The sequence below is a fragment of the Hoeflea sp. CAU 1731 genome, assembly GCF_039888615.1.
Classification (GTDB): domain Bacteria; phylum Pseudomonadota; class Alphaproteobacteria; order Rhizobiales; family Rhizobiaceae; genus Flavimaribacter.
This window is the reverse complement of record NZ_JBDQQS010000011.1, coordinates 1-56,337: the sequence shown is the minus strand read 5'-3', so window position 1 is coordinate 56,337 and position 56,337 is coordinate 1. Positions and strand designations below refer to the sequence as shown.

Here is a 56,337-nt window from a genome sequence, read left to right as displayed (position 1 = left end):
CACTGGCGGCCAACTTGGCGGTCGCCATGGCGCCTCGACACTAATACTGGAACGGGAGTGAGTGGGATGACGGCCGAAGCAAGTACGGCGGACGAAATAGCCACGTTCTTTGACGGCGCAGAGCGCGGCGTTCTGATGCTCAAGCGCTGCCTCGACACGGGAAAGGCGTTTCACTATCCGCGTGAGCGCAGCCCTTTCACCGGCGGGGCGACCGAATGGTTCGAGGCGTCCGGCAAGGGAACCATCTATTCCTGCTCCCTGTCCCACCGCGCCGATCCGCCCTACTGCCTCGCCTATGTTAAGCTGGACGAGGGACCGATCATGATGTCGAACATCGTCGCCGACGACCTGACGACCGTCGCAATCGGCCAGCGCGTTCAGGTGACGTTTCAGGCGGGACCAGACGGGCGTCAAACGCCATTCTTTGCGCCAGACTGATTGAACTTCGGTCTGGTCGACCAAAATCAGGCCAGGCGGATCGCCTGTCCTGACGCCGCCTGGCGCAACGCTCCCTCCCACATGGCGATCTTGCCGCGGATAATCGTTCCGATTGGCCATCCGGTGACCCGTTTGCCGTGATAGGGCGTCCATCCCGCCCGCGACGCCTGTTCCTCGTCACGGATCACATGGCTGCGTTTCATGTCGACAATCGTGAGATCGGCGTCATAACCGGCTGCGATCCTTCCTTTCCGGGTCAGTCCGAAAATGCGTTGAGGCCCGTGACTGGTCAGATCGACGAACTGTTCAAGCGTCAGACGGCCCGCATTGACGTGATCGAGCATGATTGGAACAAGCGTCTGCACGCCTGTCATCCCGGACGGCGAAGCCGGATAAGGCTGCGCCTTTTCGTCTCGGCTGTGTGGCGCATGATCGGATCCCAGGACATCAATCACCGATCGACGCAAACCGCCCCAGATCGCATCGCGATGTTCCGGGGAACGGATCGGCGGGTTCATTTGGATGAAGGAGCCAAGTGTTTTGTAATCATCTGAAGTCAGGGTCAGGTGATGGGGCGTCGCCTCGCAGGTGGCGATGTCCTTGTGGTCTTGCAGAAACGCAATCTCTTTGGCCGTGGAGATATGCAGGATATGAATGCGGGCTCCCGCCTCGCGCGCCAGTTTCACCAGGCGTTGGGTGGAGCGAAGCGCCGCCTCCTCGTCTCGCCAATCCGGGTGTGACGCAGGGTCGCCCCGCCGCCGCAGGTCGAGGCGCTTTTTCAGACGGGGCTCGTCTTCCGAATGAACCGCCACACGGCGCCGCGTCTGTTTCAGAATCGCAAGAACGCTCTCGTCGTCGTAGACCAGCAGGTCTCCTGTCGAAGAGCCCATGAACAGCTTGATCCCGGCTGCGCCCGGGATACGCTCCAGGGCGGATATGGACGACACGTTCTCACGCGTGCCGCCCACCCAGAACGCAAAATCGCAATGCATGCGACCCGTAGCCCTTCCGATTTTATCAGCGATCGTTTCAGCACTGGTCGTCGCCGGACGCGTGTTGGGCATCTCGAAAACGCTCGTGACGCCGCCCATGACGGCGGCGAGGGATCCGCTTTGCAGATCTTCCTTGTGCTCCAACCCGGGTTCGCGAAAGTGGACCTGACTGTCGATCACGCCCGGCAGAATGTGCAGACCGGCGCAGTCGACAACCTCCGCCGCCGACGCCGCGGCGAGATCGCCGATTTCAGCGATACGGCCGCCGATCACTCCGATATCCCGCCGTCCTGCGCCCTGATGGTTGACGACAACGCCGTCTTTGAGAACCAGATCGAACGGCGTAGTCATTCTTCAACCGCCGGATGCGTTTGCGAGCGTTTCCGACAGTCGATCGTCGGCGGGCACACAGACCGACGTGAGGCCAAGTTCGCCAAGCCTGCGCAAGATGGAACCGGAGGCGTAGTCGGGGCAAAGAAGCTGACTGGCCTTGGTTCCGACTCCCGGCGCCCGGGTAAACAGCCAAATCTTGTCGCGACGGCTTTGAATGACGCCGTCATAACCCTGCGGGATGTCGAATGTTTCCTCGTCGATCTGGCAAACCGTTACAAGCGGCTTGCCGGTTTCGATCCGGTGAAAGAAACCCGCCATTATGCCAAGCGCCTCGTCTGCGCCGAGACCGACATGGGTTTCGACGCCCGCCTCGCGCAGTTTGCTGAAACCCCCTCCGTTCACTCTCGGATCCGGATCCTGTATGGACGCATAAACGCGACTGACGCCTGCCTCGATAATGGCGTCCGCGCAAGGCGGGGTCTTGCCCCAGTGGCAGCAGGGCTCAAGGGTGACATAGAGCGTCGCCCCGCGCGCCAGTTCGGCGGCGTCGTCGAGAGCGATGCGCTCGGCATGGGGCCGTCCGCCGAACCGGGTTTGGCCACGGCCGACGATCATTCCGTCCCGAACGATAAGGCAACCGACCGCAGGATTGGGCCAGACCCAGCCCTGCATGGCGCGCGCAAGCTCGATCGCCTGTCTCATCCAGCCGGCGTGTTCATCGGCCTGATCACGATCCAGAATATGTTTGCGAGCGGGCGTTTTCGTGGCCCTGTGAAGCCTCTCTTGCCGGTCGGCATGCAGGGTTCGGTCGAATTGCATGGCTCCACCCTGATCCAGCCTATAATTGCGTTGGATTTGGCGCATCGCCATAGACCTGCTTTGGATCGAATGTTTTTTCAGACTCCGTAAATGTCAGCTCGATCGGCAAACTGCCGGATTGCTTGGAAACGGCGCGATAGAAGCAGGAGCGATATCTTACATGGCAACTCGCGCCGCCGGCGACCTCGACACGAAGCCAAAGGGCGTCCTGGTCGTCATCGACGCGGATTTCCACGACTTTCTGGATCAGGCCGCTTGTGCCGCCCTTATGCCAGAGACACTTGCGGCTGCGGCTCCAGTAGTGGGCTTCCCCGGTCCTTATCGTCGCCAGCAGCGCTTCCTCGTTCATGACCCCCATCATGAGGACCTCGCCGGATTGCGCGTCGGTCGTCACGACCGGCGCCAGGCCGTCCGCTCCGAACCTGGGCGCAAGCACATACCCTTCCTCCACCTGCTCTACCGAAACACGCGCTGCAAACGGTTTTGGATCAGCAGTCATCCGAAAGCCTCTTTCGGACCGTCGATGGACGCCAGGAATTCGCGGCGAAGCTCTGCATTTGACTGAAACGCGCCGATAAATCGCCGGGTCATCATGCTGACGCCAGGCTTTCGGATACCGCGCGTCGTCATGCACATATGCGCCGCCTCGATGACGACCGCGACGCCGCGCGGCTCCAGTACGTCCTGGATCGTCTCGGCGATCTGCGAGGTCAGGGTTTCCTGAATTTGCAGGCGCTTTGCAAAAACCTCGGCCACCCGCGCAAGCTTGCTGATGCCGACGACACGCCTGTCCGGAAGGTAGGCGATGTGCGCCTTGCCGATAATCGGCACGATATGGTGTTCGCAATGCGATTCCAGCCGCATGTTTCGCAGCACGATCATGTCGTCATAATCGTTCGTCTCCTCAAAGGTGCGGGCCAGATATTCGGCCGGATCCGTCCTGTATCCCTCGAAAAACTCTTCATAGGCGCGCACCATCCGGGACGGCGTGTCCACCAGGCCTTCCCGGTCGGGATCGTCTCCCGTCCATTCGATCAAAAGGCGCACAGCCGCCTCGACATCCGCGCGGGTCGGACGCCGACGCGGCTTTTTTGGTTCCTGCGCCACTGCTGCGGCGCTCATAGCCAAAGACATAGATTCAGACTCCACAGTGTTGACTTGCCTTTCGCTATGCAATGTTATAACATTTCGTGCAAGTCACGTTGTTTTGTCGCTACTCGAAAATGACTTCCGTGAATACGATTCTGGATCGAAAACTCGTCTTTCACAGCCTCGGAGCCGTGAGTGAAGGATTGCGCATGGCGGAGGCCGCATGCCAGCAGCGCGGACTGCAATTCACCGAGATACGCCGATTCGTGCTGGAATGCCTTTGGCAATCGGGCCAACCGATCCGGGCTTATGAATTGCTTCGCATGCTTGGACAGAAATTCGGCCGGCCTCTGTCACCGCCGACAGTTTACCGGGCACTGGAGTTTCTCCAGGAGCAGGGTTTCGTCACCAGGATCGAGACGAAAAACGCTTTCGAGCCATGCGCCTTTCCCGACCGTGACCATGCTTGCGTATTCTTCATTTGCGATCAATGCGGCAATTCGTTCGAGGTACAGAACGCGAAAGCCGAAGCGCTCTTTGAAGAAGACGCAGGCAATCTGGGGTTCCAGATCGACAAGCGCGTTATCGAATTGCACGGCGCCTGCGCAAGCTGTCTTTCATCGGAAGCCACAAGCAACTGAGCCTTCATTTATAACAAAAGAACAGGAAATCCCCCGTGGATACGTCTGCCCTCGCCCATCCCATTCCCGTTACGCTGCTCACCGGCTTTCTCGGCAGTGGAAAGACAACCGTGCTCAATCATTTGTTGCGTCATCCGGATCTCGACCGGACAGCCGTCATCATCAATGAATTCGGTGAAATCGGCCTCGATCACGAACTGGTCGAAACAAGCACGGAAAACATGGTGCTTCTTCAGTCGGGGTGTCTTTGCTGCACCATTCGCGGAGACCTCGTTCATACGCTGCACGATCTTTTCGAGAAGCGCGAAGGCGGCCAGATCGCCGCGTTCGACCGCGTCATCATCGAAACAACCGGCTTGGCGGACCCAGCCCCCATTCTTCATACACTGATGACTGACGGATTGCTTTCGCATGAGTTCGAGCTTGACGGCGTCATCGCAACGGTGGATGCGACGATCGGATCCGCCACGCTGGATTCGCAAGTCGAGGCGGTCAAGCAAGCCGCAGTCGCCGATCGCATTTTGTTGACGAAGACAGATCTTGTCGATCCGCCGGCGCTACACGCGATCGAAAGTCGTTTGCGGGCGCTGAACCCGGCCGCGCCCATCATCCGCGCCTACAACGGAGCAGTCGATCCGTCGCATTTGCTGGACGCGGGTTTATACAATCCGGCCACCAGGAGCGTTGACGTTCAGAACTGGTTGAAGGCGGAAGCCTATGCCGAGCCCGGTCATCATCAAGACCATGATCATGATGATCATCACGGCCACGCCTGCAATCATGACGGCCACGCCCATAACGAGCATCATCATCACCATCATCATGACGTGAACCGCCACGATAATCGGATCTCGGCGGTCGCCTGCACCATAGATGATCCGATTCCGTCTCAAGTCTTTGACCGATGGCTCGAGACGCTGATGGCGATGCGCGGACCCGATATCCTGCGCATGAAAGGCATCGTCCATGTGGAGGGAACGACTGCGCCTTTCGTTCTCCACGGCGTGCAGCATGTCTTCCACCCGCCCGTGTCACTGAACGACTGGCCGGGCGATGATCGCCGATCCAAAATCGTCATCATCGGGCGAGACCTCGGCGACGATTTCATAAAACAAAGCTTTGATTACCTTGGCGCGGCGTCTCCCGACCGTCAGGATCACAAACATCACCATCATGACGAGGCGATACGCGAAGATGAAGGAGCGGATGCTTGAACCGAGCCGCCTCCAGCACGCATCACCGCGCCCTCAAGCACGATGAAATATTGCGTGCGAACGTCATCATAGTTGGCGCCGGACCTGCGGGGATCGGAATGGCGCGCGTCCTGCGCGACCTGGCGATCCCCGAGGTACGTCTTCTTGAACGCGAACGCGTGGCAGCGTCGTTCCGTCGCTGGCCGGAGGATATGCGTTTCATCTCTCCGTCCTTTACAGGCAACGCCTTCGGCCTGACGGACCTGAACGCGATCAGCTACGACAGTTCGCCCGCCTTCGCCTTGAAACGAGAACAACCAAGCGGCCTCGAATACGCCGATTATCTTGATCAGGCTGTCGAAATCTTCGGGCTGAACGTGACCACGAGCATCGACGTCCTCGAGATTGAATCCGACGGCGATGAAATTCTGCTCTACACAAATGAAGGGCTGGTCCGCGCGCGGTTCGTCATCTGGGCGGCCGGCCAGTTCCAATACCCGAGCGATGGCGACATTCCAGGCGCCGAACACGGCCAGCATTCGAGCCGCGTCAGGCGCTGGGCGGATCATGCAGGTGAAGACGCGATCGTCATCGGCGGCTATGAAAGCGGAATAGACGCTGCGGTTGGACTTGCAGCGGCCGGCAAACGCGTCACCGTGCTCAATCGCTCGCCGGCGTGGGAACGTAACGACGCCGATCCGAGCCTGGCGTTGTTGCCCTATACGGGCGAGCCTGCCGGCGATCGAGGCGCGCATGTGGGAAATCATCGCCCGAAACGAGAATTTCACGAAGGAAATCTGGAGCCGTGAAGAGGCCAGGTCATTCTTCCTTGAGAAGGGTGAGACCTACAAGGCCGAACTGATCGACGCCATCCCGGAAGGCGAGGACGTCAAAATCTACCGACAGGGAGAGTGGCTCGACCTTTGTCGCGGGCCGCATATGACGTCGACCGGCAAGATCGGCTCGGCCTTCAAGTTGACCAAGGTCGCCGGCGCCTACTGGCGGGGCGACGCCAGCAAGCCGATGCTGACGCGCATCTACGGCGTCGCATTCGCCACCCAGCGCGATCTGGACGTCCATCTGAAGATGCTCGAAGAGGCCGAGAAACGCGATCATCGCCGACTCGGCCGCGAGATGGACCTTTTCCATTTCCAGGAAGAGGCGCCGGGCTCGGTGTTCTGGCACCCGAAGGGCTGGAGGCTGTTCCAGACGCTGATCGGCTATATGCGGAAACGGCAGGCGGCCGCCGGGTATGTCGAGGTCAACACGCCGGACATCATGGACAGGCATCTGTGGGAGACGTCCGGCCACTGGCAGAACTACCATAATCATATGTTTACCACGAAGACGGAAGATGACCGGGATTTTGCACTCAAGCCGATGAACTGTCCGGGTCACATGCTGATCTACAAACAAGGCCTCAAGAGTTATCGCGACATGCCGCTCAAGATCGCCGAGTTCGGAAAGGTTCACCGTTACGAGCCTTCCGGCGCGCTGCACGGTCTTCTGCGCGTGCGCTCATTCACCCAGGACGACGCGCATATCTTCTGCACGGAAGATCAACTGACCGCGGAATGCATCAAGGTCAACGACCTTATCCTGTCGATCTACGAGGATTTCGGCTTCAGCGATATCCGCATAAAGCTGTCGACCCGACCCGAACACCGCATCGGCTCGAATGAATCATGGGATCGTTCCGAGCATTCGCTGCGTCGGGCGCTCGACACGCTTGGCAGACCCTATACGATCAACGAGGGCGAAGGCGCGTTTTACGGGCCCAAACTCGAATATGTCCTGCGAGACGCCATCGGTCGCGATTGGCAGTGCGGCACGCTGCAGGTTGACTTCAATCTGCCGGAACGCTTTGGCGCGTTCTACATCAACGCCGATGGGGAGAAGGTCGCTCCGGTCATGCTCCATCGCGCCATGTTCGGTTCTCTCGAGCGCTTCACCGGCATTCTTGTCGAGCATTACGCCGGCCACTTCCCGCTCTGGCTGGCGCCGGTCCAGGCGGTCATAGCGACGATCACGTCGGAGGCCGACGATTACGCCAGGGAAGTTGCAGCGCAACTGCGCGCCCGTGGCCTTCGCGTGGAACTCGACCTCCGCAATGAAAAAATCCCCTACAAGGTCCGCGAACACAGCCTGGCCAAGGTTCCTCTTCTCATTGCTCTGGGAAAACGCGAAATCAGCGAGCAAACCGTATCGCTCCGACGCCTTGGCTCGCAGGGCACGCGGACTATGCCTCTTGCCGAAATGCTGGAAAGTCTTACGATAGAGGCTCGACCGCCGCATCCGGACGGTCCGGATGCTTCGAAATTCGATCAATCAGAGTTTGATATCGCCATATGACGTCTAGTCGAGAAATTGGCCCTGCCGCGCCGCGCCGCTCGAAAGCGCGCCTCGCAACGCTGTGCAGGCCAATAGCCGTTGTCGCCGCCCTTGCCCCGTTGCTGACAGGATGCTTTTCATCGTCGCCTGTCGACGCGCTGACCTCCGTGAGCAAACTTGGCGCGGCCAGTCTTTCGCTTCCAAAAGGTGGGCGCGAGAAAGAATGCCTGGTCCGGGCGATGTATTTCGAGTCCAATCGGTCGAGTGAAGAGGGGCTTCTGGCCGTCGGCACTGTGGTCATGAACCGCGTCGCGTCACCGAAATTTCCGGACACGATCTGCAAGGTCGTTGGGCAACCCAACCAGTTCGCCAATGGCGTCATGACCAGGCAGATGACGTCCAGCGCGCTTCCAAAAATTGAAGACACAGCCGGAGCGGTCCTGAGAGGCAAACGCCACAGAGCAGTGGGTTCGGCCATGTTCTTCCACGCCGAAGGCTACACATTCCCCTATAAGAACATGCACTATGTCACCGTCGCTGGCGGCAATGCATTCTACAAAAAACTGTAAGGCTCTCCTTCAAGTCTGTTCCTTTTTCATCAGACTGGTTCTGGCCGATAGTCTGTTTGCGCGGCTGCTCGCGTGGGTGGGCAATATTATTCCCTTCGTAATCGCCATGCTCATCCTTGAGATTTTTGCAGGCAATATCACGGTCATCTTGGAGCATGTTTCTGTTTTTGCAGTGATCCTGCTCGCCATCTTCCTGTTTTTCGCCGCAATGTTCTTCGTTGGCGAGATCCTCTCGAAACTCGCCGGCTTCGCCAATCCCGAGCATGCGCTTTTGACGATGACCACAGCCGCGCGCAACGCGCCGCTGATGCTTGGCGTCACCGCCATTGCAATGCCTGATCAGCCGCTGATCTACGCCGCCATCGTCATCGGCATGCTTGTCGAGTTCCCGCATCTGACCGGGCTGCGACAAATTCTGCTGCGCGGCCGCGACGCCGATCCGACATCGTCCGCCAAGCGGACGCCAATCTCTTGGAAGTTTCCGTCAAGTTCCTCCGCAAGGCAACGACAAGGCTTTATTCGGTAGGGGTGAACGCCGTGCTGCAGGACAATCCAAGGTCTTTCTGAAGCTCTGCGAAGCGGTGCTCGAAGTCCTGCGCAAGTTCTTCCACCGTAATTTCGGCGAACTGGTCCAGCAGGCGATTTTCGGCCTCGCGAAGCGTCGCCTGCAGACGCGCGTCCACAGCCTTTTCGACCAGGCATTCCACCGGCTCCGCTTCCGGCCCGATATTGAACAGCGGCGGGTTTCCGACGGCCTCATACACGTCGCGAAGCGTGATGTCGGAAAGAGGCCGCACGAGCTGCCATCCACCGCCATGGCCCTTTTCCGAAATCACGATCCCTCTTTCCCGTAAACCCGCCATCATCCGGCGCACCACGACCGGATTCGTTGAGATCAACTTTGCAATCTGCTCCGAAGTGACGCGATCCAGATGCCGGTCCATGTGGATCAGTACGTGCAACATCCGGGACATGCGGAGGTCACGGGGCATGGCTGGCGTCCTTTGCTTGAACGCCTTTCCTAGCAGTCGTCTCGCAACAATGAAAGTTTCCTGTTCCGCGTGAACAGAAGCACAATGCGGCCTGTGGATTGATTGAAGCCACAGGGGCAGTTTTTCGACGCGAATATTATTTTTCTTGAAATCATCTGGATCATCGCTACGTACATTCTAACAATCTTGTTAATGTTAGAATGATGAGATGAAACCGATGCCGATAGAAAGAAAACAGTTGGAAGACGCAGCAGCCATCTTCAAGGCGCTGGCGGATCCCGCAAGGCTCCAGACTCTCATCACTCTGGCGAAGCATGAACGCAATGTCGGCGAGTTGGCCGACATGTCCGGCGACAAGATTGGCGCCGTCTCTGCAAGGCTCAAGGTTTTGCTGCAGGCGCGTCTGGTCACGCGCCGGCGAGAAGGTAAGGCGATTTTCTATTCACTCGCCGACGCGCACGTCGTGAACCTTGTAGAAAACGCCGTCGCACACGCCTGTGAGACGCACTGAAGAAAGGAGTACTGAAATGTCTAACTGTTCCCTGCCCCATCATGAAAACCACACCCACCAGCACGGCCCCGATTGTGGCCACACGGCGATCCGCCATGGCGATCATGTTGATTATCTGCATGACGGACACCTGCACCATCCGCACGGCGACCATGTAGACGAGCATGTCATTGAAGTCAGCGAGAAGAACCCTGACCGCTGCACGCCCGACCACCGCTGCTCGGGACATGAACCGGGCCACGTCCACGGACCTGGCTGCGGTCACGAAGCGGTTCCGCATGGCGATCATGTCGACTATCTGGTCGACGGCCATCTGCACCATCCGCATGGCGATCACCACGATAACCACGGTCCTGTCGAGGTCGTTCGAAATTAAGGTCTCTCGGTGAAAGGCGGACGTTGGTTCGCGGATCTGACGCTCTTTAACAAGGCGCCGCTCCACGGCCAACGCCGCCTCCCGTTTCTCTGCTCCATTACCCGCGCGCAGCGCCAGCTACAAAACCTCTCGGGAAATCAGGCTCCCCACCCTGCATGAGGCTTGACTGTAATGTTGTAACGCTCCATTACGGAATGGCATTTTACGGCTGGAGCCAAATACAGTGATGAATGCGGCGAGAGGATGCCTGACATGATTTCGGGGACGCGGCTGTGAGCCCCGAGATTATCCTTGTCGTCATGACCGTCGTAATTGTGGCGGTCGCTCTTGCAGCAAGCGCGTCGGTGTTCCTCGGACACAGATTTGATGTCGAAGGCAAATTGGCGGTGCTTGGCGAAGCGGTGGCAGCAGGCGTTTTCCTCGGCGCCGGTCTCATACACATGCTGGGCGATGCGGCCGGCGACTTCGACGCGGCGGGGGTCGACTATCCATGGCCGTTCATGTTGTGCGGCGCCGTCGTTCTCCTGCTGCTTCTGCTGGAGCATATTGGCGAAGCCGCCGAGAGCCAAAGCGACAGCTACGCCATACTCGCGCTTCTTGCGACCGTCATGCTCTCGATCCATTCCTTCCTTGCGGGAGCAGCGCTGGGAACCAGCAGCGCGGGCGCTGCGGCAATCGTCATATTTCTTGCCATCATAGCGCATAAATGGGCTGCCTCTTTTTCCCTCGCCGTGACGCTTGCGCGCAGTCCGCTGTCGCGCGCGGTCAGATTCATCGCATTCCTCGTCTTCGTTTTCTTCCTCCCGCTGGGCGTCGCCAGCGGCGCTATCGCAGCGCATTGGGACGGCGCGCATCCGCTCGTCGCGCCGACCCTGAAGGCGCTTGCGGCCGGAACGTTCCTCTATCTCGGAACTCTGCATGGTCTGGCCAACGGCACGCTCGTCGCCCGCTGCTGCAACCTTCGTGAATTCTCTGCTGCAGTTTTCGGCTTTGCGCTCATGGCGATCGTTGCGATCTGGACTTGAACTGGCGCAATCGTGAACGCAGGGACCATATGATGACGAAATTCCCGCTATGGCGACTGAGTGCAAGCGAACTGGCGGAGCGTATCGCCCGGCGCGAAATCACGGCCGATACGGCGATCACCGCTACGGTGGATCACATGCGCGCGGTAAACGGTCATCTCAACGCAGTGGTCGACGATCTGGGCGATGAAGCCATTGTCCAGGCGCGCAATCTCGACGCCATCATGGGTAAATCGGGACCAGTGGGCCCACTGCACGGCGTGCCGATCACGATCAAGGAAAATGTCGACCAGAAAGGCAGGGCGACGCCGAACGGCGTGAAGGCCTTCGCCGATGTCATTGCCCCGGATGACGCGCCGATCGTCAGAAACCTGACCCAAGACGGCGCAATCGTGATCGGCCGCACAAACACCCCGGAGTTCTCCTTTCGCGCCACCACCACCAACGAGTTGCACGGGCGCACATTCAATCCGTGGAATGACTGGGCCTCGCCTGGGGGATCCTCGGGTGGCGCCTCCTCCGCGGTTATGAGCGGCATGGGCGCCATCGCCCATGGAAACGACATCGGCGGCTCGCTGCGCTTTCCATCCGCCGCCACGGGCGCGGTAACCGTAAAACCGGGACTTGGCCGTACGCCGGCCTGGAATCCGTCCCAGAAAGCCGAACGCGGCATACTTGCGCAACTAATGTCGGTTCAGGGTGTGATCTGCCGCGAGGCGCGCGACGTGCGTCTCGCCATGCGATCCGCCATCCGGTACGATCCACACGATCCGTGGCAGGCGCCCGCGCCTTTCGACGGACCGGCTCTCGAAAGGCCGATAAAGATCGCCTTCACGAAAAACACCTACCAGTTCGAAATGCATGCAGCGATAGTCGAGGCGCTGGACCATGCCCGCGATTGCCTGGTGGATTCCGGCTACGACGTCGTCGAAGTAGACACCCCCGATATCAGCGTCATCGGCGAGACAGGCTACCGCGCATTGATGACTGAAGTACGTCTTTTGATGATGGATGACATCCGCAAATTCGGCAGCGCCGAGATCAACCGGATGTTTGATGAATACTTCGAACTCTTCCCGCCTTTCGAGTATGACGAACTGCTGCGCCAGATGGCGAGACGCTCCAGTTTCATACGTGAGTGGAACCTTTTTCTTGAACAGTACCCGATTGTTTTAACGCCGTTTCTTCCTCGACCAACCTATGCATGGAATCGCGATGCAGAAGGCAAGGACGGCGTTATGGAGGTCCTTGGCTGCGGCATCTGGTCGTTCGCTATAAACTATCTGGGGTTGCCGTCGGGGATCGTTTCATCCGGCATGCATGACGGCATGCCCGTCGCCGTGCAAATCGTCGGCCGTCGCTTCCGCGAAGATCTGATCCTGAACGCGCTCGAAGCGATAGAGGCGCGCGTTGGCGTCATGGCGAAAAAGCTGTTCGAGCGGGCACAGCAGTGAGTCTCAGTCTGATTTCAGATGTTGCTCACACACTGTTGCGGCGGTAGTCGACATGGCGAAAGCAAACGACGCAGAACGCCTGAAAACGATGTTTCTGGAGGACGTCGTTTCTTTCCGGCTTCTGCATTGCATGAAGCAAGCTTGAATCTCTTGCTCATCCCTTAGATGACGATCCGATCGCATCTTGAATGTGCTTGCGGATCCAATGCTGAAACAGGACATTGGGACAAAGGCCATATCGGGCAGATGTTTCGCCGCCTTGCCTCCGACGGCGTCATTGAAAGCTCGCTTGAAACACGGTCGCAGTCAGCGAAATGTCAGCGTCCAGCGATGGATGCAACTCGAATGCTTTCGGCTCGCGAGAAAAATTCCAGAGGCGAAACAGGCGCCGGTGATCACGTCGTTCGTCGGCGACGGACAATTCACTGCGAGTTATGTGAAAGGGCGTCTTCCACGCGCCGTGGCGGCGAAGACCTGGATCGAGGATGGCGACGACTGATGTCAGGGGATCGGATCGACGCCGATGACTATCGGGTGGAGCACGATCAGGATCGCATAGATCGCAACGCCTAACGTCACGCGCAGAACCGTCTGGGGCGAGCGCCTGAATAGCGCCTCACCCGGATGCTGCGCGAGAATTTCTTCCCACAGTAGATCCCAATTCTGTCCCATCTCGCGTCGCTTGCGCCTGTCGATGAACCGGCCGCCGAAAAGCGCAAATACGAAAAATGTCCCGAACAGCAGGACGTGCGCCAGATCGCCATTGGCGACCAGGTGCGCGCCCGACCAGAGCGCCAGCGCGACAAGCAGCGGATGTCGCGCCAGCCGCACAATGCCCGGTCGCGCCGGATCGAAGGCGGCGTTTCGCGCGCCGCCGAACGAGAACGGATTGGGTCGACCGATCGACAGGGCAACGATCAGGCAGACCGGCAGCATGATGGCCAGGACGAGATGGTTCTGCCACGGCATCCAGTTCCAGACCGGCGCGAAAGGCGCTCGTTCCGCCGCCACGATCAGCCACGCCAGCACCGCAACCGACAATGCCGAATAGGCGAGGCTGAAACCGGTCTTGCCCAAAACGCGCACCAGAACCGGCCGAAATGGCGGGCGCACCGGCAGGGAATGGCTGAGAAAGAACGCCGCGAACGCCAGCACAATGCCTGACCATTCCATGGCTCAGTCGCCAATGCGAGACCGGAGGAGCATCGGCCCGTACAGTATTGCGAAGCCGCCAAAGGCAGCAATCCAACAGAGGCCCGAAATCATGTAGAGCGATCCGGCGAACCCAGGTGCAAATCCGGCTGTCAGCCTCGCCAGGACCGCCCCAATCAGGCAAAGATAGATCGCCAGCGTCCCGGATCCCGCCGTCAGGTCGCGGCCGGTATGTCCCAGCGTGGCGCGGGTCATCACCGCAAGCGTCATCAACCCGATGGCGCCTGTCATCCAGACATGCTGCGCCGCGCCCTGTCCCACCAGATCGGGCCAGAATGCCGAGAGTCCGAGCGCCAACGCCCCCAACGGCAGGAAGGCGTAGCCGGCATGCAGGACCCAAACCAATGGCGCGGCGAGGGTGCGCAATCCAGCCCAGCGGACGAGACGAGCACAGTGGTCCACACCAGCCGTTATCAGCATCGCACCGGTGAGGAACCCGTCGGGAACGACCACCCAGAGCAATATCGCCGCCAGAAGGATCAGCAAAGCGACGCGATCAAATGGTTGCATCGGAGGGGTTGGCAATCTCGTCCCGCCTCGTTTGACCAGCCAGTTTCGGGTGAACGAAGGTACAATGCGCCCGCCTATGACTGCGATCATCATGATCCCGGCCCCGAGCCCGATTCTCAGCCCCAAGCCGCCACCGGCGAAGTCCCCCGCTGCTGCCTGCCAATGGAACACCGCATTCGCGAAGGTGAAGGCGATGAGCATTCCCAGAACGATCAAATTGCGCCAGTTCTTGCCCGCCACGATCTCTCGCGCCAGGAAACCGATCAGCGCAAGGGGCATGGACAGATCCGCAAGTGCCACAAACCAGGGCGGCAAATACAAAGACAGGGCAACCGCTATGCGGCCTGCACACCAGAGGGCGAAGAGAGCGCCGAGCGGCCAGCCAACCACAGGGAGGCGCCCAGTCCAGTTGGGAACCGCCGTGAGCAGGAATCCGGCCACGACCGCGCCAAGGTAGCCAAACAGAAACTCGTGCGCATGCCAGGTCACCGGGTCGAATCGCGTCGGCAGATCAAGCAATCCTGAAAGGATCGGAATCCAAAGCACCATCGCGCAAGCAGCCCAAAGTCCGGCGCCGAGAAAAAACGGTCGAAACCCGTATGTCAGGATGGCAGGTCCGCTCCAGGCTCGAATGCGTTGCGCGCTGGTCGTCATGCGCTGTCTCGTTGTGCGCGGACGCCGGCCTCGGTCAGGATCATGTCGAGCCGGATATCATGGGGTTGCGGATAGATGGTGGCGAGGCGCCCCGCCTCGAAACCTATACCGATGACGAAAGGCTTCGGCTTCAACACCGCAAGCGTGCGGTCGAAGTAGCCTCCGCCATATCCCAGGCGATATCCCTCCTGCGTCCAGCCGACGAGCGGCGCGAGTGCAATCGCCGGCGTCACAAGGGGTGAGTCCGACGGCGGAACGGGAATGTTCCAGTCACCACGCACCATGCGCGTCTCAGGCGTCCAGCGGCGGAACCTCAGCGGGGCAAACCGTGTCTCGACCAGTGGAAGGGCAATCGCCACGCCAGCCTCATGCAGTTCCCCCATCAACGAGCGGAGGTCGGGCTCGCCCTTGATCGGCCAATAGGCCGACAGGATCATGTCCCGCGCGCCGTCGAATTGGTTCAGCAGAACCTGCCGGAGATGGCCTGCCAGCGCCTCGCCGGCCGCCTTGCGGCTGGCGACCGACAGTTCCATGCGTTCGGCGCGCAGGCGGGTCCGCTCCGCCTTGCGCCAGCGCGCGACATCACGCGCCTGTTCGGGATCGACCGCGAGCGGGTCGAAGTAATCCGGCGCGATCTCTCCGGCATAGCAGGGCGGCGAGGCGAACCGGCCATGGCCACCGGAGTTGTCGGAATCATCACTCATGAGACGGCCTCGCCATTTGTCGTGCGAAGCAGCGGCGGGTCCGTGCTGAAACGCGCGCGCAGCTGATCACCTTCCCGGACGATAATTTCCCGGTGTACGTTTTTGGGGTCGTGGCAGAGAACCCTGCCGTTCAGATCATCGGTCAGCCCCTCCGATACGCCTTCGTCATCGAGTGGAACGACACCGCTCATCTTCAAACTCCCTTCATCAATCCAGGACAGACATCGCGCCAGGTCCGGCCGACGCTTCTAGCACTGCTGTTTGCAGGGACTGCGCAATACGCTCTGCACGCTCTATCACATGCGCGGCGCCGGCGGGTGTGCACACTTCTCCCGCCGTCTCACGGAACAGCGCCAGCCATCGCTCGAAATGCACCGCTTTGACAGGCAGTGGGACGTGCGCAGGTATCGGGCGCCCGTGATAACGCCCGGTCATCAACGCGACGGAGGACCAGAACGCGACCATGCGCTCCAGATGAGACGTCCAATTAGGAATGCGCGCCTCGAAGATCGGAGCAAGAAGCCGGTCCTGACGGACCTTGCCGTAAAACCGATGCACAAGCTCGAACAGAGCATCTTCGTTCAGCCCGGTCTGCGCCATCAGCTCCGCAGTCGACGTCGGTCTGGCTGAAGTGATGGACAGGTTTGGCGAAGTCACGAGAGCCTCCCCGGTTTCTTGTTGCAATTTCTCCTAGCTCGTTTAATAAGTATTGTAAATACCAATTCAAACGAAGACCGGAGAGACATGCGCCTGACCACCTTCACCGACTATGGGCTTCGCATGCTGATGCGACTGGCGAGCGAACCTGGCCGGGCCTTCTCTACGGCCGATCTTGCCGAAGAGTTCGGGTTATCTCGGAACCACCTCGCCAAGATCATGCAGCACCTGGCCCGCGCCGAGCTCGTCGAGACACGCCGGGGTGGTGGTGGAGGCGCGGTACTGGCCCGACCTGCGAATCAGATCCGTCTCGGCACAGTCATCGGTCTTCTCGAAGAAGGACAGCCTCTGGTCGAGTGCTTTGGAGTGGAGATCGGGAATTGTTCGATCGAGAGACAGTGCCGATTGAAGGCGCGGTTGCGGTCCGCCGAACGGGCCTTCCTGGCCGATCTCGATCGGTCGACCCTGGCTGACATCGCACTACCCGCGATGCGAATTTCCGCATGAAACCGCGGGAGGCAATGAACGGACAAGTCGAACTCTCGGATACCGGTCCGGTTGTGGACGTCAGCCTGATCGCGAGCGCCTTCGATCTCGATCCGAGGGTGGTTCAAGATCTGATGCGGGCAGGAAAGATAACGTCACGATGCGAACGCGGCGTCGACAAGGATGCCGGAAGATGGCGCCTCACCTTCTGGCATGCGCAGCGTGAACTTCGACTGACCGTGGACAAGAACGGCGCCATTCTCTCCCAGGTTTGCTTTCCAACGCACAGACAGCGTCGTCAATCCTCACGGACAGATCTCGCGCAAGCCGGAAGATAGGCACTGTCGATCCCGACAATCAGGACTTTCCAACCCTTAAATCCGACTTTGCGATGAACAGCCTGACCTGGAGAAAGGCAGTCCTCGCGCATCACATTCCGCAACCTGTCGAGAGCTTCATCGACACTCGGAAGCACCCGCGAAACACATCTTTCTGATTGGCCGATGACCTCCGGCGTTGTGCGCAGCGGTCCTGTCGAAGAGGCCCCATTGTGACTGCTGGCGGCAAGCTCCTGGCGCCAGCCTGATTTGGAAAGCCGTTTGGCGCTCGCCGCGCTTCGCCGGCTTCGGACGTTCACCGCTCAAATTGGTCCACTGGACCAATATGCCTTGCGGGCCGAGGCTCACTCCCACTCGATCGTGCCGGGTGGCTTCGACGTCACGTCATAGACCACGCGGTTGATGCCGCGCACCTCGTTGATGATGCGGGTGGCGGCGCGGCCGAGGAAATTCATGTCGTAGTGGTAGAAATCCGCCGTCATGCCGTCGACGGAGGTCACGGCTCTCAGCGCGCAGACATATTCATAGGTCCGCCCGTCGCCCATCACGCCGACAGTCTGCACCGGCAACAGCACGGCGAAAGCCTGCCAGATGGCGTCGTAGAGGCCCGCCTTGCGGATCTCATCGAGATAGATCGCATCGGCCTCGCGCAGGATCTCCAGCTTGTCGCGGGTCACGCCGCCCGGGCAGCGGATCGCAAGTCCCGGCCCCGGAAACGGATGGCGGCCAATGAAGCTTTCGGGCAGGCCGAGTTCGCGGCCGAGCAGCCGCACCTCGTCCTTGAAGAGCTCGCGCAGCGGCTCCACGAGCTGCATGTTCATGCGCTCCGGCAGGCCGCCCACATTGTGGTGCGACTTGATCGTCACCGACGGTCCGCCGGTGAAGGAAACGCTTTCGATGACGTCCGGATAGAGCGTGCCCTGGGCCAGGAAATCGGCCCCGCCTATCGCCTTCGCCTCTTCCTCAAAGACATCGATGAAGAGCCTGCCGATAGTCTTGCGCTTGACCTCCGGATCGGCCTCGCCCTCGAGCGCGGAAATGAACCGATCGGACGCGTCGACCAGCTTGAGATTGAGATTGTAGTGGTCGTGGAACATGGCGACCACTTCGGCCGCCTCGTTCTTCCGCATGAGACCGTGATCGACGAGAATGCAGTTGAGCCGGTCGCCAATCGCCTCGTGGATGAGAAGTGCGGCGACCGAGGAGTCCACGCCGCCGGAGAGCGCGCAGATCACCCTGCCCTCGCCCACCTTTTCGCGGATCCCGCGGATCGCCTGCTCGCGATAGCCGGCCATCGACCAGTCGCTTTCAAGACCGGCGATCCTGTGCACGAAATTGGCGAGCAGCTTGCCGCCATCGGGCGTGTGGACCACCTCCGGATGGAACATCACGCCGTAATATTTCCGGTCCTCGTTGGCGTAGGTGGCGAAGGGCGCGCCGTCGGAGACCGCCAGCACCTCGAAGCCTTCCGGCAGTTCGATAACCCGGTCGCCATGGCTCATCCAGACCTGGTGCTGGGCGCCCGGCTCCCAAACGCCCTCGAAAAGCGGCGAAGACTTCAACACCTTGACGAAGGCGCGACCGAATTCGCGATGGTCGGAGCTTTCCGCCTTGCCGCCGGTCTGCACGCACATCGCCATCTGACCGTAGCAGATGCCGAGGACCGGCACGGCGCTGTCGAAAATAAGCTGCGGCGCGCGGGGCGATCCGATATCGGACGTCGAAGCCGGCCCGCCGGACAGGATGACCGCCTTCGGTTTCAGCCGCCGGAAGCCTTCTTCCGCTGACTGGAAAGGAACGATCTCGCAGAAGACGCCGGCCTCGCGCACGCGACGCGCGATCAGCTGCGTGACCTGGGAACCGAAATCGACAATGAGGATGGAATCGGGGTGGGCTGTGCTTTCCATGACAAGGCTTTAGTGATTCGTTGCGCCGCACGCAAGCGCACAGAGCCCTTTGTACTCCCTGTGTTCACGATCGCGGTGGTCTCTGGCCGCAGGCGAATGACCTTCATCCTCAAAACGCCGGCGAGGCAGGCGGATCGGATTTCCGTGGACTGTTCTGTCCGTTGCGCTCAGTCAGTGCCGCAAGTCGGGAAGGAGCACGGTCAATAGGCCAAGCGCGGGAAGAAAGGAGCAAACGACAAATACGAACTCAATACCCTTCGCATCCGCGACAACTCCCAGCACCGCCGCAGAGATACCTGCCATGCCGAAGGCCAGCCCGAAAAAAACGCCCGCAATCATGCCGATCCGACCCGGCACAAGTTCCTGTGCAAAGACGACGATCGCGGGAAATGCGGAAGCCAGGACCAGTCCGATCACGCCCGAAAGAACAACCGTCCAGAAGAGATTTGCAAAGGGAAGCGCCAGCGTGAACGGCAACACGCCAAGGATGGAGAACCAGATCACGGCGCGAGCGCCGATCCTGTCGCCGATCGGCCCGCCGAGTATGGTTCCGATGGCCGCTCCACCGAGGAAAACGAAAAGCAGAATCTGCGATACCTGCACCGGAACATTGAACTTTTCGATCACAAAGAACGTGTAATAGCTTGAAATGCTGGCCATGTAGACATTCTTGGAGAACATCAGTGCGACAAGCACCAGCAGCGCCGCCACCACGGATCGTTTCGGCAAGGCGGAAAACGCCGAGGTTGCAGACTTGTTTGCGCCAGCAGTGGAAACCCTGCTGTACCAGCCGCCGACCCGCGTCAGCACGATAATGCCAACAAGCGCAGCCACGGAAAACCAGGCGACGCTTCCCTGTCCACGCGGAACGACAATGAATGCGGCCAGCAAAGGCCCCAGCGCGGTGCCCAGATTTCCACCGACCTGAAACAGCGATTGCGCCGTGCCGTAGCGTCCGCCCGAAGCGAGTCGCGCGACCCGGGATGCTTCCGGGTGGAACACGGATGAGCCAAATCCGATAAGCACGGCGCCCATGACGAGCAGCGAATATTGTCCCGCAAAGGCAAGAAACAACAGGCCGACGAAGGTGGAGCTCATTCCAACCGGCAGCGAATAAGGCAGCGGCCGCCTGTCGGTATACATGCCGATCATTGGCTGTAGCAGCGACGCAGTCACCTGGAAGGCAAGGGTCAGCAGACCGATCTGCCAAAATGCGAGCCCGTAATCGACCTTCAGCATCGGATACAGCGCCGATAACAGCGATTGCATGACGTCGTTGAGAAAATGACAGAAGCTTACCGCCAGAATAATCGCATAGACGGTCGGTTGTCGGGCGAAAGCTCTCTGAGTTGTTGAGGCGTGCGTCAAGATACCATTCGTTTCGTTCGGTTTGGCGCACTGTATACGCCAGTTGCAGATCAGATTCTTTCGTGGTTTTGTAGAAAACCTTCGCGAGTGGGCAATGGAGGAAGGCGAAATGAAATTGGGAGGTCCTGGTGACTTGTCGCCCGAAGGTGTCGCCAAGGTCGTCGACGTTCCCGATCCGAAACTGTTGCGCAGTATCGAAACGACCGACGATCCGGTTTTGGCGCATTCTGCTGATTATCCCGATGGTCACAGGGTGGCGCGTCACCAGCACAGTCGCTCTCAATTGCTCTATGCCTTCTCGGGAGTGGTTATGGTCGCTACGGCAAGCGGCCGCTGGATGGTGCCGCCCGAACACGCGATCTGGTTGCCCGCAGGCGTTGAACACAGTGTCGAGATGCTGGGCGATGTCGAGATGCGCTCGGTCTATGTCCGGCCGGATGAAAGGGAAGATTTGCCGAGGCAGCTTCGCGTGGTCGCAATCACCGATCTGGCCCGCAGCCTGATTGCAGCGGCTACCGGCTTGCCTGCTGCGCAACTGCATACGCAAAGGGCCTCTCTTGTGCATGGCCTGCTCCTGCACGAAATTCCGAACCTGCCGGAACGACCGCTGGCTCTGCCCTTCCCGCGGGATCCGAGACTGGCCGCATTGTGCAGGGAGTTCCTGAGGCAACCGCGTGCGCGGGCGACAATCGATCAGTGGGCGAATGTCGCCGGAATGAGCCGACGAAGCTTCACCCAGGCATTTCGGCGGGAAACTGGTCTTGGTCTTGCCACCTGGCGACAGCAGGCATGTCTGTTCGCCGCACTGCCCAGACTTGCCGAAGGAGAATCCGTGACCAGCGTGGCGTTGGATCTCGGCTATGACAGTGTTTCGGCATTCATCACCATGTTCAGACGGATGCTCGGAAAACCGCCCAGGGCCTGGCTTTCCATGGCAAGGCTTTCGTGAGTCGTTGCGACGGATGTAAACGCCCCGCCGCATTCCGCTCGCGCAACACTGGAATGCGCGAGAACATAACAGGAACTTTGTTGCTGCATTTTATGCGCTTCTGTGCTATCATAAACGCTTTCGAACAGCGAAAAGCCACACAGATATCCGGTCTTCCAAACGCAATTTTCCGGATTCCCGAAACAAAGCCAAAGCGCCGAAATCGCCATTTACCGAAACAAAGCCAGATTGCTGAAAAAGCAAAATCCCGAAACAAACCCGGTTCAAATATTCGGATTCCCGAAACGAAGCCAGGCGTGAAAACGCGGATTCCCGAAACAAAGCCAGTTTCCCCAAACGAAGCCAGAACGCAAAAGGACGATTTACCGAAACAAAGCCAGATTTATGCGATACACATACAACTTATTGATTTTATTTGATTTATACGTATTTCAACGTTCCGCCGCGCACTGCTTCTTCCAGTTGATCCACCGTCTCGGCAAGCTTCTCGTCCACCACGTGGAGATACTCGATCCAGTCATTGACGTGGGTCAGTTCGGCCGCGCCGTCCGAAATACCCCTCAGTCCAATGAGCGGCAGATTGAAGTGGTGGCAGGCGCGCAGGATAGCAAAGGTCTCCATATCGACCATGTCGGCGTTGATCATGTCGTAGGTCTTGCCGGAAACGATATTCGCGCCGGTCGAAAGGCTCGCCTCCGCGATTCCGGGGATGCGCAGCGGCATGTCGACGATCACCGGCAGTTCGAGAAACGGCGTCGCGCCGCGCTCGAAGCCGAGCGCCGAGGCGTCCATGTCGCGGTAGGAGACCGCCGTCGCCTGGTAGACTTCCGTCTGCTCAAGCCGCGCGGAGCCAGCCGAGCCGAGACTGACGACCATGTCGGGCGCGTTTCCGCCCTGGGCGAGTTCCTGCAGCGCCGCCGTCAGCTTGACGGCCGCTTCAACCGGTCCGACGCCCGTGAAAAGCGGGTTGAACCGTTTTTTCAGATGCGGGCCGTATTCCTGATCGGCCGCCATCACGTAGAGCAGCTTTTTTTCGGCGACACTTTTAAGAGTATCATTCATCCTTGAATCCCCTCTCGTCCGACGATGGCCATCAGGGTGGCGGTCATGGTTGCAATCAGCTTTTCCGCGCCGTCAGCGTTCACCGCATAGGCCTTGCCGTCGGCGACGCTGATCGTGCGGCCGGGTTTGGTCACCTCCGCCCGGAACAGGAAACGTTCGCCGCTGGCCGGCGCCATCAGGTTGACCTTGAACTCGATCGTCAGCACCGCGGCGTCGGCGCTCATCAGGGAAAACGCAGCATAGCCGCAGGCCGAATCAAGCGCGGTGGAAACAATGCCGGCGTGGAGAAACCCGTGCTGCTGGGTGAATTTTTCCGCATAGGGCATTTCCAGTTCGACAGAACCCGCATCGGCGCGCACGAAGCGGATACCGAGCGTCTTCATGACCTGCTGACGCTCGAAGCTCTCGGCGGTTCGGTTCAGGAAATCCGGATTGGCGGGTTTGAACTTGTCCATCAGGATGCCTGCTAATCCCGTCGTTGCATGACGGCCAGGAAGAAGCCGTCCGTGCCGGTGGCCGCCGGCGTTAGCGTGATGGTCTTCAGATCCGCCGACCAGGGTTTGAGGTCGCTCGAAGCAAACAGGTCTTCCCAGACCTCGCCCGCCGATATCACTTCGAACCTGCCGTCATTCTCGCAGAAATCGTACACCTGACCTTCGTTTTCCTGCGGTAGGACCGAACATGTCACATAGACCAGGAAGCCTCCGGGTCGCACGAATTCGGCCGCGGCGGAAAGCACCTCCTGCTGCTGCTCCACGCGGTCTTCGAGGGTCTTCGCCGTCAGTTTCCACTTGGTTTCGGGGTGGCGTCGCCAGGTTCCGGTTCCAGTGCAGGGCGCGTCCACCAGCACCCGGTCCATGCGCCCGGCAAGCGCCGAAAGATCCTCGTCCGCCTCGTGCACCTGGACATTGCGGGTGCCGGCCCGCTTCAGCCGCTCGATAATCGGAGCAAGCCGCGTCCGATCGGCGTCCCAGGCGTGGATCTGCCCCTTGTTGTTCATGGCCGCCGAAAGCGCCAGCGTCTTGCCGCCGCCGCCTGCGCAATAATCGAGGATCTGTTCGCCCGGTTGCGCGAACACCATGTCGGACACGATCTGACTGCCCTCGTCCTGCACCTCGAACCAGCCGCGCGCGAAGGCGACTTCCGCCGTCACGTTCGGCAGGCGCGCCGGCCCCGTTCCGGCGGCAATGCGCAGCCCGTGCCGGGCGATCCGCGTGCGCTCCGGCCGGGCGCGCGACAGCGCCTTGGCGACCTTGGCGACATCGGTCTTCAGCGTGTTGACCCTGAGATCAAGCGGTGGCCGCTCGGCAAGCGCCCGGCCTTCCTCGATCCATTCGTCGTCGAAGTTCTCCTCAAAGGCGAATTGCAGCCATTCGGGGATATCCGCCTTGATGTGTTTCGGCGCCTTGGACAGTTTGCGCTTGAAGAAGCCGTCCAGCTTCTCTTGCGAGGGAATTTCCGGGGCGAACTTGTCGTCGGCCAGTTGCTTGATCAGCACGTCGCGCTCGATCTTCCACTGACGCAACACCACGCCGAACGCCAGCGCCGACGCGCCGTCGTCCTCCATCAGCCAGCCAAGTGACTGCTTCTTGCGCAGGCCATCATAGACGATATTGCCGATCGCCGCGCGGTCTCCGGAGCCAGCGAAACGATGCGACAGGCCCCAGTCCTTCAGGGCGTCCGCAACCGGGCGTTTGCGGGCGCCGACGTCTTCCAGCACCTCGATCGCCGCCGCTATCCTGCCGCCAAGCCGCATCGTTCAGACCTTCAGCGAACCAGCAGCACCCAGGCGAAATACAGCCACAGGATCGCATTGAGAATGAAGCCGACCACAAATATCGGCCGGCGGATCCTGACATCGTTGCTGGTGGTGTGAACCACGGCGTGGATGACGCGGCTTGCCACGAACAGCCAGGCGACCAGCAGCGCCAGATAGGAGACCGCATTCACCAGATGCAGCAGAATGCAGACGATATAAAACAGGAAGGGCAGTTCGAACTGGTTGATGAGATTGCGCGCGGCCGTGGCGCTCGGCTCCGGCTCGACCGTCGGGATCGTGTAGTCGGAAACCTTCGCCTTGCCGGCCTTCACCGCGCCCACGCGCCGCTTCGAGACCAGGAAGTACACGCAATAGATCAGAAGCGTCTGGGCAATCATCGGCCAGAAGATGGCTGTGCTCGACATCAGGTTTTCCCTTGCTGGTTAAGTGCTAGTTTCCGCCGTGGTAATTCGGACTTTCGCGGGTGATCGCAACATTGTGGGTGTGGCTTTCGCTCAGGCCAGCGTTTGAAATCCGCACGAAGGTGGCGCGCTCGTGAAACTCGTCGAGATTGGCCGCGCCGACGTACCCCATCGCCGCCTTCAGCCCCCCGCCAAGCTGGTGGAGCACTGCCGACACGGCGCCCTTGTACGGCACCTGCCCCTCGATGCCTTCCGGCACCAGTTTCAGCGTGTCACGGACTTCCGCCTGGAAATAGCGGTCGGCGGAACCGCGCGCCATCGCGCCCACCGATCCCATGCCGCGATAGGCTTTGAACGACCGCCCTTGGTGGAGATAGACCTCGCCCGGGCTTTCGTCGGTGCCGGCGAGCAGCGAGCCGACCATGACGGCCGAAGCGCCGGCGGCGATCGCCTTGGCGAGATCGCCGGAATATTTGATGCCGCCGTCGGCGATCACCGGAATGCCGTTGGCGCTTGCCGCTTCCGCCGCGCCCATGATGGCCGACAGCTGCGGCACGCCCACGCCGGCGACGATCCGAGTCGTGCAGATCGAGCCCGGCCCGATGCCGATCTTGATCGAATCGGCGCCCGCGTCGATCAGCGCCCTGGCGCCGTCTGCAGTCGCCACGTTGCCAGCCATGATGCGCACCGAGTTTGACAGTTTCTTGACCCGCCCCACGGCATCGAGCACGCGCTGTGAATGGCCGTGCGCCGTATCGATCACAAGCAGGTCGATGCCGGCGTCGATCAGCCGCTCGGCGCGCTCGAAACCGTCGTCTCCAACGCTGGTCGCCGCGCCGACCCGCAAGCGGCCCTGCGCGTCCTTGGAGGCGTTCGGGTTGAGCTGCGATTTCTCGATGTCCTTGACTGTGATCAGCCCGACGCAATTGCCGTCATTGTCGACGACAAGCAGCTTTTCGATGCGATGCTGATGAAGCAGCTTCTTCGCCTCGCTCTGATCCACCGATTCCTTGACAGTCACCAGGTCTTTGGCGGTCATGAGTTCATGGATCCGCTGCTCGGGATCGGAGGCAAAGCGCACGTCGCGGTTGGTGAGGATGCCGACCAGCTTGCCGGTCGTGAAACCGCCGGCGCCGCCGTTCTGCACAACCGGGATGCCGGAAATGCCGTGCGCTTTCATCAGTGCGTAGGCGTCGGCGAGCTTTGCGTCTGGCCCGATCGTCACCGGATTGACCACCATGCCCGCTTCGAATTTCTTAACCTGGCGCACCTCTTCCGCCTGGATTTCCGGCGAAAGGTTGCGGTGGATGACGCCGATGCCGCCGGCCTGCGCCATGGCGATCGCCAGTCGCGATTCGGTCACCGTGTCCATGGCGGAAGACAGGATCGGCAGGTTGAGGTCGATGCCGTCGGCGATGCGCGTGCTTATGTCGGTTTCGCCCGGCATGACGGTCGAATGACCGGGCTGCAACAGCACATCGTCAAACGTCAGGGCTTCAAGTCCGGTAATCGTTTCGATGATGCGCGCCATGGCCAATCCTCTTCTGTAAAGGGATGCGGCGGACAGGCAGGAATCCGCGGCAAACGAGACTCAAATTCGAGAAGTTGGCGATGGCTGGTACCATGGAAAGGCGGCTTTTGAAACAGGAAATATGGCGAGCGCCGTCCGAAGGCCGAGACCGCCGTCAGCTGTCTGCGTCGTCGTCGCCCCTGAAGTCCTTCGCAAGAAGATACATCTCCACGGATTCGGAGCGCGATGACGGCGGCTTGATGTGGATGACCTGACGAAAATTCCGTTTGAGCATCGTCAGAAGGTCCGCCTCCGTGCCGCCCTGAAAGGTCTTGGCGAGAAAATGCCCTCCGGGATTGAGCACGTCGACGGCGAACCATGCGGCCACTTCGCACAGATGCATGGTGCGCAGATGGTCCGTCCGCTTGTGTCCGGTGGTCGGCGCCGCCATGTCGGAAACGACGAGATCGGGCGCGCCGCCGCAGGCCTCGATCAGCTTGCCAGGCGCCGAGTCTTCGAGAAAGTCCATCTGCAGGAAGCGCACGCCGGGCAGCGGATCCATCTCCAGGAAATCGATCGCGGCGACGCGTGGATCCTCGTCCGTCGATCCGGTCACCTTCGCCGCGATCTGCGACCAGCTTCCCGGCGCCGAACCAAGGTCGACGATGCGCTTCGCGCCCTTGAGTATGTTGTGCTTCTCGTCGATCTCCAGCAGCTTGAAGGCGGCGCGCGAACGCCAGCCTTCTATCTCGGCCCGCTGGACATAGGGATCGTTGATATGCCGCTCCAGCCAGCGTCGCGACGAGGCCTTGAGCTTGCCCCTTTTGCGAACTTTCTGTCCGAGCTTGCGTCCGGTCCGGTTTGAGGTCGTAGGCCGCATCAGTTGTCCGCTTTCGAGGCTTCGCGCCCGCCGTTTCTATGCTGCTTGCCGCGTCGATAGAACGAGCGCCGATTCTTGCCACGCCGCCAGATGCCGTCGGCGGCCATCATTTCCGTGAGCAAGCCCTCGCGCAGTCCCCGGTCGGCGACGCGCAGACGCTCCGACGGCCAGCGTCGCCGGATCGCCTCGAGAATCGCGCAACCGGCGAGCACGAGATCTGCCCGATCGGCCCCGATACAGGGATTGGAGGACCGCTGATCGAAATCCCACGACAACAGCTTCTGCATCATCAGGTCGACCTCGTTGTTCGACAGCCACAAGCCGTCGACGCGCCGGCGATCGTAGCGCGGAAGGTTCAGGTGCACGCCGGCAAGCGTTGTCACGGTTCCTGAGGTGCCCAGCAGGTGGAAAACGCCCCTGGCCTGGCCGTTGCACCCCGGTAGATCCGGGCACAGGAAAGCGTCGAGCATGCCGGACACCTCCTCCACCATGTCGGTAAAAATCGCCGGGGTCACCTCCCGCCCGCCATGGCGTTCCGACAGAGTTACGACGCCGACCGGCAGCGACGTCCACGCAGCGATATGGTTGGCCAGCCTGTTCGAGCGATTGCTGGAAAGATCGATCACGGCGATTTCCGACGATCCGCCGCCTATGTCGAACAGCACCACGCCTTCCGTCTCGCGCTCGACCAGGGACGCGCACCCTGACACCGCAAGCCGCGCTTCCGTTTCCCGGTCGACGATCTCCAGTTCGAGGCCGGTTTCGGAGCGGACGCGTTCGAGAAACTGCGTGCCGTTGGCGGCCGCGCGACAGGCTTCCGTGGCGATCAGGCGGCTGCGCCTGATCGGCCGGCTGTCCAGCTTGTGCGCGCAGACCTTCAGCGCGTCGATCGCGCGGTCCATCGCGTTGTCGGAGAGCTTGCCCTGCGATCCGAGGCCCTCGCCGAGCCGCACGATCCGCGAGAACGCGTCAACAACGCGAAACTGCCCCGGTTTCGTCGGCAACGCCACCAGCAGACGGCAATTGTTGGTGCCCAGATCCAGCGCGGCGTAATAGGGCGGCGCGCTGGAGCGATCGCCGCCGCCATCCGCCTTCGCGCGGTTGGGTCTGGGTCGCTCGGCGCCGTTTCCGCTCTCCATCCGCCGCTCGCCGGCGCCTTGGGCGCCGGTCCGCTGCGGCTTGCGCCTCGGACCGCGTTCACCCTGCAGCGGCTTGTCGCCAGCGTTCTGGCGCATGTCCTGCGCGCCGTTGCGACGACCGCCTTTGCGGCGGCGCCTCTTGCGCGATTTCTTGCTGGTGGAATTATTGCCGCCTACGCCGCCATTCGGTCCATCGGCCGATGGGGCTGCCTGATTATCGGAGCGCTGGACGGAATCCGCCTTTGTGGCGCCCCGTTCTGGCTGAGCTGTCGCACGGTTACTGTCCGGTCCGTGCGCGGATCTGGATTCGGGCTTTCGATTTTTCCCGAAATCGGCTCCAGAACCGGCTCCCTGCGCCCCGTTGCCTGGCACATGTGTACCGTCCACGGGGTCCGTCACGTCAAATCCTGTCGCGCTGCGCCCGGCGTTGTCACGCGGCGGCTAGCGCTTGTCCGTTTGCTGTTGGATAAAGTCTATCAGCCGGAAACCATTTGGCAAATGGTTTTTGGACAAGAGGTCGGACGCGGCGTCAGGCTGCGGATTGATGCACGCAATCTTCGGAAGCAATAAGAGCCGTCGCTTCTCCAAGAGCCGTCAGGCGAACGCAAATCTTGTCGCTGTTGCGCTTGTGGATCACCAAGCCCTGATCGGCGAAGTCATTGATCTGACGTCCATGAGTGGGACCATCGAGACAAATCAGCCGAAAGCCGGTTCTCCGCATTCTGTCGATCTGCAAGAGAAGCGCTTCCGCGTCGCCGTCAATATCCGCATGTGACAGCATCATCTGCGCCGTATCGAGCGTGGAGCGTCCGAGATAGTTGGCAATGCCGGCGAGATCGCGACCCATTTCCGAAAGCAAGAGGGCGACCTTGCGCCCAATAGCGCTGTCGCTTGAATCGAGCGACATTGAAACCAGGGTCGTCTGACCAAGGCGGATTGTAAATATCTGTTTGTCAACCATTCGATCTCTTCCGCAGCAAGCCATTCAACTTCACAGAAACGATCACGCGAGACATTCGTTCCAGATCCCGCTTATATAAGCGCGGGAAGTTCACATACCGTATATGTGTCACTTGAATTTTGATTATTCTAAGGCGGAGTAAACAAATTGCTGCAATCCGCGCATTATCGAGCCCACCGCCAGCGGCGCGCGCGCCGAGATCCGGCCTGAAACCCAACGTTCTGGAGAGGTTTGAATAGACTGCAGAGGAAACCCTCCAGTCATGTTCTGAATAACGGGCGGCGTTGCGAAAGGACGTCGACGAGGCCGATTTTGCCGCCAAGTTCGGGCTTGATCAATGCGGCGAATGTGATAAAGGTGGCGCCGAATTGAAGCCGACAGCGCGTCAGTGCGCCTCATCGCTTCACCAACGCCTTGTCGTTCAAGGCCCGTTGGGGAATAGGTTAACGGTAGACCCACGGACTCTGACTCCGTTAGTCCTGGTTCGAATCCAGGTTCCCCAGCCAATATTTTCATACACTTAGTAGATACGGTAGGTAGCTGGGTCACGTATAGGTCACAGTGATACACAACTATACCGACCTGCAAACTTGTCACTGCTCTCCGGAATGCTTATTTTGAGCGGTGAGAGCAGCGGTGGTCGGCTTCCCATATGCTCTTGAACATACAAACAGCCGACGACTGGCCTAATGGACGGTGGCTGCTACTATAAGGGTCCCCCGTTCACGAGAGGAAGGGGGTTCGTATGTTGCGAGCAACTTTTACACTCGAAGCCAGCAGGTCTGATGGTTCGGTTTACCGAATGAAGATTGCCTTAAGCACTATCGCTTTCGGCTGGCTTCTGGGTTATTTCGGACTGTAAGGTCTGTTAGGGGTCGTCCTCCGGGGCGGCCCTTAGTTTTAGGCCATCTGACAACCGGATAGGTGTCATGACAGAAGTTACTAAAGATCAATTTGAATGGGATGGCGACGAACTCATCCATACGCCGACTGGTGCGCGATTTCACAAAAAATCTCAGATAGCCAATCTAGGAACAGCCGGAAATACGCTCGACAACGGCGAGTGCTACGAACGAGAAGATGTAATAGCCGTCGCACACGAATTAGTGGTCGAGGCAAAAAAATATAGACTCTGCTCATTTCAAATCGGCATCAGATCCAATGCACAGAGTACCCCTTTTTCTTTAGAGCGGTACCAATGAGCTGGCGGATGCTTTGACACGTTCGGTCGAGCGCTTCGTGCGTAGGTCTGTTGAAATACCCTGTTCGCAGGTAGCGAGAGTCTATCACTGCATCGGTATCAGTCATATATGAAAACACCTCCATGTCTTCTTCATCAAATTGAATGCCATACCTCTGCGCTTCGACAGCAAGCTTAAGGGCGCTATGACCAAAATTTTTGCGCAATTCAGGTATCGAGATACCATTTCCGTGCAAGCAGGCTTTAAGATACAGCTCTACAGCATGATAATATAGAAATAAAACCGGTGAGGCCGCATGAGTCGCCTGTACCCGTGCCTTCTGGAGTGCTACTGCCGATTGCCAATAGGACTCTGCATAGTTGAATAATCCGAGGGGAGTGGTTTGCTGATCGGCCATGACTAATACATCAGATCCCCGATCAAGCCCATCAGCGGTATGAATTTAATTTCTGCTGTGACCCAACGAGATTCATCGAGTGAGTGGCAAATAACACCAGGGTTGTCTCGATCAGACCAGTCCCACTCAAACCCCTTGGCGTGCAATATCTTGTTCGTCATATCCCTATAATGCAGGTCGGTTTTTGTACCATCTGTTTGTTCCACTGTCCCAAGCGGCTCAGCTCCATATCGCCGGAATATATCTCCGATATTTTCCTTGTCGTCCAAAATACGCATCTGCGCCGCCATCTCTAGCAACGCTCGGTCAGCTCTAACTTCTGCAACCTCATAGAGCGTACTCCTCAGATATTTCCATTCACCTTCAAATGTTGCGTCTAGAAGGTCACGTATTTTTGGTTGCGCGAATGCGTGTTCCACCACCACAAGCATGTTCTCATGAATCAAGCGTGTCACTTCTACACCTGTATGCATCGACAACCCCTAAAGTCACCAGTGAGAGCTGGGATATATTCTTCGCCAGATAGTTGCAAATACATAAATTGCCTCCTAATCTTCCGGTGCAAAGAGGGGCTCCAATGAAAGCGTACGCACAAGTGGACTTGCCCGGGAAAAGTGGAGGGACTTTCTGATAGCGTTCAGCGCGACAGGAGGACCCGATGGGCAAACGAGAACGACGGATTTTCACGGAAGAGTTCAAGAAGGAAGCGGTTCGGCTGACGGAAACGAGTGACCGCACAATAATGCAGGTGGCGGATGATCTGGGGATCGGATTGTCCAGCCTGACGCGGTGGAAGCGGCAATATCGGGAAGCGGATCTACTGGCCGGTCCACATGAGGATACGGCCAAGGAACTGGCACGGTTGCGCAAGGAGAACGAACTTCTTCGTCAGGAGCGCGAGATCTTGAAGCGGGCCGCAACTTTTTTCGCCAAGGAGGGAAGTCGATGAGATTCGAGTTCATCGATGAGGCGAAGAAGGAATTCCCCGTGTATCGCCTATGCACCGTTCTTGGCGTTAGCGAGAGCGGATATTTTGCCTGGAAGGGCCGCCCCGCCAGTCGCCGGCAGAATGAGGACCTGGTCTTGCTGGCGCATATCCGTTCGCAATTCGCCACGTCCAATGAGACTTATGGTGCGCCCCGCATGCATGTCGAGCTCAAGGAAGACGGTCTTGATGTCGGGCGGCATCGCGTTGCCCGGCTGATGCGCGACAATGGCTTAAAGGCTCTGCAGAAACGTCGCTACAAGAAGACGACGGACAGCAGGCATGGCGGTCCAGTCGCCGCCAATCTCCTTGACCAGGACTTCAGTTGCGACGGCCCCGATCAGAAGTGGGGCGCCGACATCAGTTACGTCTGGACGGCCGAGGGCTGGCTCTATTTGGCCATCGTGCTCGACCTTTATTCCCGCCGCATTGTCGGCTGGGCAACGAGTGACCGGTTGAAGAAGGATCTGGCCCTCAACGCGCTACGACGCGCCGTCACCCTGCGTAGCCCGCCGCCAGGGCTCATCCAACATACGGATCGCGGCAGCCAATATTGCTCGCATGACTATCAGCGGCTTTTGAAGGCGAACAGCATCACCCCGTCAATGAGCGGCAAGGGCAATTGCTTCGATAATGCCATGGTCGAAACCGTCTTCAAGACGATCAAGAACGAGTTGGTCTGGAGAACGATCTTCCAGACCCGCGCCGACGCAGAATTGGCTCTTGGCCGATACATCGACGGCTTCTACAATCCACGTCGGCGACATTCCGCTCTGGGATACAAATCGCCGGTATCATTCGAGGCCGAAATGGCCATCACAGAGTGAAGGTCTCTCTACTAAATCCGGGCAAGTCCATTATCAAGATCGGGATAATGAATGACCAGTCAGGCCCATACGCAGACAATTGCGGCCCGGGAGCCGTCGTTGCAGCAAAACTGGCGGTTGAAGACGCCGGTGGCGAGATCAATGGCAAGAAGATTGAAATCGTCGTGGCCGATGATCAGAACAAACCGGATGTCGGCGCCGCGGTTGCGCTGAAATGGCTGGATGAAGAAGGCGTTGACGCAATCGTCAGCTGCTCGGCGTCTTCCATTGCTAGCGCCGTTCACGACATGATGGCGGAGCGCAAGAAGCCGCTGATGCTTTCGGGCACGGCTTCGTCCTTTTTCACCAATGACCGTTGTTCGCCGATGACGACACAGTGGGTCGTCGACACATACGCACTGCCGCGAGCGACGGTCAACGCACTGCTGGGTGAAGGCATCGACAGCTACTACTTCATTACCGTCGACTATGCCTTCGGCAAGGCGTGGGAAGCCGATGCGACAACCTTCATCAAGGATGGCGGCGGCGAGGTCGTGGGTTCTGTCCTGCATCCGCTGGGCTCCAATGACTTTTCGTCATACCTGTTAAGGGCGCAATCCAGCGGCGCGAAGGCTATCGCCTTGGCGAACGCCGGCGGTGATTTCGCAAACACCATGAAGCAAGCTTCGGAATTCGGCGTCGGCACTGACGGCCAGCTGCTGGTTCCACTTGGCATGTTCATCAACAATGCCCACGGCATCGGATTGCCGGTTCTGCAGAACGTTCGTCTGACAACGGCCTTCTATTGGGACATGAATGATGAAACTCGTGCGTTCACGAAGCGATATCAGGACGGTTTCAACGGGCGTTTTCCAAATGCACCGCAAGCAGGCACCTACAGCGCCGTCGCCCACTACTTGAAAGCCGCTGAAGCTGCAGGTAGCGACGACGGCGAGGCAATCATGGCGAAGATGAAGGAAATGCCGATCAACGATTTCTCGATGAAAGACGTCTCCATTCGCGATGACGGGCAGGTCATGCGCCCGCTTTACGCTGCGCGCATCAAGCAACCGGACGAATCCAAGGGTGAATATGACTATTATGATATCATCAGCGAAATCGCTCCAGAGGATGCATGGCGACCTGCTGCTGACAGTCAGTGTGCTTTACTGAAGTAAGATAGATCCAAAACCGCTGATTTCATGACAAGACCACCCTGCGATGGATATCCGTGCAGGGTGGTCGTTGCATTAGCGTCACTCTCCAATCGGGACAATAATGCGCTAACAGGTTCTGCCCCGCGTTTCTCGAGAAAACAGCACTCCATACCGGCCAGGCAACCCGGCGTCTTTCGGAGAACACGATACATTGGGTTCCGTCCAAAACTACGACGGTCCACCGTCGCGCCGTTGAATTCGCCACCCTGGAATGGGTCGACTGGTTCAACCACCGCCGTCTTCTGGAGCCAATCGGAAATATTCCGCCAGCCGAAGCCGAACAACGCTACTACGCTATGCTGGACGAACCAGCCATGGCAGCATAACTTAAACCAAATGGCCTCCGGCAAACCAGGTGCGGTTCAGTTTCTCGTCCGGCCCTTCGTCAGAAAACCTACCAGCTGACGTCGAACTTGTCGGCGATTTCCGATGCCTGTGTTTGCGTCAGCAATGTCGGTGAAAGCCCTCGGGACAAAAGGGTCAGTTTTGCCGCTTCCTCCAACTCTTCCATCCCATAAACCGCCGCATCGAGATCCTTGCCACAAACCACTGGTCCGTGATTAGCGAGAAGCACGGCGGAGCGCTTGCCAAGAAGGCCTCGCACGGCCTCCCCCATAGCCGGATCGCCGGGCATGAAATAGGGCAGCAGTTTCACGCGGCCAAGCTTCATGACGCTGTAAGCGGTGATCGGCAAAATGGCACTGTCCGGATCGGTCTCCGGTAATACCGACAGGACCACCGAGTGGCAGGAGTGCAGGTGCACCACGGCGCCAGCGCCATGCCGGGTCTCGTAGAAGGCACTGTGCAAAGGCATTTCCTTGGTCGGCGGGTCGCCGCAAAGCCGCCGCCCCGACGTATCGATGAGACTGATCCGAGCCGGATCAATGAACCCCATGCTTGATCCGGTCGGCGTCACCAGCAACCGGCCATCCGACAGGCGCACCGATATGTTGCCGGACGAGCCGTTGGTCAGACCGCGATCGAACATCGATTTTGCCCAGCGGGCGATCCCGTCGCGTGCCGTGGTTTCCTCGCTCATTGATCCTCCGCAAGCCTTGCCATCGCTGTTGCAAAAAAATCTTCGTCACCAAAATTGCCGGATTTCAGCGCAATCGCCAGCGCCCGGTCGTCGACCCGCAAAGCCGGAACGCCGGCTGCAAGCCGAATCCCGACGGCCAGTGTTCTGGCCTCTATCCCCTTGACGACGGCTCCGGAAGTTTCGCCGCCGGCGGTCACGATACGGGATATCCCGCGACGCATGAGTTCAGCGGCGAGGCCCTGGAAAAGCCCCTCGATCCGCTCTGCCACAACTTCCCGGCCATACCGCTCCTGCGCAGCCATTACGGCATCGGGCTCGGCGGAAGAATAGATCAACGGAGCGTCATGTGACTGGGCCATGACCCAGTCGGCGGCACTACGAGCAGTGTGGGTGCCGTTCATGATCTCGTCGGCGGTCAGTTCCATCGACGGAGCCAAGTGTTTGTAGGTGCTGATTTGCGTCCGTGTGGCCAGCGAGCAGGACCCCGATAGTACAACGCCCTTCCCGGCTATTCCGACCCAGGACGGCGAGCCCGGTTGGTAGCCGAAATTGCGCGGCAGGCCCAGCGCGATGCCAGAGCCACCGCAGAGCAGCTTTCGTCCCTTTGCAGCGGCGCCGATCATATAGAGATCATCATCCTTGGTGGCGTCGACAACGAACATCCCTCTCTTTGCCTCAAGCGCAGCGGCCACGGCCTCCGCTCCCTTGGACACTGTCCGAAATGGCACATGCGCCACCGGCCAGCTGGTCTGCCGGCCAAGCACCCGCCTCAGGTCCGGATCGGTCATCGGTGTGAGCGGATGGTTCTGCATGCCGCTCTCGCTGAGCAACTTGTCGGCAACGAACAGATGCCCCTGGTAGACACTGCGCCCATTTTCCGGAAAGGCCGGGCAGACGATCACCGACGTTTCGCCCAACCGCTCCGCCATGGCTTCAAGCACCGGGCCGATATTGCCCGCATCGGTGGAATCGAAGGTCGAGCAGACCTTGAAGATGATTTGTTCCGCACCTTGCGCACTCAGCCAGTCACAGCTCTTCAGGGATTGCTCGACCGCCTCGGCCACTGGCGCGGTGCGAGATTTGAGAGAGATCACAGTCGCGTCGCAATCTGGAGATGCCTGCTCCGGAATCCCGGTCAGCAGAAGCGTTTTCATGCCGGCTTCGGCGAGGGTCAATGCAATGTCCGACGCGCCTGTAAAGTCATCCGCGACAACCCCGATCCTCATAGTGTGAACTCCTTCACCGGCCCCCGGTCGAGCCGCACCGCGTAGTCCGGTCCCGCGCGCTCAAACAGGTTCATCACCAGCGGATCGTGACCCGGTATGAGCAAGCTGCGTTGGCTGGCAAGCGCCCGTATCCGGTCAAAGCCATCCATCATGTTCTGCAGATCGACGACGATGGGAAACGGTTTGCGAGCAAAAACGTTCTCGTAATAATGCGCAGCGTCCGATGCGAGGCAGAGCCACCCGGATGTAGTACGTACCCGCACCGCCTGCAGCCCGCGCGAATGCCCGCCGATACAATGCACGGTGACGCCATCAGCCACCTCGCCGTCTCCATCGTGAAACACCACCCGCCCCGAGTAGACCCGCTTGACCGCCTCGCAGACATGATCGGCTGAGAACGGCATCCGAAGCGGGTCGTGGCACATGCACGGTCCGGTAGCAAAGGCCATTTCGGCGGCCTGCAGATGAATGGTGGCGTTGGGAAACTGGCCGAGACCACCTGCATGATCGTAGTGCAGATGGGTGACGATCAGGGTGGTGATATCTTCAGGTCTGAGACCGACTCCCTGCAATGCGGTAGCCGGTTCGCGAATGATCGGCCGGTCCCGGCGCCGGGCCTCGGCTTCGTCATAGCCGGTGTCGACCAGTATGACCTGCTTGCCTGATTTGAGCACCCAGATGAAGTAATCCATCTCGTGTGGCTGATCGTGGTTGTCGTCGAAGATGAAGCTGTCCTTGCGCGTCCGGCTGTTACGGTCGGCATATTTCAGCGCATAGACTTCCCAGTTCATTGATGCACCGTGGCAAAGGTCCGCACGTCTTTAGCCTCGATCATCGGACTGCCGTCCGTGCCGAACTGCTGGTAATGCGGCATCTGTTGGTGTGCCTCAAACGCGGCCAGATCTGAGTAGAGCTCGTAGAGAAACACGCTGTCAGGTTGCGCCTCATCGGTGCAGATATCAAACTGGTGGCAACCGGGTTCGTCACGCAGCGAAGCCCGCGCATTTTCGAGCATCAGCGGCATGAACTGATTGATCCTGCCAGCCTTGATTTTGAACGTCACAACGACAGCAAACATGACAACCTCGCTTAACGGAACAGGTGGACCATCGTCATGGATACCGCGGGAACGTAGGTGACCAGCAGCAGCGCACAGATGGCGGCAAAATACAGCATGCCCATTCTGCGGGCGATGGAAAGCACCCCGACACCTGATATTCGCGAGGCCACATAGAGCGTGGCGCCCACGGGCGGCGTGAACAGTCCGACGGCAACATTGCAGGTCATGATCACTCCAAGGTGGACCGGATCGATATCAAAGGCCAGCGCGGTGGGCAGGAACAGAGGTGCGGTGAGCAGAATCGCCGGAACCGGATCGAGTACCAGACCTAGAACCAGCAGCGCCAGGTTGACGAGGATCAGAAAGACCCATGGACTGGACGAAAGGTCCTGCACGAAACCGACCAGAACCTGAGGCATCTGTTCGAGCGTGATCAGCCAGCCAAGCACGGTCGTTGCCCCGATTACCACCATCACCGTGGCGCTGGTGACAAAGGCGTCGATCATTAGCTGAGGCAGATCCCTGATCTTGAAATCACGATAGATGAAGATGGTCACTACCAGCCCGTACACTACCGCAAGCGCTGCCGCTTCAGTCGGTGTCACCCAGCCACTGAAGATGCCGCCGAGAATGAGGATCGGCATTAACAGCGCTGGCGCCGTCCCCACAAACGAGCTCCACAATTCGGCCCGCGTGGTGGTGCGGCCTCCAGGATCGCAGCCGGTGGATTTGCCGATGTAATAACAGACCGCCATGAACGCGAGTCCAAACATGAGACCGGGCACCATGCCGGCGAGGAACAGATCGGCGACCGAAACATTGCCGACAAAACCGTATATCAGCATCGGGATCGAGGGTGGAATGATGATACCGATGGTCCCGGCGGCAGCCACGAGGCCTGCGGCAAACGCCTTGTTGTAGCCTTCCTTGGCCATGTTCTTGATCATCACCGAACCAATGGCCGCACTGTCGGCAATGGCCGAGCCGGAAATGCCGCCGAAAATCATCGAGGCGCCAACCACCACCATGCCCAGCCCACCGGGCATGAAGCCGAAGGCCGCCCGGGCGAAGCCGATGATCCGCAGGCCAACACCGCCGCGACTCATCAATTCGCCGGCGACGATGAACAGTGGAATTGCAAGGAAATGGTTCGGCTCGACCCCGCCTATGAAATTGAGGTAAAGCGCCTGTAGCGGATATCCCAGATCAAATACGACGATCGGCAACACGGCTGTGAGCAGAATCGCCCAAACCAACGGCATACCCAGAAACACGGTGATCAGAAACACCGCAACAACAAACAGCAGGATCACAACACAGCTCCCGTGTCGGCGCCATCAACATGATGCACAATCGGCGGATCCTGACGATCGGGCGGCGAGCGCCAGTCATGCACCAAATTGAACATATGGAAGATGAGTGAAAGCGCGGCGCCGACGGGCATTGAGGCATAGAGGAAGCCGACCGGCCAATACAGCACCGTCGTCCGCTGCGCCCAGGTGTGGCTTGAGATCGAGTAGCCTTCGAAAATCAAGCTCGCCATCATCAACAGCACCACGATGTTGATCGCGACAGTGAGAAAACGATGCGCGCCTTGCGGCACAAAAAGCTCGACAATTTCAGTCACGCGCATGTGCGCGCCTCGAGCAATCGCAGCCGCGCATCCGAGAAACGTTGTCCAGAGCAGAAGGAATGCAGTCACTTCCAGTGACCAGGCGAGGTCAAAACCAGCCGCCCCTCTGAGCGTTGCATTGACGAATACGAGCGTCACGATCGCGAGCCCGCCAAGAACGAGAAACACGTCGATCAGGTTGCTGAGAACACGCAACGGAAACGGATAGGTTGCTCTGTAGTCCATGCCAAAATCCCAGAGAATAGATCAGGACCCCTAGGGCCCTGACTCTGGTTTCAAACGAGACGAAACCTAATTCGCCGGCATCGTCTCACGAATCTTGGCAGTATCGGCGAGAACCTTGTCAACAGCTCCCGCGCCGTAGACTTCCCGTGCTTTGTCATAGACAGACGCTACCGCGTCACGGAAAGGACCGATTTCAGGCGTCGACACCTTGGCGCCGGCGGCAGTCATCTCATCAAGCTGCGCGTTGACCGAATTCTTGACGAGGTCACGGCTAAAGGCCGAGGATTCGACCGCGGCTTTCTTGACCGCTTCCTTGTCTGCATCCGAGAAGCTCTGCCAGGTCTTTTCTGACACTGTCAAAGGCAGCGGGCTGTAAACGTGGCGGGTCAGAGTAATGTAGGGCGCCACTTCGTAGAAACGGAGCGACTTGATGGTGTCGACCGGGTTTTCCTGGCCGTCGACCGTACCCTGCTGAATCGCGAGATAGACGTCGGTGATCGGCATCACCACTGTCTGGAAGCCGACTGCTTCCATGGTCCAGCGGATCATGTCGTTCGGAAACACCCGCATTTTCTTGCCGACCGCATCCGCAGGCGATGTCAGCGGATCCTTGGTGGTGTAGCTGCGGAAGCCGGCTTCCCACGTGGACAGAACCCGGAAACCAACTTCCGGCAGCTTGGCGAACTCGCCCTTCAACCATTCGGAATTGTCATAAAACTCCCAACCCTGTTCATAGGTATCAACCAAGAACGGCATGGCGGTGAGATTCAGCGAAGTCAGATGCGTGGCGTAAGATCCCGTCGCAGAAACCGTAAAATCAACGCCACCGAGTTGCAGCTGCTCGATGGCCTTCGGGTCATTGGCGAGTTGGCCAGCGGGGAAGATGCGGACTTCATAGCGGCCTTCTGTATATTCCTTCACCTTCTCGGCAAAGACCTCGGCTGCAGCCTGCCGCGAACCGCCGGGATTGTCTGTGTGACTGAATTTCAGAACCGTTTGCGCGAGTGCTGATGTGGCGAATGCGCCCATTAGTGCGGTGGTGACGGCCAGCGTCTTGATCAAAGTATTCATGCTTTCCTCCCAGGCAATAAACCGTGTTGCAATTTTTTAACGTATACATTAAAATATGCATTGTCAAATCCGTTTTGCAGCCAGATCCGACGCCATCGATGCCGGTTCATCATCCAGGGGAAATTCATGGTCCAATCATTCGAAATCGCGATATTTGAAGGCGACGGGATCGGGTCAGAAATAACAGCGCCGACCATCCGCATACTGGAAGCCTTGGCAAAAAGGCGCCAGGGTTACGAGCTGGCATTCACCAAGGCCACAGCAGGAGCCGCCCTCTACGCTGCGACCGGTGAAGCGCTGCCTTCCACCTCGATGGAAACGGCTCGTCGTGCCGATGCCATCCTGCTTGCAGCCATGGGGCTACCTTCGGTTCGCTACAAGGACGGGACCGAAATATCGCCGCAACTGGATCTGAGAATCGAGCTCGATCTGTTTGCAGGCGTGCGCCCGGTGCGGGTTATCCGTGGCCAACCTACTCCGCTCAAATTGGCGGGCGGCCAGACGATCGACTTTGTGCTGATCCGGGAAAGCACAGAAGGTCTGTTTCACTCCATGGGTAAGGGCGAGGTCACCAGTGAGGAGGCCCGCGAGACTCTCCTTATCACGCGCAAGACCAGCGAGAAGCTGTTCCGTTTTGCCTTCGACTATGCCGAACAGCGCAAGGCGCAGGGCGTCGGCAGGGGCCGGGTAACCTGCGTCGACAAGGCCAACGTTTTTCGCGCATTCGCCTTTTTCCGCGAGATTTTCGATTGCGTGGCCACAGAGTATCCTCAACTGACCGCGGATCATGCCTATGTCGACGCCACCGCACTGTGGATGGTCGAAAAACCCTGGTTGTTCGATGTCATGGTTACAGAAAACATGTTCGGTGACATCCTGTCCGATCTCGGCGCCGGCATCATGGGCGGCTTAGGCCTCGCGCCGTCGGCCGATATCGGCCGTGACCACGCGGTGTTTCAGCCTTGCCACGGTTCGGCGCCCGACATTGCCGGAAAGGGCGTGGCCAATCCATTCGCGATGATCCTGTCAGCCGCCTTGATGCTTGACTGGCTCGGCACAAAGCACAACATCGAGAAGATGGTATCCGATGGAGCCCTGTTGCGCGACGCCGTTTACAAAGTGGTCGCTGACGGGCGCGTTCTGACACGCGATCTGGGCGGAACCAGCAGCACCGAAGCAGCCGCCGATGAGGTTCTGGAACAATTCACAGCGAAGGCATGATCGTGGAAAAGACGTTGCGGGTCGCCTGCCTGGGCGCGGGATATTTCAGTCAGTTTCACTTCGACGCCTGGGCAAGGATTGAAGAGGTGGAACTGGTCGGCATTGCCGACAGGATCACCGACAAGGCCCGGCTGTCTCGCCATCCGGCGTTCATCGAACTCAAACAGATGCTCGAAGCAACGACTCCCGATCTTCTCGATATCATAACGCCGCCCGAAACGCATTTGGATGCGATCAAGGCTGCACTCGATCATGGCGTCAGGGCGATCATCTGCCAGAAACCGTTCTGCACCTCTCTCGCGGAAGCCAGGACTGCTGCCTCTCGCGCAGCAGAAGCGGGCGTTCCGCTGATCGTGCACGAAAACTTCCGTTTCCAGCCCTGGTACCGGGAGATGGCCCGCTCGCTTGCCGCCGGCGAGATCGGTGATGTTCATCAATTGACCTTCCGCTTGCGGACAGGCGACGGCCAAGGCGCCGATGCCTATCTCTCACGTCAGCCATATTTCCAGAAAATGCACCGCTTTCTCGTCCACGAGACCGCAGTGCACTGGATCGACACCTTCCGGTTCCTGCTCGGGGACATCCGGGCTGTCTATGCTGATCTGAGGAGAATGAACCCGGTGATCGCGGGCGAAGACGCCGGTTACATCATTTTCGATTTCGATCATGGAGTCCGGGCCGTTTTCGATGGCAACCGCCATCTCGATCATGCAGCCGAGAACACCCGCACCACTCTGGGCGAGGCACTGCTGGAAGGAGCCACCGGAACGATCACCCTGTCCGGCAACGGCGCCTTGCATCTCCGGTCTTTCGGCGAGAGGACAACGAGGACCCTACTGGAGCCAGTCGGTTGGCGCGGCTTTGCCGGCGATTGCGTGTTCGCGCTTCAGCGTCACGTTGTCGATGGCCTGCTGAAAGACGGTCCTTTCGAAAACGCTGCAGCCGATTATCTTCGTGTTATAGAGATCGAGGAAGCTATCTACCGATCAGCAAGCGAGGGTCGGAAACAAGGTGTCTAGAGTGTCTACTGAAGCAAAATCAAAGTCTCACAGCATTCGCGCGGTGAATGCACTCAGAGCGTTGATATTTGCAGGTGAGTTGCCTCCAGGGTCGGATCATCTTGAAAGCGAGCTCGCCGAAAAGCTCGGCATGTCGAGAACGCCGGTCCGCGAGGCCACCCTTGTTCTCGAGTCACAAGGTTTGCTGGAAGTCCGTCCACGCAAGGGTGTCCGGATATCGGCCCTATCTGCCGATGACATGCGTGAAATCTACGAGGTGCTGACCGAACTTGAGAGCCTGGCCGCGTCGCTTGCCGCCGACGCCCATTATTCCAAACAGGAGTTGTCCCGGCTCAAATCGGCCACACTCGAAATGGAAGCCAGCGTGGCGGCGAATGACCGCGAAAGCTGGGCCCGCGCCGACGCCGCCTTCCACGACGAGCTTGTCCGACTTGGCGGTAACAAGCGGATCCAGACGATCGTTTCCAATTTCAACGACCAGGTCAGGCGAGCAAGAGCCCTGACGCTGCATATGCGGCCGATGCCTCAGAAATCCAACGAGGACCATCGCGCGCTGTACGAAGCCATAGCCAAGGGTGATTCCAAGGCGGCGCGAGAGATCCATTGGCGGCACAGGACCGAAGCCAAGGACATGCTGATAAATCTGTTGAACCAACACGGGCTTCGCCGGGTCTGAACTGGCACTTGCTGCTACCCTGAGAAAGCGCGGGTACGTTTCGTGCGCCAGTCGCGAGATTTCGACCGGGTTCGGTAAAGGGCGTTGCGAAATCAGCTCCGTTTTTTCACAATCCCAGCGCATATGCGTGTGATCCTCGCGGATGAACTCAAATGGAACCTCAAACAAGTTGAGATCGTTCGGACCCGTCCGCTACCGTCGCGCGGCGCATTGGAAAATGGATCTTCACAATCTCTCGCCCTGAGTGCGATTTCCGAGCTCGGCGCCGGATATTTGGGCGGAAGCGACAAGCCGAAGCGCAAATTCCCGGGCGTTGCGGGCCCAGGCCGTCTTTTCCATCGCATCGGCAATCTTCGATCGAACTGTTTCGAAGGGGAGCGCCGCGCCCTCGGCGATCGCATCCATACGGATGACGTGCCAGCCGTGTCGGGTGAGCACCGGCTCGGATGTGATTTCACCTTCTTTCATCTCGCGCAGCGCGGCTTCGAACTCGGGCGCCGTGTCACCCGGGCCAAGCTGTCCGAGTGCACCACCTGAAGTCTTGGATCCACAATCGCTGTGCGCCGACGCCAGCCTGGCGAAACCTTGCGGATCACCCTCCACGCGTGCGGCCAAACTCGTCGCGCGCTTGAATGCGGTGTTGCGCTCATTCTCATTGGGCGGGTCGCAGGCGCACAGGATATGCGATACTTCCCAGAGAGGCGGTGCGCGGAACCGTTCCGGGTCACGCGACCACTCAGCCCGGATCTCATCCTCGGTTGGTGGCGAGACTTCAACCGCAACCTCAAGAAGGCTTCGGATCAGAGCCTCCTCCTCCGTTTCGAAACGCCCCTGCCCGACTTCGGCCGGTACGGGCCTTATTCCGCGCCGCCTGGCCTCCTGTAACAGGAGCGTGCGCATGGCGACGGCGTTCGCCGCCTTGCGCCACGCGATCTCCGGCTGGTTTTTGGGAGCTGCGTGGTTCTGCGCCTCTGCCGCCACGACTTTTGCCGGGACAGTCACGCCGTTGACCACGAGGGGCGCCGGATTGTCTGCCTCCATCTGGGCGGTTGATGCATCGACACCTTCTCGCGGCGTTACGGTTGAAAGGACCGTGACCATAACCGTTACTCCGCCGGTTGCTTTGCGCTCGCCTGTGGATTCGATCCACGGGTTGACGGCTGCGTTTGCCGGCGCGAGCGCACGATTTGATATCCCTTGCGAGCGAAGAGATAGCGCACGGGAGCAGCAAAACCGGACAGGATGTGCACCAGGCGGGTGAAGGGAAAAACGAGAAAGATCGTCAGTCCCAAGACGATGTGAAGCTTGTAGATCAGCGGCACGTGGGCGATGTGCTCGGCTGCTCCGGGCTGGAAGGTGAAGATGCCCTGCGCCCACTCCATGAACAGGATCACCTCGCCATGCTCGGCCGTGGCGATGGAATAGGGCACGCTGATGAGGCCGAGCGCCAGCTGTCCGATCAACATCAACAGGATCGCGATGTCCCAGAAGCCGGAATTCGTGCGGATACGCGGATCGACCAGGCGGCGATGCGCCAGCATCACTCCGCCCACGATCGCGGCGACGCCGGCGATCCCACCCGCGATAGCGGCAAGCAACTGCTTTGCCTCGGCGTGAATGCCGAAAGCCTCGTAGATCTCGTGCGGGACAAGCAGTCCGAAGAGATGGCCGAAGAAGATGACCAACACACCGACATGGAACAGCACCGAACCGATCATCAACTGCCGCCGCCGCAGCATCTGGCTCGACGACGATTTCCAGGTGAACGGGTCCCGCTCGTACCGCGCGACAGAGCCGATGAGCAGTACCGCCAAAGCGATGTAGGGATAGATTCCGAAGAAGAAGTTGTTCATTTCAGCCTCCGTTGCTCGGTCGCCGCCCGGGGCGCGGGATTGATCGGAAGGTCCATCTGCACCAGCATGTCACGCACCTGCGGGCATCCAGCGTTCGGGTCCGGGCCGAAGCGAACCTCGCTTTCCTCCCAGACCTCGTCGAGTGCTTCGAGATCGTCGGCCGCGATGTCGGGTTGGTCGAGCAATTCGGCCACTACCTCCTTGTCGGCTGCGGCGCCGGCAAGCTGGAAAAGGGCGGCGAACACCGCTTCATAGGGGCTCTCCCGCCGGACAAGCCGAGTATTGAGGACCTCGAAAATATGCGCGGCGTCCGCGAGTATTTCCCGAGCCTCGTCTGCGGGGCGCGTGGACAGAAATTCGAGAAGGACCGGAAGGTGATCCGGCAGTTCACTGGTCGCTGGCTCGAATCCCTTCTCACGATAGGTTTCGACCAATGACACCATGGCGCCGCCGCGATCCCGGCTTTCGCCGTGAACATGTTCGAACAGGTTCAGCGACAGCGCGCGCGAGCGGTCGAAGAGCGTCACATACTGCTCTTCCAGGTCGTAGATGTCGCGCGTTTGCAGCTCTTCCAGCAACGGGCGAAGCGCACGCCGCGCCGCCGCTGTCAGCCGCCGTTCCGCCGACAGGACGCGACCGATTTCCGGCATTGCCTGCTGCAGCTCCTTCGTGGGATAACTCAAGACGAGCGACAACGCCTTGAGGGCGCGATCTTGCAGAACGAGGGTCATCAGCGCACCTCCTGCGGCATTCTCAGCGGCTTTTTGGAGCCTCCGAAGAGCGACCCCTTGGAGACGCCGGTGGAACAACCGTTCCCGTCGGTAAAGCCGCAACCGCCGCGCAAGTCGTAGGCTTCCTCAACCTGTTCGCGGTGCGTCGTGGGAATGACGAAGCGGTCTTCGTAGTCCGCAAGCGCCATGATGCGATACATGTCCTCGATCATCCGCCCCGTGATGCCGACGCGGGTGGCGATCGCCTCGTCGGTCACACCCTCGACGCTCTTGGCGCGCATATAGGCGCGCATGGCCAGCATCCGCTCCAGCGCCTGGGCAATCGGCTTTTCGTCGCCGGCCGTCAGCATGTTGGCGAGATATCTGAGCGGGATGCGCAGATTCTTCACGTCCGGCATGGCGCCGTCCATGCCAATCGCGCCCGCCTCGGCCGCGTTCTGGATCGGGCTGAGCGGCGGAATATACCAGACCATCGGCAGCGTCCGGTATTCGGGATGCAGCGGGAACGCGACCTTCCATTCCATCGCCATCTTCCAGATCGGGCTTTCCTGCGCGGCCTTGATCCAGTCGTGCGGGATGCCCTGCTTCTGCGCCTCGGCTATGATGGCGGGATCCTTGGGATCGAGGAACACGCCGAGTTGGGCGTCGTAGAGGTCCATCTTCTCGGCCGCGTTCGCGGCCTCCTCGATCTTGTCGGCATCATAGAGCATCACGCCGATATAGCGTATGCGACCGACGCAGGTTTCCGAGCAGACGGTTGGGTTGCCGCTTTCGATCCGGGGATAGCACAGCGTGCATTTCTCGGACTTTCCCGTAGACCAGTTGTAGTAGACCTTCTTGTAAGGGCAGCCTGATACGCACATGCGCCAGCCGCGGCACTTCTCCTGGTCGATCAGGACGATGCCGTCCTCTTCGCGCTTGTAGATCGCGCCCGAGGGACACGACGCCGCGCAGGCCGGGTTCAGGCAGTGCTCGCAGAGCCGGGGGAGATACATCATGAAAGTGTTCTCGTATTCCCCGTAGATCTGCTTCTGGATTCCCTCGAAGTTGTAGTCCTGCGACCGTTTCTCGAACTCGCCGCCGAGGATCTCTTCCCAGTTCGGACCCTTCTCGATCTTCTGCATCCTCTCGCCTGAGATTTTCGAGCGCGGGCGCGCCGTCGGAAACGCCTTGCCCTCGGGCGCCGATTTCAGGTGGTCGTAGTCAAAGTCGAACGGCTCGTAATAGTCGTCGATCTCCGGCAGATCCGGGTTAGCGAAGATATTTGCCAAGATCCGCCACTTCGCCCCTTGCTTGGGCTGGAGCTTGCCGGACTTCGTCCGAGTCCAGCCGCCGTTCCAGCGGTCCTGGTTCTCCCAGTCCGTCGGATATCCGGTACCGGGCTTGGTCTCGACATTGTTGAACCATGCGTATTCGACGCCGTCGCGGCTGGTCCAGACATTCTTGCAGGTGACCGAGCACGTGTGACATCCGATACATTTGTCGAGGTTCAGCACCATGCCGATTTGCGCACGAATCTTCATTCCGCTGCCTCCTTCGGGGTGGCTTCATCGTCGAGCCAGTCGACCTTGTTCATCTTGCGCACGATGACGAATTCATCGCGGTTGGAGCCCACGGTTCCGTAGTAGTTGAACCCGTAGGATTGCTGGGCATAGCCGCCGATCATGTGGGTCGGCTTCAAGACCGTCCGGGTGACCGAGTTATGGATCCCGCCGCGCAGGCCGGTCTTCTCGGATCCCGGCGTGTTCACGATCTTTTCCTGAGCGTGGTACATGAAGGTCGTTCCATCCTTCATGCGCTGGGACACCACCGCCCGCGCGGTCAGCGCGCCGTTGGCGTTGTAAAGTTCCACCCAGTCGTTATCGACGATGCCCGCCTTCGCCGCGTCGTTTTCGGAAATCCAGATCACCGGACCGCCGCGATTGAGCGTCAGCATCAAGAGGTTGTCGGTATAGGTCGAGTGAATGCCCCATTTCTGGTGCGGCGTGATGAAGTTCAGCACGACATGCGGCTTGTCCTTGTCGGTATGGATCGCGTCGGTGACTGTCTTGAGATCCACCGGTGGCCGGTAGGACATGAAACCCTCGCCGAAGGCCCGCATCCACAGGTGATCCTGATAGAGCTGCTGGCGACCGGTCAGGGTACGCCAGGGGATCAGTTCGTGGACATTGGTATAGCCGGCGTTGTAGCTGACATGCTCGCTTTCAATGCCCGACCATGTCGGCGAGGAGATGATCTTGCGCGGCTGGGCGGCGATGTCGCGGAAGCGGATCTTGTTGTGATGCTCGCCCTCGGCCAGATGCACGTGATCGCGACCCGTCGCCTCGCCAAGCGCCTCCCAGGCCTTGACCGCCACCTCGCCGTTGGTTTCGGGCGCCAGCATCAGCACTACCTCGGCGGCGTCGATCGCGGTGTCGATCGCGGGACGTCCCTTTGCCGATCCGTCGAGCCGCTCGCCATTCAGCGCCTTCAACGCGGCGACCTCGTCCTCGGTATTCCACGAGATGCCCTTGCCGCCATTGCCGAGCTTTTCGAGTAGAGGACCAAGCGCGGTGAAGCGGTCATAGACCGCGGAATAGTCCCGCTCGACCGCGATATAGTTCGGCGCGGTCTTGCCCGGGATAAGGTCGCATTCATCCTTCTTCCAGTCCTTGACCTGGTCCTGCGCGATCTCGGCAGGCGTGTCGTGCAGAATGGGCAACGCGACGACGTCGGTTTCCTGACCCAGATATCCGGGCACCACCTCCTGGAACTTCTTCGCGATGGATTTGAAGATTTCCCAGTCGGATTTCGACTCGTAGGCCGGGTCCACCGCAGCCTGCAGCGGGTGGATAAACGGATGCATGTCCGAGGTATTGAGATCGTCCTTTTCGTACCAGCTGGCCGTCGGCAGGACGATATCGGAGTAGACGCAAGTGGTGGACATTCGGAAGTCAATGGTCACCAGCAGGTCCAGTTTGCCGCGCGGAGCTTCGTCGTGCCATTTCGCCTCCTTGGGAAGCTGGCGGCCCTCCTCGCCCATGTCCTTGCCAATCACGCCGTTGTCGGTGCCGAGCAGGTGTTTGAGGAAATACTCGTGCCCCTTGCCCGAGGACCCGAGCAGGTTCGAGCGCCAGACGAAGAGGTTGCGCGGCCAGTTCTCTGGCGCGTCCGGGTCTTCGCAAGACATCTCGAGCTCGCCGGATTTAAGCTGTTCGGCGACATAGGGTGCAACTTCCCTACCCGCTTCCTTCGCCGCCTTCGCTACCTCCAGCGGGTTGGTCTTCAGCTGCGGCGCCGACGGCAGCCAGCCCATCCGTTCAGCGCGAATATTGTAGTCGATCAACCCGATGTCCCAGTCGCCCGCGGGCGCCGTCGGCGACAGTATCTCGCCCGCGGTCAGCGTCTCGTAGCGCCATTGGTCGGTATGGGCATACCAGGCCGAGGTCGAGTTCATGTGCCGCGGCGGCCGCCCCCAGTCGAGCGCAAACGCCAGGGGAAGCCAGCCGGTTTGCGGGCGCAGCTTTTCCTGGCCTACATAGTGCGCCCAGCCGCCGCCGGACTGGCCCACGCAACCGCACATCACCAGCATGTTGATGATGCCGCGGTAGTTCATGTCCATGTGATACCAGTGGTTCATCCCCGCGCCGACAATGACCATGGATCGGCCATGGGTCTTTTCGGCGTTTTCGGCGAATTCGCGGGCGACATGGATGATCTTGGCGCGGTCGACGCCGGTGATCTTCTCCGCCCAGGCGGGAGTGCCCGGAACGTCCTCGTCATAGGACTGGGCCACCCAGTCGCCGCCCAGGCCCCGGTCGAGACCGTAGTTGGCGCAGAACAGGTCGAAGACAGTGGCGACGGCGATCTCGCCGTCCTTCGTCCTGATCCGTTTCACCGGCACGTTCCTGGTCAGGACATTCGGTCGTTTGTCACCTGTCGAGAACGCCTCGGTGGCATCGGCGCCGAAATACGGGAAATCGACGCCAAGCACGTCGTCCTGATCGCTGTCGAGCACCTGCGACGTCTTCAGCCGGGCCCCGGCTCCGGCAGCCTTTTCCTCCAGGTTCCATTCGCCCTGCTCGCCCCAACGATAGCCGATGGAGCCATTGGGCGCGACCAGCCCGCCGGAGGCCTCGTCGACAGCGACGGTCTTCCATTCGGGGTTGTTGTCCTCGCCCAGCTTGCCGTGCAGGTCGTCCGCCCGCAGAAAGCGTCCCGGCACGAAGGTTCCATCCTTCTCCTCCAGCTTCACCAGCATCGGGAAATCGGAGTACTTCCGGCAATACTCCTCGAAATACTCGGCCTGCCGGTCGAGGTGGAACTCGCGCAGGATAACATGGCCGAAGGCCATCGCCAGCGCAGCGTCGGTCCCTTGCTTGGCGTTCAGCCAGACATCGCCGAATTTCGCTGCCTCGGAATAATCCGGGCAGATCACTGCGGACTTCGCGCCTTTGTAGCGTACTTCCGTGTAGAAATGCGCGTCGGGCGTGCGAGTCTGCGGGACGTTGGAGCCCCAGAGCAGGAGATAGTTGGAATTGTACCAGTCCGCCGATTCCGGCACGTCGGTCTGCTCGCCCCAGGTCATTGGTGAGGCCGGAGGCAGGTCGCAGTACCAGTCATAGAACGACATGCAGGTCCCGCCCAGGAGCGACAGGTAGCGGGTGCCGGCCGCATAAGAGATCATCGACATCGCGGGAATGGGCGAGAAGCCGAAGATCCGGTCGGGCCCATAGGTCTTGGCCGTATAGGCGTTGGCGGCGGCGACGATTTCGGTCGCCTCGTCCCAGGTGGTGCGGACAAAGCCGCCCTTGCCGCGGGTTTCGACATAACCCTTGCGCAATATCGGGTCGTTCTGGATCGCGGTCCAGGCCTCGATAGGGCTCTTGGTTTCGCGCATCTTGCGCCAGACCTTCATCAGCTTGCCGCGGATCAACGGGTTCTTCACCCGGTTGGCGGAATAGAGATACCAGCTGTAGGAGGCGCCGCGGGCGCAGCCGCGCGGTTCATGGTTCGGCAGGTCCGGACGGGTGCGTGGATAGTCCGTCTGTTGGGTTTCCCAGGTGACGATCCCGGATTTCACATAGATCTTCCAGGAACAGGATCCGGTGCAATTCACCCCGTGGGTCGAGCGCACGATCTTGTCGTGCCGCCAACGGTTTCTGTAGGTGTCCTCCCAGTCACGATTCTCGCGCGTGACCTGGCCATGCCCGTTGGAAAACTGTTCCGTTCCCTTCGACTGGAGGAAGTTCAATCTGTCGAGAAGATGGCTCATCTGGCTGTCCTTTCGTGGGGCGAGGTTATTGAGCGGGCGCGGGATCGGGCAAGGTCGGCTGGCCGCGCCGCTCCAGTTTGTACAGCAGACCGCCGCGCCGGGTGTAGTAAACCCAGGTGATGGCCAAGCAGATCACGTAGAAGATGAGGAAGGCCCAAAGCGCACCGACGGGCGATCCGGTCATCGCGATCGAGGTGCCGTAAGCCTTGGGGATGAAGAAGGCCCCATAGGCGGCGATCGCACTGGTGAAGGCGATGATCGCCGCGCTTTCTCGCTCCGATTGCCGGCGCAGCACGCTGCCTTTCAGTTCCGGCATCAGGCGCGGCACCTCATGACCCATGATCGCGGGGATCATCTGGAACGTGGAGGCGTTGCCTACCCCGGTCAGGAAGAACAGCGCCATAAAGGCCGCGAAGAAGCCGGCGAAGCTGTCCGCGCCAAGTGATGCGATCACACCAAACACCGCGATGATCATGCCCGCAAAAGTCCAGAACGTAACACGCCCGCCACCAAACCGGTCACTGACCCAGCCGGTGCCCGCGCGGCTGAGTGCGCCGACAAGCGGTCCGAGGAACACATACTGCAGGGCGTTCACCTCAGGGAAAGCGAGTTTGGTCAGCAACGGGAAGCCCGCCGAAAAACCAATGAAGCTACCGAAGGTGCCGGTGTAGAGCACGCACATCAGCCAATTGTGCTTGCGGCTGAAGATGATCGCCTGCTCGCGGAAGCTAGCTTTGGCGTCGGCGATGTCGTTCATGCCAAGCCAGGCCGCGACCGTGGCAAGTAGAATGAACGGCGCCCAGACAAAGCCTGCGTTCTGCATCCAGAGCTCGCCACCGTCCGTCAACGTCTGCGGCGCGCCGCCCATGGCGCCAAATACGCCGGCGGTGACGACGATCGGCACGAGAAACTGCATGACCGAGACGCCGAGATTGCCCAGCCCCGCATTCAACGCCAGCGCGTTGCCCTTTTCCGCCTTCGGGAAGAAGAAGGCGATATTCGCCATCGACGAGGCGAAGTTGCCGCCTCCGAAGCCGCACAGCAGAGCCAAGGTGAGGAAGATCAGGTAGGGCGTGTCAGGGTTTTGGACCGCATATCCGATACCCATTGCCGGCAGCAGCAGCGAGGCGGTCGAGAGCGTCGTCCACAGCCGGCCACCGAAGATCGGCACCATGAAGCTGTAGAATATCCTGAGCGTGGCGCCTGACAGGCCCGGAAGCGCCGCCAGCCAGAAGAGCTGTCCGGTCGAGAATTCGAACCCGATGGCGGGTAGCCGGGCGACGACCATCGACCAGACCATCCAGACCGAGAAAGCGAGGAGAAGCGCCGGGATCGAGATCCACAGATTGCGGCGGGCGATCCCGCGACCCTTCTCCTCCCAGAATGTCTCGTCTTCGGGCTGCCAATCCTGCAGCACCCGCGGCATTTCCGTCTTGCCAGGAACGTGCACTTCCTGGAGTTCCGGCACTGTCGGCAATGTGTCCAGTTCTTTGCCCAGCGCGGCGCGTTCCATTGACCGGATGGACAGGTGCATCCAGGTCAGCATGATCGCGACCAGGCCGACGAGGATCGCGAAGCACGAGGTATAGATCCCCGTCAGATCGAGCGCCGCACCGAATGTGATCGGCAGGACAAAGCCGCCAAGACCACCGATCATGCCGACAAGTCCGCCAACCGCGCCGACATGTTTGGGATAATAGACCGGAATGTGCTTGTAGACAGCGGCCTTGCCGAGGCTCATGAAGAAGCCGAGGCCAAACAGCATGATGATGAAGGGCCAGAAATCCAGTTCGGTCGAGAAGGCGATCGGCCCGTCCTTGCCCTGTACGACATAATCTGTCGGCGGATAGGACAGCATGAACAGGAAGATCAGGCTGAAGCCGAAGGTCCAGTACATCACCGTCCGCGCGCCGAACTTGTCGCTGAGATGTCCGCCATAGGCCCGGAACAGCGACGCCGACAGGCTGAAAGACGCGGCCGCCATCCCGGCTGTCTTCACGTCTACGCCATAGACGTCGATCAGGTAGTGCGGCATCCACAGCGCAAGAGCTACGAAACCGCCGAAGACGAAAAAGTAGTAAAGCGAGAAGCGCCACACCTGGATGTTTCTCAAGGGCGCGAACTGCTCCGCAAACGACGGGGCGCGAGTGCCCTTGGCCCGGCGCTCTACAAGCTCGGGGTCGTCTTTGGCGAAGAGGAAGAACAGGATGCCGATGACGGCCAGGCCCGCCGCCCAGACATAGGCTACACCGTGCCAGCCATATGCCACCATGACGAAGGGCGCGACGAACTTGGTCACTGCCGCACCGACGTTGCCGGCGCCGAAGATGCCGAGCGCGGTGCCTTGATGACCGGCATCGTACCAGCGGCTGACATAGGCGACACCGATAATGAACGAGCCGCCAGCGAGACCGATGCCCAAAGCCGCGACCAGGTACATGGCGTAGCTATCGGCAAGCGTCAGTAGCCAGGTCGCCAGCGCCGTCAATAGCATCTGCGCCGAGAAGACCAGGCGTCCGCCGTACTTCTCCGTCCAGACGCCCAGAAACAGGCGCGTGACCGATCCAGTCAAAATGGGAGTCGCGACCAGCAGACCGAACTGGGATTCGGTCAGACCCAGCTCTCCCTTGATTGCGACGCCGATGATGGAAAAAATCGTCCAGACCGCAAAACACGCGGTGAAGGCGACGGTGCTCAGCCCGAGTGCACGATTCTGATCTGATTGCGATGCTGTGACTTTGGTCTGCATGGCAAGGTCTCCGGTTTCGTCACGATGTCCGGTCCCGAATGGGATCTCCGTCACACATGCGGCCCAGAGCGGCCAATCGACTTGATCTAGATCATAAAACTTGAAATATCGCAATGAAATAAATGATTTATAGAATAATGTCTCTCCGACGTTTGCCTTTTGTATTGTAGCAATATGATTGACAGAAACGGGTCGATTGACAAATATCAATCAAGTGAGCGATGCATTTTAAAAGGTGTTTATAATGCGCCCAGGCATGCCAGATTCAGATTATCCCGATGTCCGTAGACTAGCGCTCTTTTCGGATGTGGCAAACGAGCATTTCAACGCGCTCATGCGTGGTGCCTATGTGCAGAATTTTCCACCGCAGATCGAACTGATCACCGAGGGAGAGCCAAGCAATTTCCTGCACATCATCCTGTCGGGAGCCGTCGATCTCTTCTCGGCCTGGAACGGCAGAGAAACCAGCATGGCGACCGCCCGGCCCGTTTCGACATTTATTCTGGCCGCCTCGATCAGAGACGCACCTTACTTGATGTCGGCGCGTACTCTGGAGAAAAGCCGGATTGCGCTTATCCCAAGCCAGGACGTACGCGCCATATTTGATGCAGACAACGCCTTTGCTCGCTCCATAGTGACGGAACTGGCGACATGTTATCGGTCCGTCGTGAAGACCCAAAAGGATCTGAAATTGCGGACGTCGCTGGAGCGGCTCGCGAACTACCTTCTTCGTCAGCAGTCGCGCGGCAGTAGCGGTTCTGAATTCGACCTCGAATTCGAGAAACGCCGCCTGGCGTCTTATCTCGGCATGACGCCGGAGAACCTGAGCCGCGCTTTCAAGGGGCTGCAGGCCTATGGCGTTGCGGTGCAAGGCAGTCGCGTCACGATCAGCAATCAGCAGGACCTCGAACGGTTCGCGAAACCCAACCGGCTTATCGACGACCCACATTCATAATGAGATTAAAATGGCAAAGGCTTTACCAGGCGCGGCTGGAGACCTCGCCGAACAATACCCCGATGTCTGGGCCGCCTATCCTACACTTGGCAAGGTCGCCTCCGAGATCGAGGGTGGTCTACATGGTGTTGATTGTCCGTCGTCAGAGTTTTCCGGAATGTTTGGGGCGTTTCGTAACGGAGGCTCTGGTTCTATTTCTGTTTCAGTTTAGGCGGCCGCTGCTTGGTACTCCAAGCGGCGTTTTTGAATGGTCCGTTTCTTGATCTCCTCTCTCATCTTCAAGATCTTTGCGCCGCGGCCATGGTAGACGTCGGCGGGTGTCAGGTTGTCCAGGCTCTCGTGGTAGCGATGGATGTTGTAGTGATCGACAAAGGCGCCGATCTGGTGTTCCAAGTCTCCGGGCAGGAAGTAGTTTTCCAAGAGCACACGGTTCTTCATCGTCTGGTGCCAGCGCTCGATCTTGCCCTGGGTCTGCGGGTGAAGCGGGGCGCCACGGACATGATCCATCCCCTTGTCTTCGAGATAATCAGCCAGATCGGCAGCAACGTAGGATGAGCCATTATCGCTGAGCAGCCTCGGCTTCTGCACAACCGTCGCGCTGCCGCAGCCGGATGCCTCCAGCGCCAGCTCCAGCGTGCTGGTGACGTCCGCAGCTTTCATCGTCGTGCAGAGCTTCCAGGCAATGATGTAGCGACGATAGTCGTCGAGGATTGTGCTGAGATAGAACCAGCCCCAGCCGATGACCTTCAGATAGGTGAAGTCGGTCTGCCAGAGCTCGTTCGGCCGGCTGGTCTTGTCCCGGAACTCATCGGCCGCGCGGATCACCACGTGAGCCGGGGCAGTGATCAGATCCTCGGCACTGAGAATGCGGTACACGGACGATTCCGAGACGAAGTAGCGCTTCTCATCGGTGTATTTGACCGCCAGTTCGCGGGGCGTCAGGTCTTCGTGCTCCAGGGCAAAGTCGACGACATCGTCGCGAACCGTGTCCGGGATGCGGTTCCAGACCGACCCGGGCCGGGGCGAACGATCGGCCAGGCCATCGATGCCGCCATCGCTCCAACGCGCGTACCAGTCGTAATAGGTGCTGCTGGGGATGCCGAGCATCCTCAAGGTCTGTCGGGTCGGCAGATGTGATGCCTCGACCGTGCGGATGATCTCCAGCTTCTCAGATGCGGGATACCTCATTCGTCGTCGCCCCCATCCCCGATCATGCTTTTTTTGAGCAGACGGTTCTCAAGCGTCAGCTCAGCAACCACCTCCTTCAGCGCGGCAGATTCCGACCGCAGTTCTTTGACTTCAGGGGATGTCGCTTGTCGCGCTGTGTCACCCGCCAAACGGTTCTTCCCGGCTTCGAGGAATTCCTTTGACCAGGAACAATAAAGGCTCTCGGCAATGCCCTCGCGACGGCATAACGCTGAGATGCTCTCCTCGCCCCGCAGGCCCGCCAGAACGATCCTGATCTTCTCTTCGGCCGATTAGAGCAACGGGCGATTAGTATGCAACGCATCCTGTTGATCTGAAGTAGTTCCAGCATTCTTGCGGTGTGAACAGGCTGCAGACATGTCCGACGGCCTTCCAAAGGTCTTCATATGTTCGGGCTTTCGCCTTTCTGAGCAGTGTCTTCAGCTTTGAGAAGGCCTTTTCGATGGGGTTCAGGTCCGGCGAGTAACGAGGCAGGAACAACACCACAGCGCCGCGCGCCTTGATCGCCTCCGCGGCTCGTGGGCTCTTGTG

Annotated in this window: 56 protein-coding genes, 1 tRNA gene and 4 pseudogenes (1 of these 61 only partly in view); 24 read left to right on the top strand and 37 right to left on the bottom strand. The window is 59.6% G+C overall.

All coding sequences use genetic code 11. The features are described from left to right. Together AAFN47_RS17915 and AAFN47_RS17910 are read left to right on the top strand one after the other, a co-directional pair. On the top strand, positions 1-61 hold the 3' portion of the coding sequence (locus AAFN47_RS17915; RefSeq protein ID WP_499810615.1) for a thiolase family protein. It extends 1,121 nt beyond the left edge of the window; only the last 61 of its 1,182 coding nucleotides appear in the window; its start codon lies beyond the left edge, outside the window; its stop codon occupies positions 59-61. A 5-nt stretch (positions 62-66) separates the two neighbouring features. Beyond that, complete coding sequence (locus tag AAFN47_RS17910) at positions 67-438, top strand: Zn-ribbon domain-containing OB-fold protein (protein WP_499810614.1); 372 nt, start codon at positions 67-69, stop codon at positions 436-438. A gap of 26 nt (positions 439-464) precedes the next feature. On the opposite strand, the gene AAFN47_RS17905 is transcribed toward AAFN47_RS17910, so the two are convergent. Genes AAFN47_RS17905 through folE form a run of 4 tightly spaced genes read right to left on the bottom strand, consistent with a single transcriptional unit; the run spans position 465 to position 3,716 of the window. Continuing rightward, positions 465-1,781, bottom strand: coding sequence for a dihydroorotase (locus tag AAFN47_RS17905; protein WP_499810613.1), 1,317 nt, complete (start codon positions 1,779-1,781; stop codon positions 465-467). A 3-nt stretch (positions 1,782-1,784) separates the two neighbouring features. Next, entirely contained in the window at positions 1,785-2,582 is a 798-nt protein-coding gene (ribD, locus tag AAFN47_RS17900) for a bifunctional diaminohydroxyphosphoribosylaminopyrimidine deaminase/5-amino-6-(5-phosphoribosylamino)uracil reductase RibD (protein WP_499810612.1), read from the bottom strand. A gap of 19 nt (positions 2,583-2,601) precedes the next feature. Continuing rightward, the gene (gene hisI, locus AAFN47_RS17895) at positions 2,602-3,081 is read right to left on the bottom strand and encodes a phosphoribosyl-AMP cyclohydrolase (RefSeq protein ID WP_499810611.1); all 480 of its coding nucleotides are present in this window, start codon (positions 3,079-3,081) and stop codon (positions 2,602-2,604) included. Continuing rightward, positions 3,078-3,716, bottom strand: coding sequence for a GTP cyclohydrolase I FolE (gene folE / locus AAFN47_RS17890; protein WP_499810610.1), 639 nt, complete (start codon positions 3,714-3,716; stop codon positions 3,078-3,080). The genes hisI and folE overlap by 4 nt, the downstream gene beginning before the upstream one ends. Before the next feature lie 98 nt (positions 3,717-3,814). On the opposite strand from folE, the gene AAFN47_RS17885 reads away from it, so the two are divergent. From AAFN47_RS17885 to AAFN47_RS17860, 6 genes and pseudogenes are all read left to right on the top strand, one after another. Continuing rightward, positions 3,815-4,312 carry a Fur family transcriptional regulator gene (locus tag AAFN47_RS17885; protein ID WP_499810609.1) on the top strand — a complete coding sequence of 166 codons (498 nt, stop codon included), beginning with the start codon at positions 3,815-3,817 and terminating at the stop codon, positions 4,310-4,312. Positions 4,313-4,347: 35 nt separating this feature from the next. Further along, the gene (locus AAFN47_RS17880) at positions 4,348-5,526 is read left to right on the top strand and encodes a CobW family GTP-binding protein (RefSeq protein ID WP_499810608.1); all 1,179 of its coding nucleotides are present in this window, start codon (positions 4,348-4,350) and stop codon (positions 5,524-5,526) included. Then, entirely contained in the window at positions 5,523-6,314 is a 792-nt protein-coding gene (locus tag AAFN47_RS17875) for an NAD(P)/FAD-dependent oxidoreductase (RefSeq protein WP_499810607.1), read from the top strand. The genes AAFN47_RS17880 and AAFN47_RS17875 overlap by 4 nt, the downstream gene beginning before the upstream one ends. Further along, positions 6,241-7,857 (top strand): annotated as a pseudogene (thrS, locus tag AAFN47_RS17870) (threonine--tRNA ligase); the annotation flags it as partial. The gene AAFN47_RS17875 and the pseudogene thrS, both read left to right, overlap by 74 nt. 191 nt (positions 7,858-8,048) lie before the next feature. Next, a pseudogene (locus AAFN47_RS17865) lies at positions 8,049-8,399 on the top strand (cell wall hydrolase); the annotation flags it as partial. Positions 8,400-8,481: 82 nt separating this feature from the next. Continuing rightward, positions 8,482-8,931 carry an arsenic resistance protein gene (locus AAFN47_RS17860; RefSeq protein ID WP_499810606.1) on the top strand — a complete coding sequence of 150 codons (450 nt, stop codon included), beginning with the start codon at positions 8,482-8,484 and terminating at the stop codon, positions 8,929-8,931. Here the strand turns inward: AAFN47_RS17860 and AAFN47_RS17855 are convergent. Next, a complete protein-coding gene (locus tag AAFN47_RS17855; RefSeq protein ID WP_499810605.1) occupies positions 8,921-9,397 on the bottom strand; it encodes an RrF2 family transcriptional regulator in 477 nt (158 codons plus the stop codon). The two genes, AAFN47_RS17860 and AAFN47_RS17855, sit on opposite strands and share 11 nt — an antisense overlap. 217 nt (positions 9,398-9,614) lie before the next feature. On the opposite strand from AAFN47_RS17855, the gene AAFN47_RS17850 reads away from it, so the two are divergent. From AAFN47_RS17850 to AAFN47_RS17835, 4 genes are all read left to right on the top strand, one after another. After that, the gene (locus AAFN47_RS17850) at positions 9,615-9,908 is read left to right on the top strand and encodes an ArsR/SmtB family transcription factor (RefSeq protein WP_499810604.1); all 294 of its coding nucleotides are present in this window, start codon (positions 9,615-9,617) and stop codon (positions 9,906-9,908) included. A gap of 16 nt (positions 9,909-9,924) precedes the next feature. Continuing rightward, a complete protein-coding gene (locus tag AAFN47_RS17845) occupies positions 9,925-10,284 on the top strand; it encodes a hypothetical protein (protein WP_499810603.1) in 360 nt (119 codons plus the stop codon). A gap of 272 nt (positions 10,285-10,556) precedes the next feature. After that, entirely contained in the window at positions 10,557-11,309 is a 753-nt protein-coding gene (locus AAFN47_RS17840; protein WP_499810602.1) for a ZIP family metal transporter, read from the top strand. Positions 11,310-11,341: 32 nt separating this feature from the next. Then, positions 11,342-12,763 (top strand): amidase family protein, encoded by a 1,422-nt coding sequence (locus AAFN47_RS17835; RefSeq protein ID WP_499810601.1) that lies wholly within the window; start codon positions 11,342-11,344, stop codon positions 12,761-12,763. A 501-nt stretch (positions 12,764-13,264) separates the two neighbouring features. Here the strand turns inward: AAFN47_RS17835 and AAFN47_RS17830 are convergent. Genes AAFN47_RS17830 through AAFN47_RS17810 form a run of 5 tightly spaced genes read right to left on the bottom strand, consistent with a single transcriptional unit; the run spans position 13,265 to position 16,500 of the window. Beyond that, complete coding sequence (locus AAFN47_RS17830; protein ID WP_499810600.1) at positions 13,265-13,936, bottom strand: NnrU family protein; 672 nt, start codon at positions 13,934-13,936, stop codon at positions 13,265-13,267. A gap of 3 nt (positions 13,937-13,939) precedes the next feature. Next, positions 13,940-15,139 (bottom strand): NnrS family protein, encoded by a 1,200-nt coding sequence (locus AAFN47_RS17825; protein ID WP_499810599.1) that lies wholly within the window; start codon positions 15,137-15,139, stop codon positions 13,940-13,942. Beyond that, on the bottom strand, positions 15,136-15,843 hold the full coding sequence (locus AAFN47_RS17820; RefSeq protein ID WP_499810598.1) for a 5-formyltetrahydrofolate cyclo-ligase: 708 nt from the start codon (positions 15,841-15,843) through the stop codon (positions 15,136-15,138). The genes AAFN47_RS17825 and AAFN47_RS17820 overlap by 4 nt, the downstream gene beginning before the upstream one ends. Further along, positions 15,840-16,034 carry a hypothetical protein gene (locus tag AAFN47_RS17815; RefSeq protein WP_499810597.1) on the bottom strand — a complete coding sequence of 65 codons (195 nt, stop codon included), beginning with the start codon at positions 16,032-16,034 and terminating at the stop codon, positions 15,840-15,842. Before AAFN47_RS17815 ends, AAFN47_RS17820 begins: the two co-directional genes overlap by 4 nt. Positions 16,035-16,050: 16 nt before the next feature. Continuing rightward, positions 16,051-16,500 carry a group III truncated hemoglobin gene (locus tag AAFN47_RS17810; RefSeq protein ID WP_499810596.1) on the bottom strand — a complete coding sequence of 150 codons (450 nt, stop codon included), beginning with the start codon at positions 16,498-16,500 and terminating at the stop codon, positions 16,051-16,053. Positions 16,501-16,587: 87 nt separating this feature from the next. Between AAFN47_RS17810 and AAFN47_RS17805 the strand changes: the two genes are divergently transcribed. Together AAFN47_RS17805 and AAFN47_RS17800 are read left to right on the top strand one after the other, a co-directional pair. Further along, positions 16,588-17,007 (top strand): RrF2 family transcriptional regulator, encoded by a 420-nt coding sequence (locus tag AAFN47_RS17805; protein ID WP_499810595.1) that lies wholly within the window; start codon positions 16,588-16,590, stop codon positions 17,005-17,007. Positions 17,008-17,021: 14 nt separating this feature from the next. Next, entirely contained in the window at positions 17,022-17,324 is a 303-nt protein-coding gene (locus AAFN47_RS17800; protein ID WP_499810594.1) for a DUF6522 family protein, read from the top strand. Between the two features lie 344 nt (positions 17,325-17,668). On the opposite strand, the gene guaA is transcribed toward AAFN47_RS17800, so the two are convergent. Continuing rightward, complete coding sequence (guaA, locus tag AAFN47_RS17795; protein WP_499810593.1) at positions 17,669-19,231, bottom strand: glutamine-hydrolyzing GMP synthase; 1,563 nt, start codon at positions 19,229-19,231, stop codon at positions 17,669-17,671. A 171-nt stretch (positions 19,232-19,402) separates the two neighbouring features. Next, positions 19,403-20,599 carry an MFS transporter gene (locus tag AAFN47_RS17790; protein WP_499810592.1) on the bottom strand — a complete coding sequence of 399 codons (1,197 nt, stop codon included), beginning with the start codon at positions 20,597-20,599 and terminating at the stop codon, positions 19,403-19,405. Between the two features lie 109 nt (positions 20,600-20,708). Here AAFN47_RS17790 and AAFN47_RS17785 point away from each other — a divergent pair, with 109 nt between their 5' ends. After that, positions 20,709-21,548, top strand: a complete 840-nt coding sequence (locus AAFN47_RS17785; protein ID WP_499810591.1) for an AraC family transcriptional regulator — start codon at positions 20,709-20,711, stop codon at positions 21,546-21,548. A gap of 53 nt (positions 21,549-21,601) precedes the next feature. After that, positions 21,602-21,967: a hypothetical protein gene (locus tag AAFN47_RS17780; RefSeq protein WP_499810590.1), complete on the top strand. Its 366-nt coding sequence runs from the start codon at positions 21,602-21,604 to the stop codon at positions 21,965-21,967. A 1-nt stretch (position 21,968) separates the two neighbouring features. Here the strand turns inward: AAFN47_RS17780 and AAFN47_RS17775 are convergent, their stop codons facing one another. From AAFN47_RS17775 to AAFN47_RS17740, 8 genes are all read right to left on the bottom strand, one after another. Further along, positions 21,969-22,610 carry a 5'-methylthioadenosine/S-adenosylhomocysteine nucleosidase gene (locus AAFN47_RS17775; RefSeq protein WP_499810589.1) on the bottom strand — a complete coding sequence of 214 codons (642 nt, stop codon included), beginning with the start codon at positions 22,608-22,610 and terminating at the stop codon, positions 21,969-21,971. Then, entirely contained in the window at positions 22,607-23,065 is a 459-nt protein-coding gene (locus tag AAFN47_RS17770) for a PaaI family thioesterase (protein WP_499810588.1), read from the bottom strand. Before AAFN47_RS17770 ends, AAFN47_RS17775 begins: the two co-directional genes overlap by 4 nt. A gap of 11 nt (positions 23,066-23,076) precedes the next feature. After that, positions 23,077-24,366 carry an RsmB/NOP family class I SAM-dependent RNA methyltransferase gene (locus AAFN47_RS17765; protein ID WP_499810587.1) on the bottom strand — a complete coding sequence of 430 codons (1,290 nt, stop codon included), beginning with the start codon at positions 24,364-24,366 and terminating at the stop codon, positions 23,077-23,079. A gap of 11 nt (positions 24,367-24,377) precedes the next feature. Beyond that, complete coding sequence (locus AAFN47_RS17760; protein WP_499810586.1) at positions 24,378-24,794, bottom strand: MAPEG family protein; 417 nt, start codon at positions 24,792-24,794, stop codon at positions 24,378-24,380. Between the two features lie 25 nt (positions 24,795-24,819). Then, entirely contained in the window at positions 24,820-26,322 is a 1,503-nt protein-coding gene (gene guaB, locus AAFN47_RS17755; protein ID WP_499810585.1) for an IMP dehydrogenase, read from the bottom strand. A gap of 154 nt (positions 26,323-26,476) precedes the next feature. Then, complete coding sequence (locus AAFN47_RS17750; protein ID WP_499810584.1) at positions 26,477-27,181, bottom strand: RlmE family RNA methyltransferase; 705 nt, start codon at positions 27,179-27,181, stop codon at positions 26,477-26,479. After that, the gene (locus AAFN47_RS17745; RefSeq protein ID WP_499810583.1) at positions 27,181-28,719 is read right to left on the bottom strand and encodes a Ppx/GppA phosphatase family protein; all 1,539 of its coding nucleotides are present in this window, start codon (positions 28,717-28,719) and stop codon (positions 27,181-27,183) included. Before AAFN47_RS17745 ends, AAFN47_RS17750 begins: the two co-directional genes overlap by 1 nt. Positions 28,720-28,849: 130 nt before the next feature. Then, a complete protein-coding gene (locus AAFN47_RS17740; protein ID WP_499810582.1) occupies positions 28,850-29,281 on the bottom strand; it encodes a hypothetical protein in 432 nt (143 codons plus the stop codon). 432 nt (positions 29,282-29,713) lie between these two features. Here AAFN47_RS17740 and AAFN47_RS17735 point away from each other — a divergent pair. Beyond that, a tRNA-Gln gene (locus tag AAFN47_RS17735) sits at positions 29,714-29,787 on the top strand. Between the two features lie 646 nt (positions 29,788-30,433). On the opposite strand, the gene AAFN47_RS17730 is transcribed toward AAFN47_RS17735, so the two are convergent. Both AAFN47_RS17730 and AAFN47_RS17725 read right to left on the bottom strand, forming a co-directional pair. Continuing rightward, complete coding sequence (locus AAFN47_RS17730; RefSeq protein ID WP_499810581.1) at positions 30,434-30,880, bottom strand: HEPN domain-containing protein; 447 nt, start codon at positions 30,878-30,880, stop codon at positions 30,434-30,436. A gap of 2 nt (positions 30,881-30,882) precedes the next feature. Next, the gene (locus AAFN47_RS17725) at positions 30,883-31,353 is read right to left on the bottom strand and encodes a hypothetical protein (RefSeq protein WP_499810580.1); all 471 of its coding nucleotides are present in this window, start codon (positions 31,351-31,353) and stop codon (positions 30,883-30,885) included. Between the two features lie 185 nt (positions 31,354-31,538). Here AAFN47_RS17725 and AAFN47_RS17720 point away from each other — a divergent pair. The 3 genes and pseudogenes from AAFN47_RS17720 to AAFN47_RS17710 form a co-directional block, all read left to right on the top strand. Further along, positions 31,539-32,692 (top strand): IS3 family transposase gene (locus AAFN47_RS17720; protein WP_499810579.1). Its coding sequence is split into 2 segments (ribosomal slippage): positions 31,539-31,800 and positions 31,800-32,692, totalling 1,155 coding nucleotides; the frame shifts between segments, so codons are not numbered across the junction. Beyond that, the gene (locus AAFN47_RS17715) at positions 32,689-33,849 is read left to right on the top strand and encodes an ABC transporter substrate-binding protein (RefSeq protein ID WP_499810578.1); all 1,161 of its coding nucleotides are present in this window, start codon (positions 32,689-32,691) and stop codon (positions 33,847-33,849) included. The genes AAFN47_RS17720 and AAFN47_RS17715 overlap by 4 nt, the downstream gene beginning before the upstream one ends. 224 nt (positions 33,850-34,073) lie before the next feature. Continuing rightward, positions 34,074-34,214, top strand: a pseudogene (locus AAFN47_RS17710) (IS3 family transposase); the annotation flags it as partial. Between the two features lie 68 nt (positions 34,215-34,282). Here AAFN47_RS17710 and otnC read toward each other — a convergent pair. The 7 genes from otnC to AAFN47_RS17675 form a co-directional block, all read right to left on the bottom strand. Then, positions 34,283-34,927, bottom strand: coding sequence for a 3-oxo-tetronate 4-phosphate decarboxylase (otnC, locus tag AAFN47_RS17705; RefSeq protein ID WP_499810577.1), 645 nt, complete (start codon positions 34,925-34,927; stop codon positions 34,283-34,285). After that, positions 34,924-36,153 carry a 3-oxo-tetronate kinase gene (gene otnK / locus AAFN47_RS17700; protein WP_499810576.1) on the bottom strand — a complete coding sequence of 410 codons (1,230 nt, stop codon included), beginning with the start codon at positions 36,151-36,153 and terminating at the stop codon, positions 34,924-34,926. Before otnK ends, otnC begins: the two co-directional genes overlap by 4 nt. Further along, on the bottom strand, positions 36,150-36,944 hold the full coding sequence (locus tag AAFN47_RS17695) for an N-acyl homoserine lactonase family protein (protein WP_499810575.1): 795 nt from the start codon (positions 36,942-36,944) through the stop codon (positions 36,150-36,152). Before AAFN47_RS17695 ends, otnK begins: the two co-directional genes overlap by 4 nt. Continuing rightward, positions 36,941-37,231, bottom strand: a complete 291-nt coding sequence (locus tag AAFN47_RS17690) for a putative quinol monooxygenase (RefSeq protein WP_499810574.1) — start codon at positions 37,229-37,231, stop codon at positions 36,941-36,943. Before AAFN47_RS17690 ends, AAFN47_RS17695 begins: the two co-directional genes overlap by 4 nt. 11 nt (positions 37,232-37,242) lie before the next feature. Continuing rightward, positions 37,243-38,526, bottom strand: coding sequence for a TRAP transporter large permease (locus AAFN47_RS17685; RefSeq protein WP_499810573.1), 1,284 nt, complete (start codon positions 38,524-38,526; stop codon positions 37,243-37,245). Then, positions 38,523-39,071 carry a TRAP transporter small permease gene (locus AAFN47_RS17680; RefSeq protein WP_499810572.1) on the bottom strand — a complete coding sequence of 183 codons (549 nt, stop codon included), beginning with the start codon at positions 39,069-39,071 and terminating at the stop codon, positions 38,523-38,525. Before AAFN47_RS17680 ends, AAFN47_RS17685 begins: the two co-directional genes overlap by 4 nt. Positions 39,072-39,137: 66 nt before the next feature. Beyond that, positions 39,138-40,142, bottom strand: coding sequence for a TRAP transporter substrate-binding protein (locus AAFN47_RS17675; protein ID WP_499810571.1), 1,005 nt, complete (start codon positions 40,140-40,142; stop codon positions 39,138-39,140). A 126-nt stretch (positions 40,143-40,268) separates the two neighbouring features. Here AAFN47_RS17675 and AAFN47_RS17670 point away from each other — a divergent pair, with 126 nt between their 5' ends. The 3 genes from AAFN47_RS17670 to AAFN47_RS17660 are packed head-to-tail and all read left to right on the top strand — an operon-like array spanning position 40,269 to position 43,058. Further along, positions 40,269-41,363, top strand: a complete 1,095-nt coding sequence (locus AAFN47_RS17670) for an isocitrate/isopropylmalate dehydrogenase family protein (RefSeq protein ID WP_499810570.1) — start codon at positions 40,269-40,271, stop codon at positions 41,361-41,363. Then, positions 41,360-42,382, top strand: coding sequence for a Gfo/Idh/MocA family protein (locus tag AAFN47_RS17665; RefSeq protein WP_499810569.1), 1,023 nt, complete (start codon positions 41,360-41,362; stop codon positions 42,380-42,382). The genes AAFN47_RS17670 and AAFN47_RS17665 overlap by 4 nt, the downstream gene beginning before the upstream one ends. Position 42,383: 1 nt before the next feature. After that, positions 42,384-43,058 carry a GntR family transcriptional regulator gene (locus AAFN47_RS17660; RefSeq protein ID WP_499810568.1) on the top strand — a complete coding sequence of 225 codons (675 nt, stop codon included), beginning with the start codon at positions 42,384-42,386 and terminating at the stop codon, positions 43,056-43,058. Between the two features lie 225 nt (positions 43,059-43,283). Here the strand turns inward: AAFN47_RS17660 and AAFN47_RS17655 are convergent, their stop codons facing one another. From AAFN47_RS17655 to AAFN47_RS17630, 6 genes are read right to left on the bottom strand one after another with little or no spacing between them, the layout of a single operon-like run. Next, a complete protein-coding gene (locus AAFN47_RS17655; protein WP_499810567.1) occupies positions 43,284-44,159 on the bottom strand; it encodes a peptidylprolyl isomerase in 876 nt (291 codons plus the stop codon). 5 nt (positions 44,160-44,164) lie between these two features. After that, positions 44,165-44,911 (bottom strand): respiratory nitrate reductase subunit gamma, encoded by a 747-nt coding sequence (gene narI, locus AAFN47_RS17650; RefSeq protein WP_499810566.1) that lies wholly within the window; start codon positions 44,909-44,911, stop codon positions 44,165-44,167. Next, complete coding sequence (gene narJ / locus AAFN47_RS17645) at positions 44,908-45,642, bottom strand: nitrate reductase molybdenum cofactor assembly chaperone (protein WP_499810565.1); 735 nt, start codon at positions 45,640-45,642, stop codon at positions 44,908-44,910. Before narJ ends, narI begins: the two co-directional genes overlap by 4 nt. Continuing rightward, a complete protein-coding gene (gene narH / locus AAFN47_RS17640; protein WP_499810564.1) occupies positions 45,642-47,165 on the bottom strand; it encodes a nitrate reductase subunit beta in 1,524 nt (507 codons plus the stop codon). Before narH ends, narJ begins: the two co-directional genes overlap by 1 nt. Then, entirely contained in the window at positions 47,162-50,896 is a 3,735-nt protein-coding gene (locus AAFN47_RS17635; protein ID WP_499810563.1) for a nitrate reductase subunit alpha, read from the bottom strand. The genes narH and AAFN47_RS17635 overlap by 4 nt, the downstream gene beginning before the upstream one ends. Before the next feature lie 25 nt (positions 50,897-50,921). Next, positions 50,922-53,645: a nitrate/nitrite transporter gene (locus tag AAFN47_RS17630; protein WP_499810562.1), complete on the bottom strand. Its 2,724-nt coding sequence runs from the start codon at positions 53,643-53,645 to the stop codon at positions 50,922-50,924. 256 nt (positions 53,646-53,901) lie between these two features. On the opposite strand from AAFN47_RS17630, the gene AAFN47_RS17625 reads away from it, so the two are divergent. Further along, positions 53,902-54,600, top strand: a complete 699-nt coding sequence (locus tag AAFN47_RS17625; RefSeq protein ID WP_499810561.1) for a helix-turn-helix domain-containing protein — start codon at positions 53,902-53,904, stop codon at positions 54,598-54,600. 207 nt (positions 54,601-54,807) lie between these two features. Here AAFN47_RS17625 and AAFN47_RS17620 read toward each other — a convergent pair. Continuing rightward, positions 54,808-56,078: pseudogene (locus tag AAFN47_RS17620) on the bottom strand (IS3 family transposase); the annotation flags it as partial. A gap of 16 nt (positions 56,079-56,094) precedes the next feature. Further along, positions 56,095-56,337, bottom strand: a 243-nt coding sequence (locus AAFN47_RS17615) for a transposase (RefSeq protein WP_499810560.1), incomplete at its 5' end; no start/stop codon positions are given.

Excerpts from the sequence above, each read along its gene's own strand:
- AAFN47_RS17765 (WP_499810587.1), bottom strand. The coding sequence starts at position 24,366 with ATGCGGCTTGGCGGCAGGATAGCGGCGGCGATCGAGGTGCTGGAAGAC.
- AAFN47_RS17680 (WP_499810572.1), bottom strand. The coding sequence starts at position 39,071 with ATGGACTACAGAGCAACCTATCCGTTTCCGTTGCGTGTTCTCAGCAAC.
- AAFN47_RS17820 (WP_499810598.1), bottom strand. The coding sequence starts at position 15,843 with ATGAGTGATGATTCCGACAACTCCGGTGGCCATGGCCGGTTCGCCTCG.
- AAFN47_RS17815 (WP_499810597.1), bottom strand. The coding sequence starts at position 16,034 with ATGAGCGGTGTCGTTCCACTCGATGACGAAGGCGTATCGGAGGGGCTG.
- AAFN47_RS17785 (WP_499810591.1), top strand. The coding sequence starts at position 20,709 with ATGAAATTGGGAGGTCCTGGTGACTTGTCGCCCGAAGGTGTCGCCAAG.
- AAFN47_RS17675 (WP_499810571.1), bottom strand. The coding sequence starts at position 40,142 with ATGAATACTTTGATCAAGACGCTGGCCGTCACCACCGCACTAATGGGC.
- folE (WP_499810610.1), bottom strand. The coding sequence starts at position 3,716 with ATGTCTTTGGCTATGAGCGCCGCAGCAGTGGCGCAGGAACCAAAAAAG.
- hisI (WP_499810611.1), bottom strand. The coding sequence starts at position 3,081 with ATGACTGCTGATCCAAAACCGTTTGCAGCGCGTGTTTCGGTAGAGCAG.
- AAFN47_RS17655 (WP_499810567.1), bottom strand. The coding sequence starts at position 44,159 with ATGGTCACGGTCCTTTCAACCGTAACGCCGCGAGAAGGTGTCGATGCA.
- narI (WP_499810566.1), bottom strand. The coding sequence starts at position 44,911 with ATGAACAACTTCTTCTTCGGAATCTATCCCTACATCGCTTTGGCGGTA.
- otnC (WP_499810577.1), bottom strand. The coding sequence starts at position 34,927 with ATGAGCGAGGAAACCACGGCACGCGACGGGATCGCCCGCTGGGCAAAA.
- AAFN47_RS17750 (WP_499810584.1), bottom strand. The coding sequence starts at position 27,181 with ATGCGGCCTACGACCTCAAACCGGACCGGACGCAAGCTCGGACAGAAA.
- AAFN47_RS17830 (WP_499810600.1), bottom strand. The coding sequence starts at position 13,936 with ATGGAATGGTCAGGCATTGTGCTGGCGTTCGCGGCGTTCTTTCTCAGC.
- AAFN47_RS17630 (WP_499810562.1), bottom strand. The coding sequence starts at position 53,645 with ATGCAGACCAAAGTCACAGCATCGCAATCAGATCAGAATCGTGCACTC.
- AAFN47_RS17845 (WP_499810603.1), top strand. The coding sequence starts at position 9,925 with ATGTCTAACTGTTCCCTGCCCCATCATGAAAACCACACCCACCAGCAC.
- otnK (WP_499810576.1), bottom strand. The coding sequence starts at position 36,153 with ATGAGGATCGGGGTTGTCGCGGATGACTTTACAGGCGCGTCGGACATT.
- AAFN47_RS17665 (WP_499810569.1), top strand. The coding sequence starts at position 41,360 with ATGATCGTGGAAAAGACGTTGCGGGTCGCCTGCCTGGGCGCGGGATAT.
- AAFN47_RS17910 (WP_499810614.1), top strand. The coding sequence starts at position 67 with ATGACGGCCGAAGCAAGTACGGCGGACGAAATAGCCACGTTCTTTGAC.
- AAFN47_RS17760 (WP_499810586.1), bottom strand. The coding sequence starts at position 24,794 with ATGTCGAGCACAGCCATCTTCTGGCCGATGATTGCCCAGACGCTTCTG.
- AAFN47_RS17770 (WP_499810588.1), bottom strand. The coding sequence starts at position 23,065 with ATGGACAAGTTCAAACCCGCCAATCCGGATTTCCTGAACCGAACCGCC.
- AAFN47_RS17905 (WP_499810613.1), bottom strand. The coding sequence starts at position 1,781 with ATGACTACGCCGTTCGATCTGGTTCTCAAAGACGGCGTTGTCGTCAAC.
- AAFN47_RS17850 (WP_499810604.1), top strand. The coding sequence starts at position 9,615 with ATGCCGATAGAAAGAAAACAGTTGGAAGACGCAGCAGCCATCTTCAAG.
- AAFN47_RS17780 (WP_499810590.1), top strand. The coding sequence starts at position 21,602 with ATGCGCGAGAACATAACAGGAACTTTGTTGCTGCATTTTATGCGCTTC.
- AAFN47_RS17855 (WP_499810605.1), bottom strand. The coding sequence starts at position 9,397 with ATGCCCCGTGACCTCCGCATGTCCCGGATGTTGCACGTACTGATCCAC.
- AAFN47_RS17825 (WP_499810599.1), bottom strand. The coding sequence starts at position 15,139 with ATGACGACCAGCGCGCAACGCATTCGAGCCTGGAGCGGACCTGCCATC.
- AAFN47_RS17695 (WP_499810575.1), bottom strand. The coding sequence starts at position 36,944 with ATGAACTGGGAAGTCTATGCGCTGAAATATGCCGACCGTAACAGCCGG.
- AAFN47_RS17670 (WP_499810570.1), top strand. The coding sequence starts at position 40,269 with ATGGTCCAATCATTCGAAATCGCGATATTTGAAGGCGACGGGATCGGG.
- AAFN47_RS17740 (WP_499810582.1), bottom strand. The coding sequence starts at position 29,281 with ATGGTTGACAAACAGATATTTACAATCCGCCTTGGTCAGACGACCCTG.
- AAFN47_RS17800 (WP_499810594.1), top strand. The coding sequence starts at position 17,022 with ATGAACGGACAAGTCGAACTCTCGGATACCGGTCCGGTTGTGGACGTC.
- guaB (WP_499810585.1), bottom strand. The coding sequence starts at position 26,322 with ATGGCGCGCATCATCGAAACGATTACCGGACTTGAAGCCCTGACGTTT.
- AAFN47_RS17725 (WP_499810580.1), bottom strand. The coding sequence starts at position 31,353 with ATGCATACAGGTGTAGAAGTGACACGCTTGATTCATGAGAACATGCTT.
- AAFN47_RS17775 (WP_499810589.1), bottom strand. The coding sequence starts at position 22,610 with ATGAATGATACTCTTAAAAGTGTCGCCGAAAAAAAGCTGCTCTACGTG.
- ribD (WP_499810612.1), bottom strand. The coding sequence starts at position 2,582 with ATGCAATTCGACCGAACCCTGCATGCCGACCGGCAAGAGAGGCTTCAC.
- AAFN47_RS17625 (WP_499810561.1), top strand. The coding sequence starts at position 53,902 with ATGCCAGATTCAGATTATCCCGATGTCCGTAGACTAGCGCTCTTTTCG.
- AAFN47_RS17635 (WP_499810563.1), bottom strand. The coding sequence starts at position 50,896 with ATGAGCCATCTTCTCGACAGATTGAACTTCCTCCAGTCGAAGGGAACG.
- narH (WP_499810564.1), bottom strand. The coding sequence starts at position 47,165 with ATGAAGATTCGTGCGCAAATCGGCATGGTGCTGAACCTCGACAAATGT.
- AAFN47_RS17690 (WP_499810574.1), bottom strand. The coding sequence starts at position 37,231 with ATGTTTGCTGTCGTTGTGACGTTCAAAATCAAGGCTGGCAGGATCAAT.
- AAFN47_RS17805 (WP_499810595.1), top strand. The coding sequence starts at position 16,588 with ATGCGCCTGACCACCTTCACCGACTATGGGCTTCGCATGCTGATGCGA.
- AAFN47_RS17730 (WP_499810581.1), bottom strand. The coding sequence starts at position 30,880 with ATGGCCGATCAGCAAACCACTCCCCTCGGATTATTCAACTATGCAGAG.
- narJ (WP_499810565.1), bottom strand. The coding sequence starts at position 45,642 with ATGACCCTCGTTCTGCAAGATCGCGCCCTCAAGGCGTTGTCGCTCGTC.
- AAFN47_RS17835 (WP_499810601.1), top strand. The coding sequence starts at position 11,342 with ATGACGAAATTCCCGCTATGGCGACTGAGTGCAAGCGAACTGGCGGAG.
- guaA (WP_499810593.1), bottom strand. The coding sequence starts at position 19,231 with ATGGAAAGCACAGCCCACCCCGATTCCATCCTCATTGTCGATTTCGGT.